Source organism: Pseudomonas sp. PLMAX (assembly GCF_046042685.1).
In the GTDB taxonomy this organism is placed as follows: domain Bacteria; phylum Pseudomonadota; class Gammaproteobacteria; order Pseudomonadales; family Pseudomonadaceae; genus Aquipseudomonas; species Aquipseudomonas putida_AE.
On record NZ_CP064949.1, the window covers coordinates 5,759,325 to 5,816,995 of the forward strand.

Consider the following 57,671-nt stretch of genomic DNA (forward strand, 5'->3'; position numbering starts at 1 on the left):
CCGGCGTTCGCTTCCACAACATGAGCGGGCTGGTGCAGCGTCAGGTCGAGCGGTTCGTCTACCAGCTGCAACGCGAAGCGCGGCGCTTCGACAAAGACGACTTCTGAGACAAAGCTCTCAAGGCAAAAACGGGCAGCCCCTTGCGGTGACTGCCCGTTTTTTTTACCTGAATGTCATGGCCTGGCTTCGGTAAAACTCTGCTCCCTGCCCGAATCCGGTTCTTGCGGCGGCTGATCGGTTCCCGGTTCCGGTTCTGGTTCGGAACCAGGCTCTGGTGCAATCGGATTCTGCATCTGGTCCTGCACCACCTGCTCATCCACCCTCGGATCGAGTGCCGCCACCAGTGGCGAACTCGACATACTGTCCGGCATGGCGACGTGATGCAGCGGTGCGTCGTCCACCTGATGCAGGTTGGTCACCGCTTTCGGACGAATTCGCCACACCAGCACCAACGCAAAGAAACTGAAGAACGCATAGAGCATCTGGCTGCCGAACAACTTCATCAGCACACCCGCCACCAGCGGCCCGATACTGGCGCCCACGCCGTAGGTCACCAGCAACATCGCCGTCAGCGATACCCGTCGATCGCCCTCGACATGGTCATTGGAGAAGGCCACGGCCAACGGATAAAGGCAGAACTGCACCAACGAACAGAGGAACCCGGCGATGAACAGGACTTCCAGCGGCACCCGCTCCATGATCGCCAGCGGCAAGGCGGCCAACGCCAGGCTGAATGCAAAGCAGCGGATCAACAGCGCCCGGTCATAGCGATCGGACAACCATCCCAACGGCCACTGCACCACCAACCCGGCAAAAATGCAGCTACCCATGAACAGGCCGACCTGCTCCGTCGACAACCCTTGCTGAGAGGCGTACAGCGGCGCCAGACCGTAGAACGAGCCGACGATCAGCCCTGCCCCCAGGACGGTACTCAATGACTGCGGCACGCGCTTGATAAAGAACCGCGGCTCCATCGGCGCGGGATGCAAGGGCGCCGGGTGAATCCGCCGGGTCAGGGCCACCGGTACCAGGCAGAGGGTGAAACACAGGGCCACCAGCATCAGCAGTTCCAGGCCCAGCCCCGGGTGCATGACCAGGATCAACTGACCCAGCACCAACCCCAGGTAGGAGGCGATCATGTAGCCGCTGAACACCAGTCCGCGCTGCTTGGCTTCGGCCTGCTCGTTCAGCCAGCTCTCGATGACCATGTACTGGCACATCATGCCAAGACCGACGATCACCCGCAGGAACAGCCACGCCGGCAACCAGTTCACCAGGCCATGGCCCAGCACCGCCGCGCCGACGATCCCGGCACAGGCCGAGTAGGCTCGTATATGCCCGACCCGCGCAATCAACCGATGGCCGATCTTGCCGCCCAGCACCAGGCCGAAATAGTTGGCGGCCATCAATGCACCGACCCACAGGCTGTCGACATGATCGGCAGCCAGGCGCAACGCCAGGTAAGTACTCAACAGGCCTGAGCCGATCAACATCATCAGCGAAGCGAAGTAAAGCGCTCGAAAGGACTTCCAGATTTGGCGCAACGAGCGGCTCCTTGCAGTGAGTGACGGGCTATTCAAACGATAGCCCGGTGTCGATATTTCGTCAGGCCTGGGCGGCCAGGACGCGCCGCTCCCAGGGAGTGATTTCATCCTGGAAACTGGTCAGTTCCATGGTCTTCGAAGCGATGTAGCCTTCGATGAACTCCTTGCCGAACAGTTCCATTGCCAACTGGCTACGTTTCAGACGCTCGAGCGCTGCATGCAAGGTACAGGGTAATGAAAGTTTATCCGGCACCTCGAACTTTCCCTGGATCGGCTCATCGGGTTCCAGCTGGTGCTGGATGCCATACAAGCCGCACGCCAGGCTCGCTGCAATTGCCAGATACGGATTGGCGTCAGCCCCCGGCAAGCGGTTCTCGACCCGACGAGCGATTGGCGAACTGGCGGGAATACGCAATCCGGCCGATCGGTTGTCATGGGACCAGCAGGCATTATTCGGTGATGCGAAGGGATGGTACAAGCGCTGGTACGAATTCACGTTTGGCGCAAACAGCGCAGTGAAATCCGCCATGCCGGCTTGCTGACCGCCGATGAAATGACGGAAGGTCGCGCTCGCTTGACCGTTTTCGTCGGTGAAGACATTCCGACCCGTAGCGACCTCGACGATGCTCTGGTGAATGTGCATCGAACTGCCGGGCGTATGCGCCAGTGGCTTGGCCATGCAAACCACGATCAGGCCGTGCTTGAGCGCGACTTCCTTGAGCAAATGCTTGAACAGGAATGTCTGGTCGGCCAGCAGCAAGGGATCGCCGTGCAGCAGGTTGATCTCGAACTGGCTGACGCCCATCTCGTGCATGAAGGTATCGCGGGGCAGGCCCAGCGCCGCCATGCATTCATAGACCTCGCGGAAGAACGGCCGCAGGCCATTGTTGGAACTGATACTGAACGCCGAATGCCCGTCCTCGCGACGACCGTCCACGCCAGTCGGTGGCTGGAACGGCTGGGTCGAATCGGTATTGGGCGCAAAGACAAAAAACTCGAGCTCGGTCGCCACCACCGGCGCCAGGCCAATGGCCGCGTAACGCGCGATGACCGCCTTGAGCTGGCCGCGTGTGGAAAGGCTGGAACTTTCGCCCGTCAATTCGTCCGCATCACAGATGGCCAATGCCCGAGGGTGTTTGCTCCAGGGCAGGCGGTGGATCTGCGCCGGGTCCGGGACCAGTGCGAGGTCGCCATCATCGCAGCCGTAAAAACGCGCCGGCGGATATCCGCCCATGATGCATTGCAGCATCACGCCCCGTGCCAACTGCAGACGGCGCCCTTCGAGGAAGCCTTCGGCAGTCATCACCTTGCCCCGTGGTACGCCGTTCAAATCCGGCGTGACGCATTCGATCTCATCAATGCCGGTCAATCGCTGCGCGAGTGAACCCAGGCCATCGGTTGTCATGACGCAATCCTTGTTTTTATACGAGCCGCGAGCGGCGACTCGTACAAAATAGGCTCCGCGTGTTCAGAATATCAAGCACGTTACGCAAATATGTAGGAGCTGCCGGAGGCTGCGATCTTTTGATCTGTTTTTAAAAGATCGCAGCCTCCGGCAGCTCCTACGGAAGATAAAGCCTGAAGACACCGCCGCCCAGAGAGCCGCCATTGCTGATTTCCGTACGTCCCCCTACGCCGTTACGTTGATGCAACGCGGCGATCCGACCGGCAAAGTACAGACCCAGGCCGGTGCTGCCAGTGCTGTGATTGATACCCTGAACGTACTCGGCCTGGCGCTCGATCATCTGCGGGGGATAACCGTCACCGTCGTCGTTGATGGTCAGGACCAGTTGCCCGGCTTCGTCGCTGGCACAGATCAACACCGCATGACGGGCATGACGGATCGCATTGTTGATGGTGTTGGCCAATACAGAAGCAATCAGCTCGCGGTCGAAGAAGCCCAGGGGACACAAGGGATCGACTTCGAACGTAGCGGCAATACCGCGGCTGACGAACACGTCTTGATGACAGGCCAGTTGCGCTTCGATGAAGTCATCCAGTTCGTGGTAGGCCGGCTGCAGGGGCATCTGGTTGACCCCAAGTTTGTACAGGCCCAGCAACTGCACCAGCATGCCATTGAGGTGCGCGAATTCGAATTCGATCACACCCTGCTCCGGGGTGTGGCGCGCTGACACCGGCAAGTTCGCCAGGCATTGGCTGTGGGCCTGCATCAGCATGGCCAGCGAGTTCTTCATGTCATGTACGGTAGAGGCAATCACCGTCGAGAAATCCAGTGCCTGTTGCTGCTCGTTCATTCGCCAAATGCCTTGTTCTTGAGCTTTTTATAACGCGCAAAACGCGCGTCGGTGTCCGGCATCAAGCCGACCATTTTCAGGCAGGCTCGACATTCCACCATTTCCGCCGAGGGGGCAGTGGTATCGGTGCCGTGCAGCAACGCTTGCGCGAGGTTCAACGCGATACTGATGTTCTTGGGCTGCAGCGCCAGGGCTTTGCGGAAAATTTCCCGGGCCTGCACCAGGTCACCGGTCTTGTACACGCGCACGCCCTGGCGATTGAGATCGGCCGCAACGTTACCGGAGTTGAGGATGCTCGGATCGTCGGTCAACTTGGCAATGCCCTTCATCACCGCAGGATCGTCGCCGTAGATCTCCGCGCAGTTTTTCAACATCGAAGCGCCCGCACTCGCCTGACCCAGCATCTGCAATTGTTTGGCCACCAACAGCGCCGCTTCGGCACTCATGAACTGCTCCATGCCATCGAGCCGCATGATCGCTTGTTCGGTCAGTTTTTCCGCGGTTTCGGCGTCGTTGATCAGCAGACTGGTCGCCTTCATCAATCGCGCCCTGATTTGCAGACCGGGATCGGACGGATTTTCCTTGGCCACAGCACTCAGGGTCGTGTTGATTTCCAGACGAGTCCGGGTATCCAGGCCTTTTTCACTGCCCTTGCTGATCAATGCATGAGCCAGTCCAAGGTTGCTTTCCGCATCCTTGAAACGTGACTGGGCCCCCTGGGCAACCGCCTGGCGGTAGGCTCTGGACGCCGTGTCAAAATCTTCATTGGTCATGGCCAGTTTGCCCAGCTGCGCTTGCCTGCGCACGGCCAGTGGTGACAAGCGAATCGCCTCCTCCAGGACGCGTTGGGCGGCCTTGGTATCCCCTTCGGCAACCAGCACCTCGGCCATGCCATCATAGAGCGCGGGCATCATCGGGAACACTTTCAGCGCTTTTGCATAGAGGGCTTTTGCCTGGGTGACCTGACCGCGTTTGAACAGCAACTTGCCCAGCCCGGCAAAGGCCCAGGGCAAGGGTCGATCGGCAATGATGCCATCGTAGAGACGCTCCAGCACCTCATTCTGATTGAGGTCACGCAGGGCATCGGCGCGGTAGCGCAAGCACAACGGCGAATAGCGGATGTCCTGTTTGCACAAGGCGATGCAGGCATTGAGTACTTCAACCGGCTTGCCCCGGTCCAGGGCCTGCAGTATCGGCTTGAGCAACGTCTTGCGCTGCACCAGTCGCTCCAGGCGCTGGGCCAGGCCGGAACGGTTGAAGGGCTTGGTCAGGTACGCATCAGGTTCGTGTTCCAGGGCGCTGAGCACCATGGCCTGGCTGGTTTCAGCGGTGACCATCACGAATACACTTTCGTGACTGATCAGTTTGTCGATCATCAGGTCTTCGAGCACCTGCTGACCGTTCTTCTTGCCATCGCCCAGGTGAAAGTCCTGCAGGATGAAATCGTAGGATTTCTGCGAACACATCTTCAGCGCCTGTTCGCCAGTGTCAGCCGTGTCCACATCCTTGACACCAAGCTCGCGCAGCATCGACCTGACCGAACTGCGGAAATCCGAGAAATCATCGACGATCAGAAAACTCTTTTGGTGATACGACAGCATCCAAGATTTCCAGGCAATTTAAGAAGAAGAACCGAAAGGCGAATGCACGAACAAGATCAGCTTCACTGCCCTTTATGGCGCGCAGATGATAGCTGTTCGCCATCATCCATCAAGGGATTTCTGTTGAAACCGTGATGAGCATCGCTGCGACCTTCTGGGTTATCGGCCAGCAGTAGGGATCTCTTGAATGATGTAGGAGCGAGCTTGCTCCTACAGGGGGAGGAGCCAGAAAGACAAAACCCCTACCTGCATGCGCAGATAGGGGTTTTGGAATTTAATCTTGACGATGACCTACTCTCACATGGGGAAACCCCACACTACCATCGGCGATGCATCGTTTCACTTCTGAGTTCGGGATGGGATCAGGTGGTTCCAACGCTCTATGGTCGTCAAGAAATTCGGGTACTGAACCGTTTTTCAACGTTTCAGCAAATTGGGTATGTGACAGCTGGTGTTTTGTGAGTATCTCGAACTTTCGGTTCTTTCGTCTTCACACACCGCAATCTGGCCTCTCTCGAGTTCGCAAATTGCTTGGGTGTTATATGGTCAAGCCTCACGGGCAATTAGTATTGGTTAGCTCAACGCCTCACAGCGCTTACACACCCAACCTATCAACGTCGTAGTCTTCGACGGCCCTTCAGGGGACTCAAGGTCCCAGTGAGATCTCATCTTGAGGCTAGTTTCCCGCTTAGATGCTTTCAGCGGTTATCTATTCCGAACATAGCTACCCGGCAATGCCACTGGCGTGACAACCGGAACACCAGAGGTTCGTCCACTCCGGTCCTCTCGTACTAGGAGCAGCCCCTCTCAAATCTCAAACGTCCACGGCAGATAGGGACCGAACTGTCTCACGACGTTCTAAACCCAGCTCGCGTACCACTTTAAATGGCGAACAGCCATACCCTTGGGACCGGCTTCAGCCCCAGGATGTGATGAGCCGACATCGAGGTGCCAAACACCGCCGTCGATATGAACTCTTGGGCGGTATCAGCCTGTTATCCCCGGAGTACCTTTTATCCGTTGAGCGATGGCCCTTCCATACAGAACCACCGGATCACTAAGACCTACTTTCGTACCTGCTCGACGTGTCTGTCTCGCAGTCAAGCGCGCTTTTGCCTTTATACTCTACGACCGATTTCCGACCGGTCTGAGCGCACCTTCGTACTCCTCCGTTACTCTTTAGGAGGAGACCGCCCCAGTCAAACTACCCACCATACACTGTCCTCGATCCGGATAACGGACCTGAGTTAGAACCTCAAAGTTGCCAGGGTGGTATTTCAAGGATGGCTCCACGCGAACTGGCGTCCACGCTTCAAAGCCTCCCACCTATCCTACACAAGCAAATTCAAAGTCCAGTGCAAAGCTATAGTAAAGGTTCACGGGGTCTTTCCGTCTAGCCGCGGATACACTGCATCTTCACAGCGATTTCAATTTCACTGAGTCTCGGGTGGAGACAGCGCCGCCATCGTTACGCCATTCGTGCAGGTCGGAACTTACCCGACAAGGAATTTCGCTACCTTAGGACCGTTATAGTTACGGCCGCCGTTTACCGGGGCTTCGATCAAGAGCTTCGCGTTAGCTAACCCCATCAATTAACCTTCCGGCACCGGGCAGGCGTCACACCCTATACGTCCACTTTCGTGTTTGCAGAGTGCTGTGTTTTTAATAAACAGTCGCAGCGGCCTGGTATCTTCGACCGGCGTGGGCTTACGCAGCAAGTGCTTCACCCTCACCGGCGCACCTTCTCCCGAAGTTACGGTGCCATTTTGCCTAGTTCCTTCACCCGAGTTCTCTCAAGCGCCTTGGTATTCTCTACCCAACCACCTGTGTCGGTTTGGGGTACGGTTCCTGGTTACCTGAAGCTTAGAAGCTTTTCTTGGAAGCATGGCATCAACCACTTCGTGTTCTAAAAGAACACTCGTCATCAGCTCTCGGCCTTGAAATCCCGGATTTACCTAAGATTCCAGCCTACCACCTTAAACTTGGACAACCAACGCCAAGCTGGCCTAGCCTTCTCCGTCCCTCCATCGCAATAACCAGAAGTACAGGAATATTAACCTGTTTTCCATCGACTACGCTTTTCAGCCTCGCCTTAGGGACCGACTAACCCTGCGTCGATTAACGTTGCGCAGGAAACCTTGGTCTTTCGGCGTGGGTGTTTTTCACACCCATTGTCGTTACTCATGTCAGCATTCGCACTTCTGATACCTCCAGCAAGCTTCTCAACTCACCTTCACAGGCTTACAGAACGCTCCTCTACCGCATCATCCGAAGATGATACCCGTAGCTTCGGTGTATGGTTTGAGCCCCGTTACATCTTCCGCGCAGGCCGACTCGACTAGTGAGCTATTACGCTTTCTTTAAAGGGTGGCTGCTTCTAAGCCAACCTCCTAGCTGTCTAAGCCTTCCCACATCGTTTCCCACTTAACCATAACTTTGGGACCTTAGCTGACGGTCTGGGTTGTTTCCCTTTTCACGACGGACGTTAGCACCCGCCGTGTGTCTCCCATGCTCGGCACTTGTAGGTATTCGGAGTTTGCATCGGTTTGGTAAGTCGGGATGACCCCCTAGCCGAAACAGTGCTCTACCCCCTACAGTGATACATGAGGCGCTACCTAAATAGCTTTCGAGGAGAACCAGCTATCTCCGAGCTTGATTAGCCTTTCACTCCGATCCACAGGTCATCCGCTAACTTTTCAACGGTAGTCGGTTCGGTCCTCCAGTCAGTGTTACCTAACCTTCAACCTGCCCATGGATAGATCGCCCGGTTTCGGGTCTATTCCCAGCGACTAGACGCCCTATTAAGACTCGCTTTCGCTACGCCTCCCCTATTCGGTTAAGCTCGCCACTGAAAATAAGTCGCTGACCCATTATACAAAAGGTACGCAGTCACAGAACAAAGTCTGCTCCCACTGCTTGTACGCATACGGTTTCAGGATCTATTTCACTCCCCTCTCCGGGGTTCTTTTCGCCTTTCCCTCACGGTACTAGTTCACTATCGGTCAGTCAGTAGTATTTAGCCTTGGAGGATGGTCCCCCCATATTCAGACAAAGTTTCTCGTGCTCCGTCCTACTCGATTTCATGACTAAGAGATTTTCGCGTACAGGGCTATCACCCACTATGGCCGCACTTTCCAGAGCGTTCCGCTAATCTCAAAGCCACTTAAGGGCTAGTCCCCGTTCGCTCGCCACTACTAAGGGAATCTCGGTTGATTTCTTTTCCTCAGGGTACTTAGATGTTTCAGTTCCCCTGGTTCGCCTCTTGCACCTATGTATTCAGTACAAGATAACCATCTTATGATGGCTGGGTTCCCCCATTCAGACATCTCCGGATCAAAGTCTGTTTGCCGACTCCCCGAAGCTTTTCGCAGGCTACCACGTCTTTCATCGCCTCTGACTGCCAAGGCATCCACCGTATGCGCTTCTTCACTTGACCATATAACCCCAAGCAATCTGGTTATACTATGAAGACGACATTCGCCGAAAATTCGATTGTGCTCTAAGAGCAACTCACAAATTTTACCTTAGCCTGATCCGTTACCAGTGAAAGTAACGTTCAGTCTATCTTTCTATCACATACCCAAATTTTTAAAGAACGATCTAATCAAAGACTAGAAATCAATATTCACTTCAGAATATTCATTTCTAAACTCTAACAGCAGAAGCAGTTATGGTGGAGCCAAACGGGATCGAACCGTTGACCTCCTGCGTGCAAGGCAGGCGCTCTCCCAGCTGAGCTATGGCCCCATAACAAAATTGGTGGGTCTGGGCAGATTCGAACTGCCGACCTCACCCTTATCAGGGGTGCGCTCTAACCAACTGAGCTACAGACCCAATTTCGAGCGCAACTGATTAGCTAAGAGCTATCAGCTTGGAGCTTAAAGCTGCTTCTATCGTCTTCTTCAATGAATCAAGCAATTCGTGTGGGAGCTCATGGAGCAGCTGAGTCGTCGATTAAGGAGGTGATCCAGCCGCAGGTTCCCCTACGGCTACCTTGTTACGACTTCACCCCAGTCATGAATCACACCGTGGTAACCGTCCTCCCGAAGGTTAGACTAGCTACTTCTGGTGCAACCCACTCCCATGGTGTGACGGGCGGTGTGTACAAGGCCCGGGAACGTATTCACCGCGACATTCTGATTCGCGATTACTAGCGATTCCGACTTCACGCAGTCGAGTTGCAGACTGCGATCCGGACTACGATCGGTTTTATGGGATTAGCTCCACCTCGCGGCTTGGCAACCCTCTGTACCGACCATTGTAGCACGTGTGTAGCCCAGGCCGTAAGGGCCATGATGACTTGACGTCATCCCCACCTTCCTCCGGTTTGTCACCGGCAGTCTCCTTAGAGTGCCCACCATTACGTGCTGGTAACTAAGGACAAGGGTTGCGCTCGTTACGGGACTTAACCCAACATCTCACGACACGAGCTGACGACAGCCATGCAGCACCTGTCTCAATGTTCCCGAAGGCACCAATCCATCTCTGGAAAGTTCATTGGATGTCAAGGCCTGGTAAGGTTCTTCGCGTTGCTTCGAATTAAACCACATGCTCCACCGCTTGTGCGGGCCCCCGTCAATTCATTTGAGTTTTAACCTTGCGGCCGTACTCCCCAGGCGGTCAACTTAATGCGTTAGCTGCGCCACTAAGAGCTCAAGGCTCCCAACGGCTAGTTGACATCGTTTACGGCGTGGACTACCAGGGTATCTAATCCTGTTTGCTCCCCACGCTTTCGCACCTCAGTGTCAGTATCAGTCCAGGTGGTCGCCTTCGCCACTGGTGTTCCTTCCTATATCTACGCATTTCACCGCTACACAGGAAATTCCACCACCCTCTACCATACTCTAGCTTGTCAGTTTTGAATGCAGTTCCCAGGTTGAGCCCGGGGCTTTCACATCCAACTTAACAAACCACCTACGCGCGCTTTACGCCCAGTAATTCCGATTAACGCTTGCACCCTCTGTATTACCGCGGCTGCTGGCACAGAGTTAGCCGGTGCTTATTCTGTCGGTAACGTCAAAACAGCAAAGTATTAATTTACTGCCCTTCCTCCCAACTTAAAGTGCTTTACAATCCGAAGACCTTCTTCACACACGCGGCATGGCTGGATCAGGCTTTCGCCCATTGTCCAATATTCCCCACTGCTGCCTCCCGTAGGAGTCTGGACCGTGTCTCAGTTCCAGTGTGACTGATCATCCTCTCAGACCAGTTACGGATCGTCGCCTTGGTGAGCCATTACCTCACCAACTAGCTAATCCGACCTAGGCTCATCTGATAGCGCAAGGCCCGAAGGTCCCCTGCTTTCTCCCGTAGGACGTATGCGGTATTAGCGTCCCTTTCGAGACGTTGTCCCCCACTACCAGGCAGATTCCTAGGCATTACTCACCCGTCCGCCGCTGAATCAGAGAGCAAGCTCTCTTCATCCGCTCGACTTGCATGTGTTAGGCCTGCCGCCAGCGTTCAATCTGAGCCATGATCAAACTCTTCAGTTCAAACATCTTTGGGTTTTGAGAAAACCCTAAACTTGGCTCAGCAATCGTTGGTTACATCTTTGATTTCTCGCGGAGTAACTTGTGATGCTGATAATCTGTTGACTAGCAGTCTGACCCCACAAGCACCCACACGAATTGCTTGATTCAGTTGTTAAAGAGCGGTTGGTTAAGATCTTTCGTCTCAACCGAGGCGCGCATTCTACAGCAGCCTCATTTGCTGTCAAGCGGTATTTTTCAGAAGTTTTCAAGGAATCCTTAACAACTTCAACCACTTGCGCTTCAGATCTCTCATCAGCGGGAGGCGAATTCTACAGCGTTACACGCTGCTGTCAACACCTCTTTTTCAACTTCCTTCGCGCCTCGATGAACTGAAGCAACCTGCTGTCAAAACTACGTAACTCGTTGTTTACCAAGGAGTTTTCCGTTTCGACTGCGCCGGAAGTGGGGCGAATTATAGGCTTCCAGAATCTGCCGTCAACCACTGATTTACTATTTCTATCAAAAATGCATTTGAAACGGGAAATAACCGCCCCTTCTATATAGAAGAGGGCTCCAGGCAATCACCCATATGAAAAAGCCCTGCCAGATACCTATCTGAGCAGGGCTCTTTATACCTGAAGCAATTCGTCTGCCCCCCCCCCACCTGGACGCACAAAGGCTGGGTGAGCGAATCATGAACTGCTGAAGGCTGGATGTATGTGGTGTCCCAGGGCAGGTTCGAACTGGTATCTGGCACCCCATAGTGACAGACGCATCATTCAAGCCGCCAAACGCCTGTTTACCCGAGTTTTTTTCAAACGAGAGGACAACCTAAAGCGTGCACCTAGGTGCGCATTGGAAAAAAACCTTGGCCCCAGCTTAGAAAAGCGCCAATTTCGGATCGAAAACCTACAAGCAAGGCTGCTACCCAGTCAGGATGAGCTAACTACCATCCGACGCTGCGGCGGTGAGAGAAAATTTCCGTGCGCCAGGAGCGTTCATCATCGTCATTTGGGTTGCCTCTGGGTTCGTAGATGTCTCGGGGACTCATATGTGAGGTGCCATGTGTTGCCATGCTTTGACCCGAAGAATTCACCTCGACTCGGTCAAGTAAATGACTGAGCGCAATCCTATCGTTGCCGGAGTGGCCGCTGGGCATGTGAGTGTGCAGCTAAGACTGAATCAACCACTACAGCAAGCTTCAGCAACAGCGGCTGCAAAACAATGATCAGCAGGCTGAGCTGCGCTAACCAAGCCCTAGCGGGTCACTGAAGAGCAAAATATCCCAAACAAGCCGCCACGTATTTTGCTAGGGAGTGTCGCTGAAGTACGCCTTCATCAGCCAGTTGCTGCGGAATGCTCCATCCGACGGCCGTGTCTGACCTTTAAAGTACATCCTATTGGCTACTACGGCTGTTTGGCAGAACCAAAATCTGCGCGTAGGAAGGACGACCGTCAGCCAGTCGGCCTCATCAAGCTTACCCGGCTGGAAAGTGACGGAGTATTCGGGTAGCGCAAAATATGCGACAACCTACGAGCGTTGAGAGAGCTGCGGTCAGCATGAAGCTGCCAGACTGATACGCATCAAAGGGTTGCAGTCTCAGACGGGGCATCGGCATCCCCCAGGAAAGCATGGCGGTAAATCTGCCTTGGCCTCAACGAATTTACTGAGCGGCAGTACGATTTGGCTGAACCGAGCAAGGTTTGCTTCACCGACATCACCTATATCCGAACGTATAGAGCCTGACGATACTTGGCTGTGATGCTCGATTTGCTTTAACGCGAATCGTGGTTTGGTCAATTACGTTGCAAGTGACCACCGAGTTGGCTACCGATACGCTACTTATAGCGATCTAGAAGCGCAAACCGAAGCAAGAGGTAGTGATTCGCTCTGATCAAGATAGCCAGTTAAGCAACTCCTACCGGTGCAGCTTTCTTAAGTCGTACGACTTTATTGCCAATATTTGCAGCCAAGGAAACTATCATGACAACACCGTGACAAGGTTTTTTCTAGTTACGAGCGCGAAAAAAGATCATGCGGAAATCTACACCTTGCGTCGAAATGCTCGCGGTGTGCTCGATTACATCAAAATGCTATATTATCGAATACGTCAACACGGCTTCAACAGTCAGCCAAATGCACTATGCAATATGCTTAGGCGTGTCTAAAAATTCGGGGGAATTCAGATCTCTACTCAACTGATTGCAACCTTCGCTATGGCCTTAGAACAAGTTATTGCTTACAGCGCGAACCAGTCAGGTGCGAGGTAGAAAAATGACACTGAGCGACCTCAATATTTTAACTTATAGCGAGCATTTCGTAATTTATCGGGTGCCTTTGCCAACGTATAGCACGTCCGTTTTTTTCAAGATATAAGCTTGGAGCGCCACTTTAAATATGAGGAATATAATGAACCATTAACAATTACAGGTCTCATCGCACTCGGCTCGACCAGAGTACCATTCTCCACAATATAAAAATTCCTAAAATGCTTTAGGAGACTATCAACTATCATAAAACCTGCCTCAGACTCATAAAGAGCCTTTGAATTTTGACTATCAGAAGTCTCTTCGGACTCTGAGAGCACCATGAGCTCCAGATATTTCCTCTCTAACACATCATACTTATTCGACAACACTAGCAACTCAAAACGTAATTTTCTCTCGACCTCACGCTCATGCTTCGCATCCAATTCAGCGCCAAACCAGCTATCTAAATATGACCTATATACTTTAGAACGCAACAAAGTTGACGAATGACAGCGCCTAGACAAATGGACACGGCTCAACGGGTTAAGAGCCTGCATATTTTGTTGCTCAACTGCTGTAATATCCTCAGCAACAGATCTAGCCAAATAAGTAATTTTCTCAAATTTAAGCTTTCTACGACGATAGCTAGCAAGTATTGTTTCTATCGTGTCACACCTTTCACTTAAAGAAGCAGTTTTCCAAGAGGATGGATCATTCATGCTACCCCCCTAATCCCTTTCATTTTTATTTGCATTAATAATTTCAATACTACCTTCGTGTGATACCTCAAAATGCAATCGCCATTCGTCTTGCCCCATATTGATTAGTGAAACAAACTCCTCAACATCGAAATCGGTAAAGCCTATCCTCGCTCTAAGCATGGATGCTAGCCTCGTGGCGGTCGAATATTGCGCGGGCATCAAAGCGGCTTCCAAGAGCTTTTTATCTTGGACTAAAAGCAACCTTGTAGCCTTTTCAATTTTATATTGAAACTCAACACTCGAGGAGTCCTCGTACATACAAACTTCTGCCAATCGACTAAAAAAGAACTCAGGTGAATCCACAGCTACCTCATAGCGTTCAATTTGCTCTAACGCTATCCTGCGATCTATCGCAATCAAATCAGACTGTTTTTCTGCATCCTTACGAATGATTTGGACTTGAGCCCAAAGCGACTCTTCTAGAGCGAGCCAGGCCACAGCAAGCTTGGCTTGTTGATTTAGATGTAGGATTAATGAATCTAAATCTTCAGTAGTGAAACCACTATTCATCCGACGCTTTTCTAATGCATCAGACAAACTACAAAAATCTTCAACTGCCTTCTGTCTAGCTGCTGACACCTCTGGCAGGTGAAATATCGAAAACAATGCATACGGGCATGCCGGACAAATTTTAGTACCGTTAAAAGCCTTCAAAATTTCCGGCGGGCAAATAAAACCCTTTGTGCAAATGTGACTAAAGCACGATTTTATATTCGAATTAGCATCAGATGCAATAATGTCAGGCGTGAAACTCTTGCCACCATCCAGAGAGCCAAAACTTGGTGACAATAAACCATAATGCTGTAGTTCGAGTGGCTCATTGGATAAAAGCTCTTTACGAATATCATCCAGCATCTTGCCAAGGCTAATATTTTTTGTGCCGCCAGCAAGTGCCCCGAGCGCATCTTTTCCATTGAATGCTCCTTGAATTTTTCGTCTTAACAAGTAATCTCCCTTGTTATATTTTCGAACAGTTCCAGCTGTTTGCCCAGTCAACAACACCATAGCCTCGGGACAAAGAGCAACACTCATAGAGGTGACAAATGAGGCCCTCGCACCATGCGGTGTGACCTTACAACGAAAGGAAATTGGGCAATAATCCCCGACGTAAACTTTTGCGTTCGCCGCGCCCTTTATGACCTTAACATCAGAATCAGCAACCCCTAGTAAGAATTCATCCCATGTAAAAAAACCTCCATTTTTCTTTAGAGGCAAATACGCAACAATATTTGGCATCGTTACGCCCAGATACTTAACCCAACTCTGAAAGCTTAAACATTGATAGGCCCAAAACTCATAATACGTATAATCAGAGAAGGGTGCACCTGTTCGGGGGTCATGCGCAAATATAGGCGAAATCAAGCCCCATTTCGATTTAGGATTTCGTTCATAGAAAACTTTTTTGCCAAATCCCGAAACCCCTAAACACTTTAGTTCGTCGCGCCACTCAACTTGCGCATCAAGCAACCACAGCATTTGCATAACGGTTATGACAACTAATGGAACTTTAGATATTTTATCCGTATTTAACCAAAGGCTAACCAACTGAAGTGGATGCTTTGACCCCATGTAGGCGACCAAATTATAAGTTGTTGAGCAAAGCCATTGAGCGGTTTGAGCTCTAACACCAACTTCCAGCATAAAAATACTGAATCTCGTAGCTCCTGGATTAAAATACGACCTACCGCCATGATCAAAAAATATGAACATCATTGGATGAACATATTCAATAGGCCTAAACCGATCATCAACTAGTAAAAAAGGGATATAGCCAACATTAGAGAAACTAAATAAACGATTTTCTTTTTTTGCGCATTCAAACTCTTTTCGAAAAACCATCTCATTCATAGCAGCCCAGCCGGATATTGACTCTATGGCATATAAAAAATCAACAAACAACAACAATTGCTCCCCTGGAAAAATTTGTTTTACCACTCGGGAATATGATTTGCTTTTCGGAAGCCAGTAAATAGGCTGAACTATACTGTCACAACCAGGCATCATCGGCAGAGCGATCATCACCTTAAAAAAAACCCTAAGCGGGTTAAGCATGGCGTATGATTTAGGCCACCTCATTTCGTCATAAAACTCAATAAGTGAAAGAGCCCGATGCTCATTACCTCTCAACTCGCATCGATAGTGCACAAACCCTCTAAATAGGTTCGGCGCGCCAGGGTACAAAAAATTTGTTGCGGGATTTGCCTTCATCCAAAGAGGCAAATATATAAACAAATACAAATTCAGCCTACCAAATGTTGTCTGATAAGCCTTACTATTCTCGAGTCCTTTGTGAAGTAGAAAGAAATCAAAAGCTTCCGACCAACACTTGATTGCCAGCGCAATATCAATTGCAGGATTTACCAAGCCGGAAATAGCTTCGATACTCAACACAGAAATATTATCAAAGAAAAATAAAGAATCAGATACCTTATTATCGGATACAATTTTTCTCACTACAGAAAGAGGATCCTTGCACTCAATAATTGCGCCCTCTACAACCTTGATCAGATCGTTGATTCGCAATCTTTCCTTGAGCAATAGATGATCTGAGTCTTTCCAGTTCCTTACATCCTCAGAAATCCCATTAGGAAAGAAGCTCATTAAACTATTTAAGATGGCCTGAATGGGAAGCCTAGCTGAGCCGGTTTCTTTGTGCTTTACCGCTTGAAAGATAATCCACTCGTCAAGATCCGCACAATTTATGCATTCAGGGGAGTACCAGGTTGATGCTAAAATCAATCGTCGCCCAGTCTGAAACAACCTGTTATTGCTATTTTTAAATGAGTCAGAACGATGCTGGTAGCTAAGTGTCTGACTTCGTAGTATTTGGAATCGCTCTATCATCGGACTATATAACCCACCGTTGGCCGCAGCATAGTCTTCTAACCACCCTGCAAGCGGGGGAGAAAATTCCACAGGCAATAGGACTGCCTTATATTTATGCATCAAAATAAAAAATAACTTCAACAAAACTCGTCTGGCTCTAACATGACCAATCCCTGCTAGTCGATTGCTGACTTCAAAACCTTCAATCAAAGGAAATTTAATTCCCTCTTTCTCTGCGACGCGTGAACAAAACAACAACCATAATTCCATTACCTCTTTTATGTTCCGCCCCTTACCTAAACAGCACTTCATATCCTCCGCTGCGGTTTTGAAACACGTACGTCGTTTTACGTTGGGGGCGGTGCAGTTAACACAGATCTCAATTGCTTTTGATAAACACTTATCAAAAAGCATAGCAAGCTCTTGCCCTACTTTCAGAAAAATCACCCCCCCAGTTTTGTTTATCATTAGGATTTTCTCCGATCAAAGCTAGCGCGAAAATCAGCCAAGCGATCCTCTAAATACTTTATTCTCAACCCAAGCTCTGATTCCGGACTATTATTTCTCCGAGAGATATTTGCGAAGTATATTTTTTCAAGCAACTTCTCATAATCGGTTACAGCGTATACGCGTAATGCATCAACACTTGAATGGCCTGTAAGAGCCATCAACTCAAAATCATCTAAGCCTATCCCTGAAGCGTGCTCTACATAGTTTTTCATAAAATAGATATAGCTGTGTCGCAAACTGTGAGGAGCCAAACTTGAATAATCAACACCATACCTCTTACATATTATCTTCGCCGCCCTGACAAATGGCCTATAAATCCCAGAACAATAATCCGACAAGAAAAGTGGTTTACCGGAATCGGACTGAAATACAAAATCATGAGGTACACCTGCTTTTGCCTCATGCTTTTGATATTGTTCTAAATGTTCAAAGAACAATCTTCCATAAGGCTCGAGAAATACTGTCAAAGGAGTATTTCTACCTTTCCACTCTAATTTTTTTACTTCTCTTTCTGACAATCCAACGTAGCTAGATCTCTCTCTAGATTTTGGATCAACAGCTAGTACAGTCCGCCGGCCAAAGTCAATATCCGCCTGCAGTATCTGATCAGCTTCTGACTCTCTTATTCCAACTCCTGCAAGCAGTGACCATAGGGCTGCATCACGGTGACAACCTGCTGTATCTATGAGTTCGCTAATACATTCCATCGGGAAAAATTTTGGAGGAATAATCACACTAGACTTAACACCCATATGAGCAGTCAAGCTCGCTTTATTTTTCAGCTTTTCACTAAAATTCCCCGTATCTATAACAGGAGCTTTTTTTACCCCGATTGTTTTCAATTCGACCAAACTACTTAACCATACAACTACTTCATGCTGACTCTTATCCTCGACTTCGATACCAGATTCTGAATACTCAGCAAACTTCAATTTCTGCCTGGCTGCTTCATCCACAAGTATTTTTACAGCATCGTGATAGGCAATAGCACTATCTCGGCTAACCATGGGGGAGCATTTTTTATCATTAATTTTGACTACTATGCTTGTCGTGGATTTACCTCCATAGATCAGATAGTCTCCATAACAAAGGTACAGAGTTTTCACCGACAGTTCGCTCGCGCCTATAATTTTTAGCCCTGTAAAAATATAATCGAGAAAAGTTATCACTCGATATATGTAGTCACCAATTGTATTGCCACTATAATTAGAATCAACTAAATACTTGCAAAACACGTCAAAGAAAATAAACTGCGCACCCACCGATCCAGACCTGAGAAAATATAACTCAACGATATCTTTCCCCCTGTATAAACTTCTTATAGATATGAAATTGCGTAGCATTTTCCTTACCTCCTTACCAAGCTCATTAATTCATCACATGCTTCTAATACTTAAGAAAAAGAATTCAAATTTTAAAATAACTTATATCAAAGAAAAATATCGACTCTTCCATATTTCCTAAAAAGGAAATTTTCTTTCAAGCAAGGCAGTGGGTATAGAAATAGCCAAGTGCGAGAAAAGCGTATCGATGCAGGATAACCTGCAAAACAACTAATCCATCCAATACATATTCATTTAAACATCAACAACAGAACCAAGCCCGCTGGGCCGCATCCGGCGATTACTACATTGCCCTCTGCGTAGGCCTAGTAAGTGCAGGAAGAGGTGATTTCGACCTTCCACCGGTAGATTATGGGGATTATACAGTCAGCGTAAGAGTACGCTTGCCACCCTCACTTTAGGAAACATCGGGCTCTTGGGCTTACCGCTCCTATATCTCAACATCCCAGCGCCACTTCAAACCTCATCATCCTCCCCCTCATCATCGTTCTCCTCAGTGATTCGATAAAATCCGCTCCAGGGTCGTCCGCAAAAGTTTGGCAAGTCGTCGGGGCGCCAAGAGTTGAGCACACTGAAATAGCTGCAGGCCACACCATGTTTCAGTTGTAGTTGCTCACAGAGGACTTTGACGATCTCCTGGCGCTCTCGTAGATCCCTCCGACGATCTAGCTCATCTAAGGTACCGATATATCGCCCCAGCTTATTGACCACCACCCGGCCAACCTTGATGAGAGCCCGAACGTATGGATGGGTATTGTCTTCAAAGTAAATCCAACAGCCACCGCATTCACGTGTCACTGTTTTCGAGGTGGATAACTCAAGTTTAGATACTCGAGCCGAGAAGTCTTCAAGAGCTTCGACAGCAGCTTCATCGGAGACGACCATGCAGGATTTGAAGTCAAAGTAGGCTGCCTGAACCGCAGATTTCTTGGCGACCTCAGAGAGCCCATCCAAAGTCGCTGGCAGACGCTCGCAGACCAGAAGGTGATCAAAGTGGCTTTCCGATACTATTTGCTGGTCGATCAGGGACAAAATGTCATACTGGAGCCTGCGGGCGTCCGCCTGAGTGGCTACGACTATCCCGATCCCTGACCACCTCTTCTGCGTGAGCTCCAATCCTGGCAGCTTATCCCCAAGGCAGCCGTTATCTTCCATCTTAGTTATCGCGTGGTGATAATTCCGGGTGTATGGCCATCGCCACTCCGAGGGCATTGCTTGGTCGTTGAACATATCCAACTGACAGACGACGTAGCGAAACTCATTCCGAAGGACGTCCTCCTGAGTTACAGCGACTCCAGGATTGCTCTTCTGTAAGAATGCTCGCAGGTCACCTCCTTGCACTACCTGCTCTGCGCCCTCTCGCTCCGCTGAGCACATGGGGAAGGTGATCGCATACTGAGTGACGGCCTTGTTGACTCCTTCTACACCTTCTCGAACCGCAACCAGGTCGGCAACGCTAAAGTTTGAGAAGCAAACGGCTGGCTGAGTCCCATGGATCGTCTCATACCCGTTCCGGATGCCAAAGGTGGCCCAAATATGATGAAAGCGTATGGCGACCCTGAGCAGGAAACGTGCTGACCATTCGTCCTCTGCCCAACAGTTTGTGGAAAAGCTTTCTGGTACGAATCGCGGACACGAATTGCTAGACAAATCAACATCTCGAAAATAATGGGCAATTCGAGAGCCTTGATGGGCATTGTTTTGGCCTGGCATTTCACTCTCCAATTATTCGCAAGCGAGCCTACCCGCCCCTATGAGAAAAAGGTTTGTTAAGGCGTAGCCACAGAGACACTACCGACAACAAAAAAGCTAGACCAAGCCCGCACTCAGGGCAAGTTTTTTTTGCAAAAAAAATCAATTTTTCTCTTTAAAATCAATGATTAGCTATATATTGACAAAGTAATCGAAGTTAAAAAATCAAAATACATAAATCTCAACAACTCACAAACACTGAATAAACCATAAAAATACAATCAGTTATAAAAAATCAAACACCCCACTGAAAATAAATCTCCACTTAAAAACAACATTCTAAATATTATTTTATTAATAAAAAACTCAGATTCTTAATCTTGGAACTTTCCACATATATCAATAGCCAATCCCGGAGGCATGCGAATATGCCTGTCACTATGCCCATTAGGAAACCATCCTTCGTGCCGCTGGCTCGCCTCTACCAGACGATGGCGTATGTGCTTTGCATGATCGCTATGGTACTCGAAGACGGCGGGTACATCCGCCGTGATACTGGGCAGCCGAGGGGTGGCTCGCTGATCTACGTCGAACGCTGGCTTGAGGATGAGGGCTTCGCCAAGATCCCGAAAAGCTGGCTCTACCATGGCCGTGGGCCGAAAAAAGACCAGTCGACTGATAACCCAGAGACGACGCTGGTGAAGCTCAAGGCTTTTGGCTTCAACAAGCGCATCACGCTGCAAGCGCTCAAGATCTACGTCCTACTGCTAGCGATGCGTCACAGTGATTTCCCGAGGGACGACGGCTTGACGGTGATCAGCTACGACAAAATCTCTGATTACACGGGCGTAGGGCGTCATGAGGTGAGCCCGGCGATCACATTGCTCATAGAGATGAACCTGATTACGTTCCGCTCTGGCGACCAAGGCGGCTACGACGGCTGGACTTTGACCGGACTAACCGCTACCTGATCAAGGGCCTCAATGTGCGGTACAGCGGGCTGACCGATGCCGCCTCCCCCCACGTACCGGCACCTCGTGCCCCAGCTCAGCCTGGGCAGTCTGGTCTGTAGCTACGGAGGCCGCTGAGTTATGGCATATTTGCACCCCTCAAACCCACCGCCCGCACCAAGGAATCGCATGGACACGATCGTCATCAGGTATCTAGAGCAGGTAAAAGACCGCGCTACAGATGCAATCAGTGTGTCTCTCTTGGGCAAAGAGACGTATAGCTCGATCTCTGAGGCGCTTATGCCTGGGAGCGGTGACTACAAAGTGTTCTGCATCAAGAAATTCACCGGCGTTGCTAACTACCGCTGGTATGTAGAAGGCGTCGAGCAGCTCACGGCTCCTGGCGTTGTTCCTGTCGAATTTACGGTGACTCTCAGCACGATTTTCGGCACGGTGGGCGAGGAGTACCTTCAGCAGACGCTGACGAAGACCCGTAGCTCACTGAACAAGGTGGTTCAGCCTGGTACGGTGGTTGAGGTCGACTACGGGTTCATCCAGACCGTCGGCCGCGAAGACGGTGTGCTTCGTACGAACAAGCGCTACTGCGACACGCTGCAAAAGGGCGAGATGCACAAGCGCCGCCTGGCGATCGTAGTTAAGGCTAACAGGGGTGTTTGCCAGGTTGTTCCGGTTACCTCTAATGATCCAGGCAGCTCTGACAAAACGTCTTTCCAGCTTTCGCGTGCGACCTTAGATCTGCTGCCGGCATGGGGGAGTAGCGGTAAGGACAGCTGGGCAGTCTGCCAAATGGTGGAGCCGGTATCCGTCAACCGTATCCTTCCGCCAGTCACCGAGTATCAGGTACGTGGGCAGCCCCGTCGAGGCCGTAACACTCACTACACGTTGCGTCTTACTGAGGCGGAAAAAGCCCTGCTGAAGAATTCTCTCCTACACAGCATCGGCGTCACGGATTACCAGCAGACCAAAACGAGGCTGACCGAGACGCGTGATCAGCTCCAAGCGCTCACTACCGTGGCAACCGATTTGGAAGCGGCGAACGCCCGTATCGCCGCCCTTGAGGCCGAGCGGAACGAGCTGCTACTGTACAAAGAGGTCGCCCAGGACTGGGGAAAAGCAATGGGCGAAGATCAACTCGAGGCAGCAGTCGGTGATTTGAGACAGCTTTATGACGCGATCGCTACCGAGGAAACGGCCGAGAAAATGATCGCCTAATCGGAAGCCGAACAGCCAATCTGTTTGACATAGTGATTCGCTGGCGATAACATTTTCATCACTGGCGGGGAATACTGGAGCAGTACCGGAACCTCGCGACGGCCTTAGGGCATATACTGCAGAAGAAAACGTCTCACAGAAAACCGCCTATTTGGCGGTTTTTTGCTTTCTGAGCTCGCCCACGCGTTACCCGCGCTTCTTTATCAGATCCAACAGCAGCTGACCTTCCGGCATAGGGGACATCGTCCGGAGGAGCACCACGTTCTTCTGAACAGTCTTCTTGATCTCCGCCGCCGAGATCGGCTTTTCCAGACGCTTGAAGCCTTGAAGCTCCTGGAAGTGACACTCGTCAATACGACCGTGGTGCATGCGCTTCTTGGTCACGCCAGTGCCTTTTCCGTAAGCGACGATGCCCTTGCCGTTCTCATACAGGAAAACGACGTCGCCCTGTTTGATCCGATCAATGTTGAGCTTCCAAGGCGCATAAAACGCAGAGGCGCTGCCTTCGCTTAGCATGCGCTCATGATCCTCGATGGAATGGCGTTTGTTCGTATTGAGGATGTGAAAGCTCGACGCCGGCAGGGAATCGATTTCTGCAGCTGCTTCTACCTCGTCGTCCAGCTTCAGTGCGACCTTCGCTAGCTCAACGCCCTTTTCAAGCAGCTTGAGCATAGTCTCCTGACGGCTCAGATCGAGCTGGTCAGCCAGGCCTTCAATGAAAGAGTAAAGCTCCCTGGGCATGCGAATCGACGCGGAAGCCAAGTCGTTCTTGGTCTTAGCAGCGTTTTCAATCAGGGAAATGATGTCGCTCATGGGTGACTCCTTTTCAGACGACGAAAAGCATCACACGACAAACCAAAAAACGCAATAAATGCTTTTACAAAAAAGCACTAGGCGAATCATGTTGGCGGGCAGCCACATCTCGGACGAGATTTCTAAAGAGAGATGGACTGGACGAGATCGGCAATCTGCCGGCTATAGCGGTACATAAGGTACACGGTGATGATGACCGCTGTAGGGAAGACCTCGTACATAACCAATGGGGTTACCAGACTGTCGTCTCCACTGAGCGTCGTCAGGGCGAACAAGCTGACTAAGCACTGCTCACCGAGTGGGCTGGCGCGAACACGAGATCACGAACCCCGTGCGCAACTGTTGTGGCTACCTGCTAGAGAGGTATCCGGCCGATCCTGACTGGCAAATTAGCCATCAAGTCGGCCCACAGGGATCGCGCTCACCAACCGTTCTGTCACCGTTTGGGAAATGATCATTTCTACGGCGCACTTATAACGGCAACTCTAGTTACTTTCTTCCTCGGCCTGGAAGATTTCGATGAGTTTCTGATTGTAATCATCCAGGTAGCTCTGAAGACCATCCCGGTCGATCAGCCGCACACCAGCAGTGCTGGCCAATTCCTTTGCAGACTTCGTGTAGTATGAGTTGGTAACCACCATGGCCTCGTCGCATCCGTAGAAGGCCTTGGCTGAAATGGCTTGCTGGACAGCTGCGTTACCCACTGACCCGGCATAATTCTTTACCTGGATCACCATGTTTTTGCCGAAGCGGCTAACGAAAAGATCGGCGCCTTGGTCAGCAGTTTTCTTGGTTTCTTTTACGTCATAGCCAATGGTCTGAAAGATCTCGACCAGGAAGGCTTCGAACTGGAAGCCGTCCATTGCATCCACCAGGTACATGGTGATGAATTGGTTCGGATTGAAATGCTCGAGTTGTGATCCCAGCCGCTCGACGAGGATATCGAAATAAATCTCCTCGCACAGGCTCAAACCATTCCGAAAAACCTGTATCGGAAGCAGTGGTACGCCAGATGTGGAGGCTGCTTGGGGGTTGAATTGGACATTGGGAAATGGAACGTCATTTTCCCAGAGATAGTAATAGAACAAGGCCAAGTCAGACCTGAACGTTGTACCGGCCTCTTCAATCCAGGAACGTAAAGTGTCGGCCAGATCTGCCCGAATGTGGCGGGTCAGTTCTCTTGAGAAGCCCAGGTAAACCGAGTTGAACGCAGTGGTCTGCAGCAACTTATCTAAGAGAGATGGTAAACCTTCCAGCTCATCAAAGCCCTTGCGAATCAAAACCTCCCTGAACAGCTCTCTCTCGCTATACACACCATCCAATCGCGGCCCGGGCACGCCTGCGTCTTCGCTGCTGCCTGCGCTCTCACGAGTGGTGTGAATGAAGTTTGTGAAGTATGGCTGCTTCAGCTCCGCGTATTTTCTCAACACGTTGTTCAGAAGATCGTTGAGCTGGGCTTGCTCCTTCTTTTTACCGAAGAAGTCTTGAATCAGGCCTTTAGACCGGTACTGGAAATCTGGGTAGAACGAGGGATCCAGCGGGGTGAGGTGTCGTAAAGTGAGTTCTGATGATGGCGAAACCTGAGAGCCCATGCACCAAGGGCACGCTGTCTCGAAAGTTGTTCTGTTGCATCCATTGCATTGGTAAATCATCGCGCGCAATCCTTTTTTAAGTCAACACGCGGCTTTGCGCGTAATCGTGCAAGCGACAATAGCTTAGCGCCACTATCGCGTCCACGGGCATGCCTCCGGCACCCACACCGCCACCCAGGAATACAGCTGTACCCCTAAAAGCCTGATAGGAAATTAGGGACGATTCACCAGCTTTTCCCGAATTAGATTGAACAATTCCGCTTGGTAGACGGCGTCGTCCAAGGCATCGTGATTGCCAGAACTTTCAGGATTCACAACTTTCTCAATCTCACTCGACCGAGTAGATTTCCAAGTGAGTTGAGCGGTACCGAAGTACATAGACTTGATGTCTAGTGCCGCTATACCGAAAGGGTTCTCACCAAGAAATTGGTGGAAGTAGTAGTTCACAAAGCTCCAATCGAACGACGCGTTGAACCCTACGAACACAACCGTCTGGCCGGCATCAGCTAGTGAATTAACCCATGACTTGAACTGCGTCATTGCCTCACTAGGTTCGAGGCCCTCTTCCCGCAATTTATCCAAGCACAACCCCGTGACCTCCAGAGCTGCTGGTATAAACTCATCCGAAATAGGCTTCAGGTAGCATGAAAACTGCTCTGCTGGATTTGAGGTTAAACATGCGCCGATAGACAGCATGCTGTACTTACCAGGAATTGGGCCTGATGCCTCAATGTCTACAGAGACGAAAATTTCTTTATCGGATTTCATAACTACTCCGGTTGAGCAGCTGCCTGGCAGGCAGCGCCGCGTTAGATGCTAGTCATCGAAACGCTTGAAAAGATCGGAAACGAAGGTCGGTGAGGAAAGATATAGGCCTCCCTTTCCCACCGAACCATGACAGACCAGACCGCTTACTTATCTTCCATGACCGGAGATGGCCGCATCGACAGAATCGAGTCGGTCAGATCCTTAAAGCTCAGTGGCCGATCCGGGAAGGCCTTCGCCATCGCGGTGGGATACAAGCGAGTCCGGATATCGGAATAAGTCCACACTGGCTGACCGTTGCGCTCCCCAGTGACAGTCGCCAATTCGGTCAGTTGCTTGTCCGTAAGCTCCATGCCTGCCAGATCCATGCTGAACAGCTCTTTCCGCTCAGCTACATCGGGACGGGTGAACTCTTCAACGATGGCTGCACGACGGCGAAGTGCTGCGTCCAAAACGGAAAGCCGGTTGGTGCACAAAATCACCACGATCCGGCCACCATATTTGCGCAGTTCATCAACGCCCTGGATCAAGGTGTTCACAGCCACCTTATCTTCGTGGTGACTCTGGCTTTGCGAGCGAGAGGCTGCGATCGAATCGCCTTCATCAATGATGAGAATCGCCCTACGCTTCTTACCCGCTGCTTCGACAACTTCAGCGAAAGCCTGGGTCAAGAGGGTGCCCATCTCGCCGACCTTACCGGAGCCACGAACACGGTTGCTCAGCTTGAATAAAACTGAATCTTCAGCGCGAGAATCACGAACAATGCGGTTGGCGATGCACTCCGCTGTCGCAGTTTTCCCGGTGCCGACGTCGCCATGGAAGATCACCAAAGGATACTGGTCGGCTACCAGGTTACAGATCGGCAGCACAATTTTATGGTGCACTTTGCTCCACTCGGACAACTGGCCCTGATTCAGCAGGAGCTGAAGCTGGTTTTGGACACGCTCATAGCGACCCGCAAACCCGAGCAACACTCCCTCACGATCAGTCAGATGGGTGTCCGGCAACTCAATCGCCGAGTCAAATACAGTGTTGTTGTTCATCGGGCGTAATCCTTCCGTTCCATACCGTAGCCGTTGCTGGAGTACTCACGCCCGCCGCTCTGATTGAGCTGGGAGTGAGAGATATCTTCGAAGTTAGTCGTCCAGCCGCCTTTCATTTTGCCGGCCATTTTTTCCTTAGCTCTCGCATCGTAGGCGTCGGTTGTAGACAGAACTATCCGCAGCCGTGGGCTAGGGAGCTTTGGCCAGAGCGCATTACCAGGCCGCTGATTGGCCAGAGACCCAGACTCGTTTACGTAGAACCGGACTGCCTTATGCTCGACACCATGGCTCAGCAACGTGAGATCGACATAATTGAGGTACCCATGCTTTGCGAGAACCTCAATGTCGTGCCCCCACTCACGCGCTTCTGCTTCGGTGACAGCGCCACTGCTCGAAGCGATCATCAAGAGGTCAGCAGTCACCCGCCGTGCAACCGCCTCAATGTCAGTGGTGGTGTAGGTGCTGGTTTGGGTGGCGGTATAACTCATGCTGCGTCCTCCACCTTGAAGCCCTTACCGAACAACTCCTTCCACACTTCGAAGTCATCCTCGATCGAGGCGAAGTGGGCGGTTTCCCACGATTCCTCGGCAAGCTGAACGATTTCCTTGCGCTCATCCTCGGTGATGCGGCTCGCGACGTTGTTCGTGTCGCATACAGGATCAATGATCACTACCGTATCCTTGAACTGAGGCACCCAGCCATTCTCAGGAAACTTGATGACTTCCTTGAGCCCGGACTGCACGATGTACAGCAGGAAGTCCCGGAAGCGCTTCTCCAGCGAGCCAGTCTTGCCATTCACTTCAAGCACGTGGGCCATGATCAGCTCAATGTGGAAGGACTTGAGTGGCACTTCTTTCCAGGTACGCCAACGCTTGGCCAAGCGCACCAAGGTGCGGAAGTCCGGATCTTCATTCTTCCGAACCTTCACGAAGTTCACTTGGCACGGTGCGCAGGTTTCAGTCTTCGAGCCGTCAATCCGGTCGAACTGCCAGCCGTAGCCTTCCTTGTTCGGGTTCTCGATGACCGGAACAATATCAACCTCCAGCCCGGTACCCACGAAGGTGACCTTCGCTGCCTTGCGCTGGATTTCGAAGTCTTCAACAGATTTGTTCGGATACAGGTTGATCAGCGCGTCGTAGATTTTCTGGCTGAGGGTCGCGAAAGTCTCTTCATCCACCTTCTGGCCGCTGATGTAGAAAACCACGTCGACGTCGGCGGGGTTCTGAGCATTGGGCCGCAGGATAGTGTGCTTGGCGAAAGAGCCGGCCTTCACCACCTTCTTGATGGTGATTTTGTCCTGCTTCTTCAGGCTATCCTTCAACGCTGCGATCAGGCGGTCGACCTGGGCGTTGTAGGTCTCCCGCTTGTCCTTCGGCAGGCGCAGCACGTTACTGTCGTAATACTTGATTTGAGTGTTGGTGAGTGGCATGTGCCATCCCCTCCTTGAAATGTTGTGTTAGTCGCAACAGCCTCCCTACCAGCAGCTACACCACATGCCGACGGATGAGATGGCGCGACGATTCGAGCATCAGGCCCCAATCGCCCTTACGGCTCGCTGCAGGTCATCCCCTCCCCCTTACTGTCTGAAGACCCCAAGAGGAAATTGCGCCTAGCAGCTTGCTAGCGTATGATTAATATACGCATAGTTTTTATACACAGTCTAGTTTTTATACGCTATCGAGATTCGATCATGACAAACGAGGCCAAACCCACAGACGACCAACCCACCAGCAAGGGACGGCAAGGAGCACGTTGGGGACAGGAGCGTCGCTTGGAATTCATCGACTACCGACTGCGATGGGATGGGCAGATCAACAGAAGCAGCCTTACCGACTTCTTCGGGATTTCAGTGCCCCAGGCGTCCCTGGACATCACTGAATATACGAAGCTTGCCGAGAACAATCTGGAGTACGACACCCGTGCCCGGGTTTACCGAGCAACCGAGACATTCAAGCCCGTCTTCCAGTCGAGTGCAGTCGAGCGCTACCTTGAAGATCTGCTACGAATTGTTGTTCAGCCAGAAGTGCCATATGGGAGCTTTTTGGGGTGGCAGTCCCCGGTCGCTGGAGTACCTAGACTCGGCCGTCGGCTCAATGCCGATGTAGTAGGTGAGATTCTGCGCACAATTCGCGAGACCGGTTATGTTGAGGTCACCTATCAATCCATGACCGACCCTGAAGGCAGCGAGCGAAATCTGTCCCCTCACGCCTTGGTACATGATGGTAACCGATGGCATGCCCGGGCTTACTGCCACAAGCGCAAAGGCTTCCGAGACTTTTCACTGACGCGTATCAAGCGCTGCAAGTATATGGGGGCCGACCGGGAGCGAGCTTCGGAGGACACCGCTTGGAACACCATGGTGGATGTCGTACTTACCGCGCATCCAGATCTCAGCCCCGCCAAGCGCCGACTGATCGAAAGTGATTACCTAATGGAGGACGGTGAAATGCACATCGAGTGCCGACAAGCACTCCTTCTCTACCTCATGTTCCAGCTTCACCTGACTGATGATCAGGCCGGCCAAAAGCCTGAAGTTGTTCAAGTCGCCCTGAAAAACAGAGATGAAATTTTGGCGTTGCTCAAGTCTTAACACCTAAAAAGTCAGCCAACACTCAACACCTCAGCTACCGGAATTGTCACGATGGCAAAGCTTGAAAATGAATTCATTCTGATTGCGGGCAGCATCTCCAAAAAGACAGAGAAGGCCTCGATCGATCTTGCGCACGACTTCACCCGTGCGATGACCAAAAGCGTCTTGGCGTCACAGGGTGGACTAGTCGTCTACCTCGCAGGACTCCCTACCAATGAGGCTGGTGACCCGCTGACCTTCGATTGGACGGTGGTATACGAGGCGGAAAAGCTGTTGGCTGGTTGCCCCCCTGCCCGCCAGTTGAAAATTGTAACTTCTAAGTCGGCCATGCAGGAAAAAATGACTTCAGAGCAGCGGATGCTCATCCGCCGGCTCTCGGCGGAAAACTTCGCGGAAATCACTTACCTCGAGGACGATGTGATCACTGGTGGGAACATTGGTGATGAGCAAGTTGACGTCGCCACAGCGATGATTGCCTTGGGTGGCGGCAAGGGTGTATCAGACCGCGCCCGCAAAATGCAAAGACATAAGCTTCCCGTGCTGCCATTCGACCTCCAGCTGGGTGGGTTCAGTGAGGACGGCCAAGGAGCGCTCGGCCTGCACGCAAACTTCTTCAAAGAGCCCCTGACGATGTTTCCCCTCACCGGCGAGCAAGTGAAAGGACGTCTGGATAGCATGTCTTTGCAGGAGCCCATCTATGATCTTGACAAAATCGCTGAGCTCTCCGTAGGCCTCTTCCAGGCTGAAGTTGAGGCCCGAGAAGCGGCACGGTCTCCTGACCTTCTGGTGATCACAGCCATAGCCATTGAACTGGCAGCTGCAAAAAAAGTGTTCGGTGTTGGCGAAGATGTTCCTGCGCGCTTCACCGCCCACGGCGTCCACTATTGGTCAGTGACTATTCAGCGAGCTGACGGCCCACTTTCTTGCGTCATCGCTTCTCTGGGCAATGCTGGCAACGTCAATGCAACCTCCATCACAACGCTTCTCCTTTCGGAGCTGAAGCCTAAAAAGGTTTTGATGATGGGGATTGCTGCGGGCCGCCGTAAAAAGCTGAGCCTCGGTGAAGTCATTTTGTCCGAGCGTGTCGTCTACTACGAAGGGGCGGCAGCGCTCGCCGGTGGCACGCTTGCCGCGCGACCGGAGATGCCGCGACCAGGGCTTTCTACCCAGCAAGATCTAAACGCTTACTTCGCAACCGCGTCCCTATCTGATCGCCTGCAACAACGTGCGAGCGAACTTGGTTTCGCGATGCCGACTGAATCCAAAGCCGGCGAGGTAGCGGCCCACCTGAAGGTATCCCCAGCAACCATTGCTTCTGGCGAACTACTGATTCGAGACCCGAAGCTTTTCGAGAGTTTCCAAGAGCTTCACGACAAAGCAGTGGTCGCCGAGATGGAAGCATATGGCGTTTTCGATGCCTGCGAAAAGCAGTGCGTGCCCGTTTTGGTGGTACGCGGCATCAGCGATTACGGTGACAAAAGCAAGGACAACACCTTCCACAAAGTGGCGTCCGAGGCGGCTGCCATTGTGACCCTTGATTACGCCACGCACGGATGGACTCGCAAACTGACTCTCTGAATTATCGTCTCTCGTTGGCGTAAGCGCCCTGCAGTCGTGGGCGCTTTTACCATACAAGGTTATCTGCTCCGTCGGAATCGCCGGAGTGAACACGGAGGCACCAGCGTGACTCAAGACACCCAAGCTGCAGAACAGCCGTCACCCCCCTGCTCCATTCCTGCGTCGTGCAAGATCAGTTTTAGGGATATTCCTGAGGGTGCTGAATGGAAAGACAAATTCATTTCTGCCGTCAGTGACGTCGTCGTTACCTGTGGTCGAGTTATGGATCTGTCGAACTTGGACGGTGTCACGATTGGCTTTGATTACGATGCAGCGCTGGATTCGGTGGACTTGGGCTATGAGTCAACAATAGCTAAGCAATACACCAACGAAGGTGGTCTCGTGGGAGTCGGTAAATCCCTCAGGGTTCGCCGGGATGGTGCCATCAAGATGCACGTTGTGCTGAAAGGAAGCATCCTTCTCGATGTGGCTCTACGAGACCTGAAGAGTGATGAGTTCTGGGCGGCGGCCAACATCCTCGCGCATGAGCTAGGCCACGTCCAGACAGCAGGCTGGTTCGAGGATCATTCCCCGGGAGTGATGCTGGAACCTCATCAAGGGGACTGGGCTACGAGTACCCTGCGGGACACAGCTCACACGATCTGGGAAGAATATGCAGCCTGCCGGCTTAGCGCTTTGATCAGTCAGGGAACGCTCGTGACTGACAGCTATGTCCAAGGCTTAGAAACATCTCTCGAAGGCTCTGTAGACAGGGCACGCACTACGATCAAAGAGTTCAGGATGCATGGTGACGTTGCCAGGCTGTTGGTAGAGACAGGGCGCGAAACCGCGATGCCACTGAAAATGGTGGCCTATCTCATGGGGCATCTGGATGGCATTGACGAACCTGTCGACCTTGAAGAACGCTGCCAAATCGCCAGCGATCTGACCCAGCACTTCGAGGCCCTGTTAGAAGCGCTCCGAAATGCTTGGGAAACAAGAACCTCTTGGAGTGGTCTCGCCAGCCTTGACCCGATCGTAGAGGTCATTGTGGATGCACTTAGGACGGAGGGGATCGAGGTCACTTTGACTGAAATACATCCGGGCTCACGTGTAGACGTCCCCTTTCGAGCGGAGACGCTGCCCAACGGGGAAGCGGACATGGCGATCATACGAATGAGACAAGCGCTAGGGCTCGAGTCGTAGATTCCGATTGGCTTTCACGAGTCGCGACTGCTGCGGCTCGTGAAGATCTCGCCATGCCTGCCACCTCGAACCAGTAAGCCACCTCAGCACTCAAGCTGTTTCAGTGCCTTCTTCTGTCAGATCGCTCCGAAGTGGTTGCTCCTGCATCATCCACTCCCGAGGCATGTTGCCCTGCTGCCGTCCATTTACGGAGCACCAATCATCGAGACTTGTGGGCACTGAGATCATCCGGAACTCGTTGGGGGCGAGCGTGACCTTGTAGACCGGGATGTCGATTTCGCTGCAAATGTTCAAGATCTTAAGCGCATGCGTATCTGAGATATTAGCCCCGAGATGAACGGCCTTGAGTGGCGCGGCACGACTGATGCCTTTCATCTCTCTATCGCCATCTGGAATTACCCAACGCCATTCACGTTCGTACTTCCAATCGACAGCTTTGCACAACGATGCAGCAATGCCAAAAAGCTCGTTGAAATCCTTGCCCTGGCGGTGAGCTCTGAGGATATGGGTTACGTCGAACAGCTTATCTGTGTAGGCTACCGGCCATAGTGTGAGGGTGGGAAGCTCATTCCGGTGAAGCCTTGTGAAGTCGTACTCCATGGCGAATCCGGTATGGTCGGCTCCGTAGTGGCTCCACATCAATACCGAATCCACACGCTCGCTCAGGCTGCAGATTTTGTAGCTGCTTTTGAGCTGATCAATGAGGTTCGGTAGCTGCCCCGCTTGGTGATTCGGCGCCAAGACCTCAACTTCATGAAGCCATTGATCAACATTTAGGGGGCATGGCTCTTGAGCCGATATCAGTGCCACGACCGCAGCAATGGGGTCTTCAGAAAAAAGAGCAGTAGCGACCTGGTCATCGCTGAAACCTAGCTCATCAAGTTTCTCCCAAGCAGCGAGCTTCCGATAGTCAATCCAGAAGGCCGTGTCGTATGGGTCATTGAACTCACTGGCTACGCTCAGCCAGAGGGTTTTCTCAGCCAAACTCTTAAATGCGTAGTTGCCACAAGGCCGGATTTTAAATAGCCGATTGGGCGTGTGCAGGATTTTCCCGTTTACAAGCTTTGGGATGTCCATATCACCAATAGTGGCTGACGAAACATTCTCAATGAAATCTCTTACCCATTCCCTATCCACACGATTTCCTTTGTCTAGCCAGACACGGCGCCGGTGGCGTCGTATCATTCGGCTGCTTGAGCTGGACTGGCCGTTTGTCATCACTAGGCACGGAAACCAGTCTGCACTTTGGCTCGCGTCTCTGAACCCACGCCTCACAGTGAGCCCTGAGTAACCCCCAAGGATCAAAAGTTAAGCAAAGCTAAACCTCGTCACGATTTTACCTGGGAATTTTGCGCTCCCCCATTTGCCTAATCATCTCGTTAAATTCTTTTCGGGCTTGAATCGCATCTGGAGTAGCCTGCATCTCCAAATTTACGAGATTGGCAGCCGGGTCAATAACATACGTCTGCGCTTCTCTGTATTTCAAAATTGCTGGCAGAATTAAATAGGCCGGATAGAGACGAAGCGTTCCATTACCAGCTTTCTGTATCATACCCACCCACCGAGTCTGCTCAGCGTTAGGTTCTACATTTGTAACAACTCCACCGCTCACCCCATTCATCTCTTCATGAGTGTATTCACGCTCAAACCTGAGATAGGGGTTTCCGTTCTCCATTGTGCAGAAACCAGGATAGGTACTCCGATGAAGATTGGTGGCGAAGTCGTGCTCGCCATTTTCAGCAGGCATCACATGATTTTCCTCGATAGGATACCCTGCTGCCAGGAATATCAATCCTTCCTGGAACTCATCTCGTCTCAGGTAAGCAACACTACCTGGAGTATCAAAATCTAAGAAGTGTTCAGGGTATCCCCCTGGCATCGGATGCCCCATCTCTACAAGCACAATATCCTCATCATCAATCCAAGGAATATCGCTCTTAATCAAAGACCCGATTTCCCAACCTCGAATTGGGTACAGGAGCTTGTTCAGATCATCCCACTGACTTTTCGCTAACGCATTTGTGAAAAATGGCGATTCATTCTGAGGTTCTGAGTAATGAGCATTTATAACATGCTGCGCTGTTAGAAGAAAAAATTTCTCCTCATATTTTATCAACAGCCCAGTACCGCCAAAGTTATAAAGGACGTCCGCAAAGAAAAACCCCCGCTGCTCCATCTCTTCATTGCAGTGGGTGAATATAAGCCGCCTAGACGCCTGAATCATATTGCCTTGTACAGCCTGGGATATAAAGCCATCAAGCTCCGACCAAGTGATTGACATTCCTCTATTCACTCAATCTAAGCTAGCAACATAAATCTGAATTACAGTGACGCATTGACTCATTTCCGCGCGCACATAATACCCTTTGTAACGGCCAAGCAATCGTTGCTCCAAACCAGTCATCAGGCTACAGAATTCAGCAGACGAGTCACCACTTATAGATATACTCATTTCGAATTTAAAACTTTTACTCCTTGCCGCCTCCCTATTTATCGCATCACTGACATCCTCAAAAGCTCTGTCTATCACAGATTGACTCAGCACAACCATGCTCCTTTATCCATTAGGTAACTCGCTCTCGCTCGAAGCAAGTACATCGCCCCGCTGATGCAGATTGAATATAATCTGGATGGCACACCGCCGCCATCAACTTTTAGGAGCTCCTCGATGCTGGCAACCGACGATCCTTTCGAGCTGGCCGAGCGGTACCAGAACCAGCGCGGGCAATGGGTGGTAGGTGGACTAGAGACCCAGGTCTTCTGGCCAAACCGTCCTCAAATCGTCAGGTTCGAGAGTCTTGATTTCCTTCTGCAGCCGGCAGTGGTCGACGGCCAGCACCGCAGCCTTCCTGCGATCGCGATTCGAGCAAATGGCTTTGGGCTAACGGTTAACGAGGGCCGTGCAGCTGTCATGCGCCTGGCCACAGCTATTGCTTGGCGTGAAAGCAAGAAAGTGGACATCGTGATGTGGAGTGGCGGTAGCCATCCCCATCGTGTGGGTAGGATGCTCAACAACGCTTTTACCGAGTATTTCTCGGGCGAGAACCTTCATGTCCCACAAAGCGATGAGTCTCGGAAGGCGCTGGCGTACTACCGTGAGGGGCTATCGCTCGGTAATCCGTTTTACTCCTTCCTAGGCTTTTATAAGGCCTTCGCACGCTCTCTTCCCAATGGTCGGGAACGAGGGCCATGGATTGAGCACGCCCTGCTCCGCATGACGGACAGAGATGCAATCTCCCGGCGTGAAGAGCTTCAGGCGCAAGGTGACAACATCTCCGAGTACCTTGCCACCCAAGGGCGTCATGCGATCGCACACGCCGAGCGCGAGGATATCGTCGATCCAGACGATCCGGACGACCACCAGCGAATCCATCTCGACAAGCCACTGATGCGCCATCTCGCGGAGCTCGCAATGGATGAGCGGCTCGGTGTACCACCTCCGTCGGAATATGAACGGGATCACCTATATGAGATAGAGGGGTTCCGCGCTTTGTTTGATGACGAGCAGCTAGCAGGGCTTCGTGGAGGGGCCTTTACCGAAGGCCGAGATTACGAGTTTCCTGACGAAATCTATGTAGTGGCGCGTAAGGGACAGACAGCGGTTCATCTCGGCCTCATGCGCATGACAGCCAGTAGCATGGATGATGGAAAGTTAGGCATCCAGCTTGAATCCTCCAATGGTCGAGTGTTCTTCGTGTTCTGGATGGACTTCGCAAATGAGCGGCTCATCTTCGACCCTATTCAGGGCTGTGGCTTACTCAATGCGAGAAGGGAGAGCCGGAGCGACATCCAGTCCGAGATCGCACTCCAGGAATTCAAATTCTTCATGTACTGCAACGGTTCGGTTGAGATTTGGTCTTCCGACCGAGAACGTAGGATGGGTAAATCAGAGGCCTACATGCTGCCTGTCAATTGGAGTCCGGACTTCCCAGGCCATCAGCAGACCCTCATTGAGCTGAACGAACAATTGCAGCGCATGCCAGAGATAGAAGTCGAGACGGGAAGTTGATGAAGTGGTCTGATAAAACCTGAGACACCGGCGGCGTCCGCGCTAGCAGGACTCATTCAGCCAGTGAGGTTCACAGATTGGTACGCCCTGCGGTCACTTGAAATGGTGACCATGGAGCTTGCGAAATTCTGTCGGAGTCATGCCCTTCAGTGTCTTGAACTGAACAAGGTAATTGCTACCTTTATGGGCTCATCAATAAGCTATACACGTTCTGTTCGTCATCTCTGTTAACTCCGTCGTTGTCGAAAGTTTCAGGGCAGACTCATTTGAACAGTATCAGGACATTCTCGACTCGAAATACTCAACCTGCCGGCGGCGCGAGCGAGTGCTTGAGCTGGTAGACTCACTGAAGTTTCCTCCTCTGCATACTGAGCTGACCGGCGCGTACCGGATCGCCATCGAGATGCTGGAGGACGCCCCTCCTCCGGGACAGGAGTACGGGTATTTCAGCGCATTCGTAGATTTCGCGCCGCGCTCTCATGCCGCTCGGGAGATGCGTCGCCTGGCAGATGAACTCATCCATTGGCGACTTCGCAACAACTGGAAGTGATGTATGAAACTCGGTTTTCAGGGCATTCAGCTCCACTCGGCTCCGCCAAGGGACGCGCGGCGACCGGGCAGTTGGATAGTGCTTGGATTGTTCATATTGATGCTCAGACCTGGTATGCCTGACGAACGGATAGCCAGTTATCCGACACTCCGAGGGCGTGCCAAACCCGCAAATAAATCCGCATATTTTGAGTCTGTAGCGGGCTGAAACCTTTGCACAACAGGGGCTCCATGGTTCTGGAAAATCCGCGATCCGATGACGGTTTTTCCTTCCGTCAGAGTCCCGACCTGCTAATAGCCCCTCTAGAACGATCTTGGTATCCGCTCTCAGCAAATGATGAATAAATGCTTGGCACTAACGCAATGGACGATGGATGGAGCGGAAGCTGTATGGACTAATGTAACCTGAACAAATTCCGAGTAAGGTCTCCCATGACATGAGCATCGAAGCAAAGCTCCTTCACCTCCAAGCAATCCAAAACCTCCTCGCGCCATACCGCTATTTGTATTGCGTAGACCTTGAGGCAACCTGTGATGACGTTGGGGTAAACGAATCTCCAAGTTCGCTCATGGTCGCTCCCGATCAGATGGAAACGATTGAGATTGGCATGGTGGTAATCGATTTGGAATCACTTGAGATCGTCGATGAATTCCAGCGTTTCGTTCGACCACGGATCAACCCTACCCTGACTGATTTCTGCAAAAAGCTAACGTCCATTCAACAGGCTGATGTGGACGGTGCGCGAACGTATCAAGAGATTGGCGGGGAGCTTCGATCGTTTGCTGCACGCTATCCAAACGCCGCTTGGGCGTCATGGGGTGACTACGATGCCCGACAGCTTGAGCGCGACGCTGGCTTTGCTGAGTGCCCTTCCATGCTCGAAGGCCTGCCTCATTTCAATGCTCGGAAATGGCATGCTGGCTTATATGACTATCGACCGAAAGGACTTAAGCAAACAGTAGAGTCGATGGGATTGGTTTGGCAGGGTACCTACCACCGAGGAATAGACGATGCCAGAAATGTCGCGTCCATCGTGATGGAGATGCTCGGCTGACTGCAAAGCCGGGCCCATGCGCCCGAAGAAGCGATGCCCTAGTTGGGCTACCGTCTCAGCACTACTGAGCGATCGGCAGGGATGTCTCGAATAAGCGAGCTCCTGACCCCTGGTGATCCAGAAGGTGGGTTGACATACATGTCATCTTCTTTCTATTGCTTAGCTGCGACTTAGTCGTGTATCGCAGGGTGGTAACAGGGATCCGAAAGGATCGCACACCGTTACTAGGAAACCAGTTTGCCGAGTGCAACGCAAGAACGACCTACCCCATCGAACGCGTGCAATCGATGGCTGAGAATCCCTCCTGGAGAGGGATTCGCCGTTTCTGAGCCCTTAATTTTCTCACTTCAGTGTGAAAGCCTGACCAAGGCTCGTTCAATCACAACCCTGCAATGCTCGGGTACGGTCGATAGCGGTGATACTAATCTAGGTTTATCCTTGCGCTACGCAACTAACCTCAAAGTAGTGATTTGAACGATGGGTTTTGAACAACTAGCTGAACTACGCGACCGCCTGCGAGCTGATAGCGAGCGGGAGAAGACTGATAGTGCAGTACACCTTAAGCGGAAACCCTCCTCGCAGACGAAGCCTCGTGACCGAGATCAAGTAGTGGAAGCGATCTGGCCATTGCAGAAGCATTTCCCATTGGCTTTCCCTGTCAATCCGGCCCCCAAGGTTCCGCTCAAGGAAGGCATTTTCAAGGATGCCGAGCAACACCTGGAGCTGCTCGGAATCACTCGCGAACAGCTTAAGCTGGGCATCTCTACTTGGTGCAGGGGAACTCGATATTGGGCAAGCATGGTGGAGAATGCGCCGCGCTTGGACTTGAGCGGTCAAGCAGTTGGCACTGTTAGCGCCTCTCAGGCGATACATGCGAAGCAGCAAGCTTCGCGGCAACGAGGCCAAAATCGACGAAATCGTGGGAAGCTAAAAACACGTGCCCCTGTCCCCGCCGCCGATACAGTCATGGAACAAACTAAGGACTGAGGCGGTTGCTCAGTTATTTCACTCCAGCTTCATAGCAGTAATCTGAACACTCGTGGAGCCTTCCCGCCTCAATGCTGCATCAGGTACCTATCACCGAGGGATAGATGATGCTCGAAATATTGCTTCCATCGTCAAAGAAATTCTCGGCTGACGCGGCGAGCCGGGCCTCGCTGGCCCGAAGGAACGACCTAAAACGACGCGTCATGGGCATCCATCGCCTCGGCCAGCGTCTAGTGCCAGCCACTTCGCACCCCAGACGCCATCTCGATGACGAGCTCTATCAATAGATTTCCCCTCCAAGTGATTGGTAGGATTTCTGCATATCTGCCAATGGCGGTTCAAACCACCTTTGAACATCTTGGGGCCGATAGAGCTGGCCGGACTCCTAGACTGGTACAGGCTAGCTGTTTGAAGGTTTTTCCGATCGATAACTCTGCGCGCCTTATGGCTCTAGCTATTGAAATATCAGATACTGCCATTGCGCCAGCACCCATCTTTCAAGGATGAAAACGAACCATGGCAAGGAAGAAGGCAACAAACTCCAGTGGCACCGGCATCCTGATTATTTTTGCGTTGGCTTTTGGTGCATTCGCCTCGATCCCGAAGAACGCCTGGATCGCTATTGGTGTCGTCGCTTGCATCGGTGGGTTTATGTGGCTGTTGGCCACGCGCACTAAACGGCAGCTTGAACAGTTGCAAAAATCTGCTTCAGAGACAACACCCCTGCGGGATCCGCTCAGCAAAAACGTGACCTTCTCCATGCAAGAGGCTTCGTCGAGCAATATTTCTGAAGAAACCTCCGGCTTTTATACCGTCCAACTCGGCTCCCCTTCTTCCGCCTCCTTCAAAATCCCAGATGCGAGCAAACAGAAATCAGATACCCGCTGGGTGCCTACGGGCGAGTCAGTTACCGTGGCTGGCTTTTCACTTCCAAGTGGAATGCTCTATGTAGGAAGCGCGCTGGGTCGATACGACGCGCAAGAGCCATCACTGCTCAATCCCAAACTACGGATAGCCAAGTCGTACGTTGATATTGAAGAACGGCTGATGTCCTACTGGCCGAGCTTCCATTCCATTTCGCCTGAAGCTCGGCGCGGTTACCTGCAGTGGCTAGAAGGCGGACGGCGTGATCCGCTGGCAGATACTGGCTACGTATTTCTGTTTTTCTATGGCCTTGAGCGCCGTGCTCTTGTTGACGCAGTAAGCGATCCGCAGGTTAAGGCCGAAATCCCCCAGATCGTCAAAGAAGTCCAACGATTGCTCAGTATTTATGGGGAGAGTCGATCGTTCAGCGGGTACGCAGAGGGCTTTCTGGATTACCTGAGCAATCAATCGCTCGACCCCAGCCTTTACCTTGGCCCACCTCCCGATGCAGTTGCTTACAGCTATGAAATGCCGCTTCCACTGCGTATTGGTTTGGGGCAACACGCCGCAAACAAACGACCACTTGATGCCACTTGGGCACTGGCATGGGCGTTAGCTGACCCCAATATCACAAAGCGCACTCCTGCAACTCGGTGCAAGAATGTCTTCGCGGCGCTGTTCAAGCTCAAGTACGCCAGTACACATCCTGCGGGTCTAATGCTCGCCCAAAACAAGACCAAGCTTAAAGCCAGCTATCGACCTGCCTCGGCAGTTCTAATGGCCCCCTCGCTTAACGTGGGTGATCTTCCTGATGTCATGGCAACGTCGGGGACGCGCAAAAGTCTGCAATCGTTAGTGGAGCTATGCACCAGCGAGCTAGAACCCTACAGCCGATATCTAGGCCGAAACCCTGAAAGCGCAGAAGCCCTTGAAGGCCTGCTGCAACTTCCAGTCACCCTATGGCCAGCTACAGCCCGTACGGAGTTGGATGAGATTCAAAGCAGAATCGGTGACGATCTGATTGTTATGAGCTTTGGAGAACTCGCCGGTCGATTCAAAAGCGCTGGTGCGTTATCTCGTGACAAGGTTCTGGCCCTTGCTCGTGCATTGGAATCACTTCATATCGGTATGGAGCCTGATGTTCTCGCTGGGAGCAGGACTCCAAAAGCTGAAGATCGTATCGCGCTGTTCGTGACCCAAGCTGAGGACGGATCACTGCGAGCGTCGGCGGCCTACAACGCGGCCTCTGTCACACTCGATCTGGCCAGTTCAGTCGCCTCTGCCGACGGTGATACATCCAATGAAGAAGTCTCACTACTTGCTCAGCACATCGACTCCTGGAGCCACCTGAGCGTTGCCCATCGCAAACGTCTCAAGGCGCACCTGCAGATTCAAATCCAGCAACCACCAACGCTGGCAAGCTTGAAGAAAAAGCTCGATCCACTAACTGTCGAAGCCAAGCGCACGATTGCTAGTTTCCTGGCTCACTTGGCTCAAGCCGATGGAATCGTCAGCCCTGCTGAAGTGAAACTTCTTGAGCGTGTTTACAAGGCGCTGCAACTGGATAGTCAACTGCTCTACAGCGATCTTCACGGCGCCGCAGCCGGGGCGAGTATTACTCCCGTCAAACCTGCAACAAGCTCCACTCCAACCGAACCCGGCACACAATCAGCCGCCGTTGCAAAACAGGGCTTCGTGCTCGATCACGAACGCATTGCTGAGCTGCAACGTGAAACGGCTGAAGTCTCTGCCCTCCTCGCCCAGGTGTTCACTGATGACCAGGTTGAGGAGCCGGAACAGGCCGTTGAGACTGTGGAGTCGGCGATCGAAACCACTGCTGACGTTGCCGGCCTCGATCTGGAACATTCTGCATTCTTGCGCTTGTTGATTTCCCGTGCCGAATGGAGCCGATCCGAACTTGAAGCCGCTGCCAGCGATATGGAGCTGATGCTCGATGGCGCCCTGGAGCAAATCAATGACATGGCTTTTGAGCGTTTCGACATGCCCGTCACCGAAGGTGATGATCCCATCGAGATCAATACAGACATTCTGGAAGAACTAGCCCTATGAGCACTATCAGAGCCAAGGATCGCGACGCGGTCATCCAATCGTTGCGTGCAGGCGTTGTTCCTCGCGTCGGTCAACATTTGATTCAGGTTGGCCGGGTGGGAGAGCTGGATGCGCTGATCAAGGACGTCAATCGCCTGGTCGAGAGCGGATCGGCATTTCGAGTGGTGATTGGTGAGTACGGTGCAGGTAAAACATTCTTTTTGAACCTGGTTCGAGCCATCGCCATGGAGCGCAAACTCGTCACCATGCACGCTGACTTAAACCCGGATCGTAGGTTACACGCTACGGGCGGCCAAGCACGCTCGCTTTATTCCGAGCTGGCCAAGAACATGTCGACGCGCACCAAGCCCGACGGTGGTGCGATGCAAGGCATTGTTGAGAAATTTATCTCACAGGCCAAAACGGAAGCCAAGGCGGCAGGCACAGACAGTGAGACTGTCATTCGAGCACACCTGGCTGAGTTGACCGAAATGGTCAACGGCTACGATTTCGCTGAAGTAATCGCCGCGTATTGCCGAGGTGTCGAGGAAGGCAACGAACAACTCAAGGCTGATGCTATTCGCTGGTTGCGTGGCGAGTTCACCACCAAGACAGATGCCCGAGCAGCCCTAGGTGTGCGAACCATCATTGATGATGCCTCCGTCTACGATCAGCTCAAGCTGCTGTCGAGATTCGTCAGACTCGCAGGTTTTGGCGGTCTGATGATCTGCCTCGACGAGCTGGTCAACCTCTACAAGCTGGCCAACACGCAGGCACGCAATGCCAACTACGAGCAGATCCTGCGCATCCTCAATGATTCGCTGCAGGGATCCTCTGAGGGTCTCGGATTCGTCCTGGGCGGTACCCCAGAGTTCTTGATGGACACTCGCCGAGGCCTGTTTAGCTACCCTGCCCTGCAATCGCGTCTGGCTGAGAACTCGTTTGCCAAGTCAGGGCTGGTGGATCTGTCGGGCCCGGTGATTCGCCTGACCAGCCTCACCCCCGAAGACTTCTATGTACTGCTGCAGAAGCTTCGCCATGTTTACGCGGGCGGCGATGTCGAAAAATATCTTCTGCCTGACGAAGCGCTCCCCCTGTTTATGGCGCACTGTAATCAGCGCTTGGGTGAAGCCTACTTCCGCACGCCGCGCACCACGATCACTGCATTTATCAATCTGCTGGCCATCCTGGAGCAAAACCCTGGTGCTGACTGGAAAACGCTGCTGGGAGGTGTCGAGGTAGCCAAAGACCTGGGCGGAGAAGACGACACGAAGGTCGACGCGGACGATGAACTTGCCACCTTCACACTCTGAGTCATCGGGATTCGACCAGCTGGAACCCCGTATTCAGCGATGGATTTGGGCTGAAGGCTGGACGTCCTTGCGTGACGCCCAGGAAAGGGCTGTGCCGGTACTGGTGGATGCCGATCAGGATGTCATCATTGCCGCCGCAACGGCGGCGGGGAAAACTGAGGCTGCGTTCCTCCCCATACTCACCAATTTGCTGAACGACTACGACCCACCCGGGTCGGTGTTGTACATCAGTCCCCTCAAAGCCTTGATCAATGATCAATGGGACAGACTAGGCCGCCTCTGTGAGCAGCTCGAAATTCCCGTGGTGGCTTGGCATGGCGACATTTCGTCAAGTAAAAAGCATCGCTTCCTGAAGTCGCCTGAAGGGGTGCTTCTGATCACGCCTGAATCCCTGGAGGCTCTGTTCGTCAACCGAGGCTCCAGTCTTGCCGGAGTGTTCCAGAATCTGCGCTATATCGTCGTGGACGAGTTGCATGCATTCATTGGAAGTGAGCGAGGCAAACAGCTTCAATCCCTGATGCACCGAGTAGAGCTCGTTGCTGGGCGCCGACTCCCCAGGGTCGGGCTTTCAGCCACGCTCGGCAATATGAGTCTAGCTAAGGAGTTTCTTCGTTCTGCAGACGCAGAAGGAGTAACCGTCATTAAGTCCGAAAACTCAGGCCAGACACTCCAGGTACAGGTTCGCGGTTACATCCAGCCCCCCATGAGCGAGCTCAAAAAGCTTCTCATCCAATCTGCTGATGAACAAAGCGAAGAAGACGAAACGGAAAACAAGGCAAGTCCCGACTTTGCGATCGCTGACCATCTCTACAAGGTATTGCGTGGTAGCAACAATCTGATTTTCCCAAACAGCCGGCAGCAAGTTGAATGGTACGCAGATCAGTTGCGCCGGCGTTGTGAGAAAGATGGTGTGCCCAATGAGTTCTGGCCCCACCACGGCAGCCTTTCGAAAGACTTGCGCGAGCAAGCTGAGCACGCCATCAAGGCAGGCGGCCAAGCAGCATCAGCCATCTGTACTACGACGCTGGAGCTCGGCATAGATATCGGTAGCATCAAGACAGTGGTGCAGATTGGCGCCCCACCCTCGGTGGCCAGCTTGCGACAGAGACTGGGTCGCTCGGGTAGACGACCGGGGGAAAACGCGATTTTGCGCGTTTACTGCAAGGAGTCGCCACTCAAGGATAGTTCCAGCCTTTCGGATCAGTTACGCCAAAGTTTGGTTCAGACCATTGCCATGGTTCGTTTGTTGCTCGGTGGATGGTTCGAACCTCCCCGGACTCAGGGTCTTCATGCGTCCACACTCGTTCAGCAATGTCTCTCTGTAATTGCTCAGTGTAGTGGTGCAACTGCGGCTGATCTTTGGAAACACTTGGTCGCTGAAGCGGCATTCCAGAACGTAGAAAAATCCAACTTTCTTAAGCTGCTCAAGTCGCTTGGAGAACATGAACTCATCGTCCAAGACAGCTCGGGATTGTTGCTGCCCGGGACAGTCGGGGAGCGCCTGATCAACCACTATGAGTTCTATAGCGCCTTTATCAGCGATGAGGAGTTCCGCCTGGTGTGCGACGGTAAAGCCCTAGGCTCTGTACCCGTCAGCAGGCCTTTGACAAAGGATCAGCGCATCATCTTCGGTGGCCGACGGTGGCAAGTTCGTGATGTTGATCTTCAGGCAAAGGTCATCATCGTAGCCCCAGCACGCGGGGGCGCACCTCCTCTGTTCGACGGCCTAGGCGCCATGGTGCATGACAATGTGCGCAAGGAAATGCGAGCTGTCCTCGCAGACCCTAATCCCTGCCCATTCATAGACCGCGATGCCCAAGCGTTACTCGACGAAGCCAAAAAGACATTCAACGCGTTAGGCCTCGGTGAACGCTACCTCATTGAGTCTGGTGGCAGATGCTATCTGATCAGTTGGCTGGGTGATTACGCCAACGATGCACTTCGCCTGTTACTCAATCATGTGGGGCTTTCGTGTGATAACGCGGGCTTGGCGATTGAGATTGACGCCGATATCCAACGGACATTGGCGGCACTCAAGGACGTAGGTGAACTGGATGCAAACGATCTGGATTCGATACTCGCAGACGTGGAAAACATGCTGCGCGAAAAATGGGATTGGGCATTGCCCGAATCATTACTGATGAAATCATTTGCTTCGATTTCATTGGATATCTCAACCGCGATCGAGTTTGCGCAAACGCACGCCGCAACCTGAACAAATCCCAATGAAATGATGCCCAGGGCCCTGTTTTGAGATTGAAGCAACGGGGTCACGACGCGAGCTTATTTCGCGCGTCGCTTGAGGCATTTTCGACGACTGTTTCCTCAGAACGATGAACTCGACTCGGAGATGCTTCTCGCATAGCCAATTTAATGGCGCTCAGAAATAGCCCATACGGCTACTCCACAATTAAGAAAAATCATACTGGATGTATAGCCACAATAGGCTCAGGAGGCCCTCCAAAGGCCCTCAGAACGCAAAGCGACTGAAGTGCTGGCTAGGGTGCCACCAGATAGATCTCGACTGGAGTGCGCGTACAGAAAGCCATATTTATAAATTATTAGCTTTACCCGACGAACGGTAAAATTTGTTAGAGGCCATATTTTATATGGGGCTCGGAGAGAGTGATCACAAGTTATCCACAGGGTTATCCCCAGAAAAACTTAGGTATATGCACAGAATGGAGTTGCTATTGGAAAGGACGCTCAAGTAGTCTTGGCGCACAAATGCAAAAACGACCAGTAAAGGTCGTTTCGCTGAAGAATGCATGCAGGTAGTCACGTTTCTGTCGCCAAACGTAGCGCGACTACCTGCACCCTCTGAGGCACGCATTTGAAAATGCACACATCTAGAGAAGGACGCCATTTAGCCCACTGCTGACGGTTTCGTCAATAGTGAGACGATTGGTGGTCATTCTGGATAAGTGCGCCTAACTAGCCGTTATCGAGAATTTACTCATGACAAAGAATACCAAGCAGTCCTCCGCAAAAGTCGCCAAACAGGCATCAGACACTCTCCGTGATCCATCTGCATCCGCCATCGCAAAGAGCCTTGCTGCCTCTGCGTTAGCGCAAGCCAACACAGGCAAACAAACCAGTGCTGAAATGGAAGCAAAAGCAGGCCGGGTTCTCCAGAGTGAAAAATACAGCGACGACACGAAAACCTTAGCGGCTTCCGTTGTTTCCCAATCGAATAAAGCGCGGGGGGAATGATCATGGACTTTTATGCTGTCGCAACCGTTGACCTCGACGGCGGAGTTAGCTCGTCTGCCCGTAACACGTTCAACGAAGGACTGAAAAAAGAAAAATTCAACAAACATAAACTGACCACGTTATGGACAGTGCACTACACGAATGGCTGGACTAAAGCATCTGCTCTTAAAGATGCTCGTGACAGCATCGACAAAGTGGCCAGGATTGCCGGCATCGCAAAATATGAGGCTTTAGTTTCGCTGGCAGACGAGCCACCTACAGAGTGGAGAAAGCCGATTAGCTTGCTAGGCGCCTGATCAGGCGTAAATGATGCGGAAAGCCTCGCTTCGGCGAGGTTTTTTTATGCCCAAAAAAAACAGCGGGTAATTTCGATACTTTTCGGATTGTCATTTTTTTGCTGCCCTTACCCACACCCTTCAATGACTGTGACACCCTGGATTACTGCGAGTACTGCAGGTCGCCTGATGGCCGAGTCTGGACACTTGAACTCTGGTAACGCGACGGGCCTGATCCTGTCTACCTATTGAGTGCTTGGGAGCGTGAACAGCTCGAACGCTTGCTCGCCGCGCTCTGAGCCTGCACGTATAAGCACGTAACTATTGCCGGGGCAGTAGCAATGGAAACCGTACGTGAAAAAGCCACAGAGTAGAAAAACAAAGCCCCGGAGGTTCGCGGCTCCAGGGCTTCTATTTTCGCCTCCATCCCTTAATGGTTTGACGAACGTGGCCGGGACACTACCAGCACCTTTTAGATATTTCACTAAGACTTTGGATAGAGGAGGCAATGACTCATGGGGCTTACGAAACCAAACCACGATTTACGCCGCGATCTGAAAAGTGCCGCCTTGGCGCTCGAGGATGCCGCACAAGACATGTTCAGGATGGCCAAGCAGTACGGTGATACCGAGTTGCTTGCAGCCATGGAGAAAATCGAGAGGTTGCACGTAGAGGCGGATCGGCTGAATGGATACGCAGACGAAGTTAAGGACGGGAGAATTTTGCGAGCTGCTACGGAATAGCTTTGAAGGGGGACTCGATAGCCATGACTCAGGACAGCAGCTAAACCGATAGGCCTTCAGTCATCCAGATGTTCGGCCAAGAAGCTCACGAGCGCGAGTGGGCTTTGTGACTCGATCACCTTGTAAATGAGATCGCGTTTACCTCGCGGCAGTTTCTTTACCACGCTTTTTGCGGAGGCTCTGACAGCTTCGTCTGTGCCGTGTATGCGTGCGGCCAAGAGCAGCACAATCGTTGCGTCGGTGAGGTTCATCGCAAGCCCCCAGTAAATTGGCGCAGTTTACTGGACACCTTTCCTCTCGTGCAAAACCCCACACTACGCTGAGCCCGACGTCCGGCAGGTGAATGCCAGGGAGGACGCATACCGGGGAGTGCCCCCTCGCAAATAGTTGGGCGAGGCTCCTTGAGCACGGCTGTCGTGAACCAAGCCGCCACAGACCGGCGTCTTGGCCCTGCGGGCTTCCATCCTCTCGCCTGCGCGCTCCGCTTGCTTCTAAACGCAGCTCACGGCTTCACGTACGTAGGTCATCAACTGAGCCGTGGGGCTCTGTCATAAATTGTCTCAGCATAATCCTGCACCCATCGTTGAAATCGTAACGTGCTGACGGTATTGGTAGCTCACCTACCTTTAGCAGGGAACGCGTCATGAAACCGAGATTCAAGGTGATTGAGACCACCAGCATGGATGACCGCAGTAAGCGATTTCGAGTGGTAGATCTCGTTCAAGGTGGCCCTGCAAGCAAGTATGGCGTGTACAAAGCTCGAGCGGAGGCTGACGCTGTTTGCGCAACATTAAACGCAGATCAACCGTTGGGTATTGAAGGAGTTGCGGCCAGTGCCACGCGCTAACCAGGTGGCATCCTTCGCTAAGCGCCTACTCTGGCATATTGTGGAAATGTTACCCCAGGTAATCCACAGCGCGTGCACCTGGTTGACCAGAGCTTCAGCCTTGCGATGGAGGCATCGACGCTATGCCGAGGACTTCACAGCGACATACTGCTGGCCTTTGACGTGCTGACCATTACGAACAATTTTTAAAGGAGGTACTTCCTCATGGGCCTGAGGAAAAAAAACCAAGGTTTGCGCCGCGATCTGAAAAGTAGCGCCCTGGCGCTCGAGGATGCTGCACAAGACATGTTCAGAATGGCTAAGCAGTACGGGGATTGCCGAGTTGCTTGCAGCCATGCAGATAATCGAGAAGCGTGCTCTGGCACCTTGTGGAAATGGTACCCCACTCACCTGCTTCCCTTAGAAAGGCGCATCTGGAAAAACGGCGTACACTCAGGACTTGACTCCAAACAGGTATCTTCTCGTATTGTCCGGTTAAGGAATCGATAGGTGAATGTAAATTGGGAAGGAATATTGCCAATCCAGGGAGAGATTATCGTCATCGAAGACGATCCGACGTTGCGTTCGCTGATGGTCGATATCGTGGCAGAGATCGGCGCAAAGGCAGTGGCGTTCGACACCGCTGATGACGCGTTAACCTATCTGTTGGAAGCGCATGACCAGTGCCGCATGGTGATCGCCGACCACGGTGTACCCGGGCAGATTCAAGGAATCGAATTCATCGAAATGGTCAGAGGTCGATGGCCTTACATCGCTGCAATTCTGACCTCCGGGTATATGATCGAACCTATAGCAGTACCTGATTCAACCGTTTACCTCCACAAGCCCTGGTCATTAGACGACTTGGTAATAGCAGTGTCCTCCCTCCTGCAACCTGATCACCCCATTCGTAGGACTTGAGTCAACGTGACCGGTTGGGCTCCGACGCCGCAACTCAACCATTTCCAGCCGCGCTCACGGGTAATGCCTTCTTGCGAGCCGCCATTTCAATTCTGAGTTCGCTGATCAAATTCGAGATCGCCGGACTGGACGTGAGACCCGATGGCAACACTTTGGGGACAATCAGCGCCAACAGGCTGTCGCCCAAGAGACTGAAAAGATCTAATGGCAAGAGCACTCGCAGCCTAGACTTAACGGTGAGCCCTTGCCAACGAATTAGCCCCGTACAGCCTGCCTTCATAGCGCTTTCTCATCCTGACATCAGTCAAATGGCATTTTCGCTGGCTCCTACCGAGGCAAGCCGCCATGTTATCGACTTTAGAAATTCGCCATCTGGTGGAGCAGAGTTTTCTTCCTTCTCGTTGCGAATGCACAAGCGAGTCGGGAGATTCTCTGACAATACGATTTTTTCAGGATAACTCGAACCAAGAAATCCTCGTCGTCACCGGTGTTGCCGTGGCTCAATTGGCTAATGGGCATGCAATCGCGAATCTTGTGACCGGACTGCGGCAAGATCTTGAGCTCGTTATTCTTTCGCCTGGGCTTACCGTCAATCACCAAGTCTTCAAGCAACGTCGATGAAACCTTTGAGATCAATCGTCCTCGTTGCTGTATTACAGATCGCCATCTACCGCCCCTACGAGCCCCGTCGATTGCTAGCGCCTCGTTTTTGATAGGAGTAAAAAATTGCTGACTCGCCCAGACAAAGACGCGCTTCGTGCGATACTGGAATCTCAGGTTCAAGAAAAGCTAAAGCATGAACCAGACGCGGTCACGACTTATTCCGCACAGCGTGACCCGGAACGAAAGCCCTACACCAGCAAGCCAACAGTGCAGGACAAAGCTTTTGACAGAGAGCTCGATCAGATGCGTGCCGATGCTGAAGCCGGAGTGATACGCAAGCCTGCGCAGCAGACGGACGATGCTCCTAGCCTTGAACTCGATGATTACCCAGGCTTGAGAGCGACAGTACGCACCAACTGAATGGTAGTTTTCAACGCCTGTTATGAATCGGTTGGTGATGGGAGCTAAGGGGGTGTCGCTGATTCATCCAAACACGTTCGTACACATCCCTCACTAACCATGACAATGGTTAGCCTGGCCTTGCCCGAAGAAACGACTCCCCCCTATTTCAGTTGCTGCCCCCTACCATCATCAGGCCTCGGGTACCTATCACCGAGGGATAGACGATGCCAGAAATGTCGCTTCCATCATAAAGGAGATGCTCGGCTGATTGAGAGCGCCGGGCCCCTGGTACCCGGAGAGGCGACTGTCGTGATCGCCGGCAGATATCTGTCCTCGCAGTATTTGGCCGCCTGGCTCATCACCCAATTGGAGGGCATCAAGGCGGCACGCAGAGCAATTCATTATGTGACACAGGTGGGAGAGAAGGAGATCTGTGTGACACACGCTATAGCGAACATTTCGCCGTCCTGTATGGCTGAGAAAAACTGTCGCGACCTCATGTTTTCTTCAAGATCTATCGATGGATAGGTGTCGCATGCGCCTGCCTCAACCACCGTTGCAGTAGTAATTTTCAAGACCTTAGTTTTTAGACCAAATCAAGGTACTTGAAGCCCAATGCCTGCCTGAGCGCGGGCACAGCCATGCAAACCGACCATAAGAAGAGAGGGCTATTCATGTCAGGCAATCGTGGTGTTGTTTACCTTGGCGAAGGCAAGGTCGAAGTGCAGAAAATCGATTACCCCAAGATGCAAGATCCACGGGGACGAAAGATTGAACACGGAGTGATTCTAAAAGTAATCTCAACCAACATTTGCGGATCTGACCAGCACATGGTCAGGGGCCGTACCACCGCTCAAGTTGGATTGGTATTGGGCCACGAGATCACCGGTGAAGTCATTGAGAAAGGTAGTGACGTGGAAAGCCTAAGGATTGGCGATCTGGTCTCTGTCCCCTTCAACGTCGCCTGCGGTCGGTGCCGCTCCTGCAAAGAGCAACACACGGGTGTCTGCCTAACGGTCAATCCTGCCCGCCCTGGCGGAGCCTATGGCTACGTGGACATGGGGGACTGGACTGGCGGCCAAGCTGAATACGTGATGGTTCCGTATGCTGACTTTAACCTGCTCAAACTTCCGGAGCGTGACAGGGCCATGGAGAAGATCCGTGACCTCACTTGCCTCTCCGACATTCTTCCGACCGGTTTTCACGGAGCAGTAACCGCTGGTGTTGGGCCGGGTAGCACTGTGTATGTCGCAGGGGCAGGCCCAGTTGGTCTTGCAGCCGCAGCTTCGGCCCGCTTGTTGGGTGCAGCTGTCGTCATCGTCGGCGATGTAAACCCGGTACGTCTTGCGCATGCAAAGACTGTTGGTTTTGAGATTGCCGACCTGTCCAAGGACACACCACTCCATGAGCAAATTGCAGCCCTACTCGGGGAGCCAGAGGTCGATTGCGCAGTCGATGCAGTAGGCTTTGAGGCCCGAGGCCACGGTCACGCTGGAGCCCAACACGAAGCCCCCGCAACTGTTCTTAATTCGTTGATGCAGATTACCCGTGTCGCCGGCAAAATCGGTATTCCCGGTCTTTACGTTACCGAAGATCCAGGTGCCGCAGATGCTGCAGCGAAAATTGGCAGCCTGAGCATTCGCTTCGGTCTCGGCTGGGCTAAGTCCCACAGCCTCCACACCGGCCAAACCCCAGTAATGAAATACAATCGCCAGCTCATGCAGGCAATCATGTGGGATCGACTCAATATAGCCGACATTGTTGGTGTCCAGGTTATCAGCCTTGATGATGCTCCTCGGGGCTATGGCGAGTTCGATGCAGGCGTACCCAAAAAATTCGTGATCGATCCCCATAAGTCTTTTAGCGCGGCCTAAGCCCATCATTCGCGCGCCGTATGGATGCAAATACCTGCGGCGCCGATCCCCTGGTATTTCAGCACTGTTTTTTCTAGAGAATCCGCTCCTCCTCCGCCTTTGCATTAATCACTCTATCCAAGGATAGGTGCCCCTCCTCCAATCCTGGACGACCCTTGAAACATCCCCCCATGTGCCAGGAGCCAACAATGTCCAATAACAGCTTCGGTGACTCACGAGTCGACCATTCCGGTTTCGAACGCCACCGCTACATAATTGATGGATGCGAAACTATCGTTTACGTCGCAGGTGAAGGGGCACCGCTAGTATTCCTTCATGGAGGCGGTACTTGGCACGGGATCGAATTTGCTCGCGCCTGGACTAATCGATTCAAGGTAATTCTGCCCTATCACCCAGGATTTGGTCAGTCGGGCGACAATCCAAACATCGACTGCATGCAAGACTACATCCAGCATTATCAGGAGCTCTTTGAGGAAATGGAGCTCGAGCATTTCAACCTGGTTGGCTTCTCACTCGGCGGCCGAATGGCAGCGGAGTATGCAATCCAGCACAGCCATCAAATTGACAAGCTTGTACTCGTCGCTCCAGGTGGTCTTGATGTCGAAGAGTTCCCGACGCCGGATTTCATGAACATTCCACCGGAAGATATCCCCGCTTACCTGGTCAATGACTTGGCCACTGTCATTCCTTTCCTGCCAGCATCACCCGACGCTGAATTCGGAAAGATGCGAGAGCGGGAAGGTGGATCGATTGCAACCATTTCGCGAAATGGCACCGTCTGCAATCAGAAGCTTCCCAACTGGCTTCATCGGGTTCGCATGCCGACCCTCCTGGTCTGGGGCCAAAGTGATCGCATCATCCCCTCCGGCCAGGCGGATTATTGGCAGCGACTGCTTCCTCATGCGGATCTGACGATTTGTCCGAATGCTGGGCACCTCGTTCTTGATGAATCTGCACAAGCGCGTAATGCCGTAGCCGAATTCCTCGCTTGATCGATAGACACGCGCACAAAAGATCTGGAGTACCAAAATGTCTACAGGACAACTCGATGTCGTCATTGCAGCGATCAATGCCGAAGCAAAGGACGTGATTAGCTTTGAATTGGTCGATCCGCAGGGTCGAGACCTTCCACCATTTGAGCCTGGCTCTCATCTGGAAGTACATCTGGCAAACGGGCTTATTCGGCATTACTCGCTTTTTGGCGATTACCGAGATCAGAGCCGTTACAAAATTGGTGTTGGTCTTTCACCTCAGAGCCGAGGCGGGTCACGTTTTTTGCACGGCGGGCTCAAGGCGGGAGATCGACTACGCATCAGCGCGCCGCGAAATAATTTCCCGCTTGTAGAATTAGGTGATCACTACAACTTTATTGCTGGAGGCATAGGGATCACTCCAATCTTAGCGATGATTCGTTGGTGTGTAGCCAATGGAAAGCCATGGACTCTTCACTACCTGGCGCGTAGCCGACTTCGCGCTGCGTTCTACGAAGAGCTGTTCGAGCTTGGCGCCGATAATCTGGTGCTGCACTTCCTGGATGAGAACGGTGGTCAGCCGCTTGATATTGAAGCGACCGTTGCTGGCATGCCTCTCTATAGCCACATTTACTGCTGCGGCCCCGCGCCCCTAATGGAGCGCGTACAAGCAGCAGCTCATGCCAAGCCGGCAGAAAACGTGCATTTTGAGTGGTTCTCAGCGTCAGGAAAAACGCAAACAAGCACCGATAACGGAAGCTTCAAAGTCATTCTTCGGAGCTCGGGCGATGAGCTTATAGTGCCGCCAGAAAAAAGCATACTCGAGGTGCTTGAGGATAACGGGCACTTTCTACCCTTCTCATGCCGCGAAGGCCTTTGCGCAAGCTGCGAGACGCGTGTGTTGAGCGGCACACCCGACCATCGCGATTTCGTGCTGTCTGAGTCCGCAAAGGCAGAAGGCAAGAGCATGCTGATCTGCGTTTCTCGAGCGAAAAGCGAAGTTTTGGAGCTTGATATTTAAGCGATAGAAAGGGGCCGGAATTCCGGCCCCAATCCTCACAACGCCTGGCTCTCTTCCAAATCGAGAATGTCCTGATCGCTAAATCCCCAGTCAAGCAAAGCTTCCCTGGTATGTTCTCCGCATCTAGGCGCGGCACCCTGAATAGCTCCAGGGGTTTCTGAGAATCGGGGTGCAGGAGCAGGCTGGTAAAACCCATTCGCTTTTACGAAAGTCTCCCGACTGAGATTATGCGGATGCTGTGGCGCCTCCTGCAGGCTCAGCACAGGGGCAAAGCAGACGTCGGTACCCTCTAGTAGTTCACACCATTCATCCCGGCTTCTAGCCCGAAAAACCTCCGATAGTCGCTCTTTTAGCTGCGGCCAAGCAGTTCTATCCATCTGTTCAGCGTACGCTGCGTCATCAATACCCAGGCGATGGAGCAGCTCTGCGTAAAAATTAGGCTCAATAGCGGCGATTGCAATATGTTTGCCATCCGCACAGGTATATGTGTTGTAAAAATGAGATCCGCCGTCAATTGCGTTGCTCGCTCTTCGGTCAATCCATGTACCGGTATTAACCGATGATTCCGAGGAAAGAGGACGCCCCTCAGCTCGTCCCAAATGCCCGTAGATCATCCCAAGCATGGAGGCCACCCCATCAACCATCGCACAGTCCACGACTTGACCTCGACCACCAGAACGAACATGCAGTAAAGCCGCCAGCACACCCATTGCGAGGTAAAGCGCTCCTCCACCAAAGTCGCCAACGAGATTCAAAGGAATCGACGGATTATCTGCATTTCCCATTGCATGTAGAGCACCAGCAAGAGCGATGTAATTGATGTCGTGACCGGCCGCACTCGCTAGAGGCCCATCTTGTCCCCAGCCAGTCATTCGCCCATAGATCAGATCGGGATTTTTACGGAGCGCCTCCTCTGGGCCCAAGCACAAGCGCTCCATGACGCCGGGACGAAATCCCTCGAGGACAATGTCTGCCTGATTTATTAACTGCAATGCAACAGCGCGTCCTTTAGCGCTCTTCAGGTTAAGCGCCACCGATCTGCGTCCTCGAGACTCGACGCAATAGGCATCGCAGTCAGCGCCACCTTTACGGTCAACTCTCAAAACCTCAGCCCCCATATCGGAAAGCAACATCGCGCAGAATGGAGCCGGCCCAACACCTGCAAACTCCAGTACACGAACGCCGCGCAGCGGCCCCTGTGCCCTCACGGTCTAATCTCCAGTCGCTGCCGCTGAATAACAATCCCAGAACCCTCTCGATCCCAAGTGTCCGCCGTGACGCCTTGCCCCCTTAGCTCATGCTTCAGGACTTTGTGAGTTGGCGTCTTGGGCAATTCCCTCATGAATCGGAGAAAGCGAGGGATCATGAAGTCAGCTAGGTGCGGCTTTAGATACTCGATCAGTTGCTCTGGGGTGAGTTCTTGGTTTGGGGCTAAGGCTAGGACAGCAAGCACTTCGTCTTCCGACACTTCGCTTGGGACGCCGACCACTGCAACCTCGCGCACTGCCGGGTGAGCCAGGATGGCGCTCTCCACTTCGAATGAGGAGATATTTTCTCCTCTGCGGCGCAGAGCATCCTTCAAGCGATCGACAAAGAAATAGTTGCCTTCTTCATCCCGACGGAATGCGTCACCAGTATGGAACCAACCATTTCGCCAAGTCTTGGCGGTTGCTTCATAATTCTTCAGGTAGCCATGGCTCAGAGCCCAGGGTTGATGTGCACGAACGATCAACTCTCCAACAGATCCGATCGGCACTTCGATGTCAAAATCGTTCACGATCCTCAGCTCCACTCCTTCGCGCTTCCGACCACAAGTGCCAGGTGCGGTCGGATTTGCATCGCTGAACAGAGGCATGCAGAGTTCAGTCATGTTGTATTCGGTATATATGTCTACCCCGAATCTCTCAGCAAAGGCCGCAGCCCCGTCATCCAGCGGAGCAACGAGGACACTCCGAAGAGAATGATCACGATCCGCACTTGTTACCTCCTGTTTAAGTATGAACGGCAACATGACTCCCAGGAGTCCTGTTGTGGTGACCTCGAATTCACGCACTGTTTGCCAGAACCGACTGACACTGAAGGAGTCCGCAAGTACCAGTGACCCACCAGTAAGAAGTGCGCAGTAATATCCAAGGACGCCAGCAGCGTGATACAGAGGCAAGCTGACCAAGCTGCGATCGGTCTCATCGAGATGCTTGAATGCGGTTGCGGTGTGCCATAGGTGCAGATAGGACGTAAGCACCCCCTTCGATGGCCCAGTCGTTCCGGAGGTATAGATCACTACCGCCTCATCCCAAGGAAAAGGCCCGGCGCTCGAAGGGCCAAGCTCTTCCTCCGCGTACAGAACTTCCTCTCCTAGAAGCTGAACCCCGGACACATTTATACGCTCAGGGCCCATCACAACGACACGATGCAAGTGCGCCAGTTGAATACCAGCTAGTCGGTCTAAAAGACGCCCATCACAGATCATGAGCGAGGCTGATGTGTTGCTTAGGACATGTTCCAGCAACGTGCCCCGATATGACGTATTTATTGGTACTGCGACCGCGCCCAAATAGTTAATTGCGAGCAATGTACGCAGCGCATTCGAGCTGTTACCCAACCAAACTATAACAAGCTGGCCAGGTAAAACCCCCAGCGACTGCAGTGAGGCAGCACACGTTCTTACTTCTGCATGTGCCTCACTGTACGTCCACTTTCCTCCAGACTCGAACATTGCAAAGTCACTATCAGGTGTCTCGCTGGCTCGCAAATCTAAGAGGTCGCGAATCTGACAGATAGGCAAATTAGCGCTTGTCGACTCCTTATTCATTGTTGTTCTCCGAGGGATTCACGCCCGATTCTTTGGCGCACATGAGCACGAATCACCTATCTGGTGATAGGACTGACCGCACTATCTTTCGGCAGGTGCTTGGCCCCGAAAGCTCTCCCAATCTGCATACACATCAAAGTGCTCTTGAAGCACATCAGCATTGGGAGACAAAGCGCGTCATGCAGCCATTCATCTACAACGCCCTGCCTTCGCGAGTAATTTTTGGCTTCGGCACTCTGGCCCAAGCTGCAGACGAGATTCGAGCACTTGGCTGCTCGCGTGCACTTGTTCTGACTACGCCCTTCCAGCGTGAGTTGGGCGAAGCTCTAGTAGCCCAACTGGGCGACCTCGCTGTAGGGCTTTATGACAATGCAACCATGCACACCCCGGTTGAGGTCACACGGGATGCACTTGGGGTGGTGGGAAGTACTAGGGCCGACTGCTTGGTGGCCTTGGGCGGAGGTTCGACAATTGGCTTAGGCAAAGCGATAGCTCTCAATACCGACTTACCTCAGATCGTCATTCCAACCACCTACGCAGGCTCAGAAGCGACTCCGATCATCGGCCAAACAGAGAACGGGCTAAAGACCACCCAGCGCACTCTTAAAGTGCTGCCCGAAGTAATTATTTACGACGTAGATCTGACCCTGACGCTCCCAGCACAAATGACCGTGACAAGCGGAATGAACGCCATCGCCCACGCTGTGGAGGCGTTGTACTCCAAGGACGCCAACCCTCTGATCTCGATGCTCGCAGAACAAGGTATTGCAGCGATCGCTCGGGCACTACCCCGAATTCATCTGAACTCAGAAGACAAAGAAGCACGATCCGACGCCCTGTTCGGCGCATGGGCATGCGGGGTATGCCTAGGCGCAGTTGGCATGTCTATTCATCACAAGCTTTGCCACACCCTAGGTGGCAGCTTCGATCTACCCCACGCAGAAACCCACACTGTGGTTCTGCCGCACGCCACCGCATACAACGCCGATGCTGCTCCACAAGTCATGGAGCGTATCGCTCGCGCTCTTGGCGTTGAACACGCAGCACAAGGCCTGTTCGACCTTGCAGATAAGCATGGTGCTGCTACCAGTCTCGCAGACATTGGAATGAAGGAAAGCGACATCTCAAAAGCTGTCGAGATCGCCTGCGCCTCGCCGTACTGGAACCCGCGCCCAATCGAAC

The 57,671-nt window shown here is 52.3% G+C and carries 43 protein-coding genes, 2 tRNA genes and 3 rRNA genes (2 of these 48 cut by a window edge); 22 read left to right on the top strand and 26 right to left on the bottom strand.

What is annotated here, in order from left to right; all coding sequences use genetic code 11:
• Positions 1-107: the 3' end of a flagellar brake protein gene (locus DKB71_RS26190; protein ID WP_274078109.1), read on the top strand. It extends 640 nt beyond the left edge of the window; 107 of the gene's 747 nt are visible here — the last part of the coding sequence; its start codon lies beyond the left edge, outside the window; it ends in the stop codon at positions 105-107.
• Positions 108-173: 66 nt separating this feature from the next.
• Here the strand turns inward: DKB71_RS26190 and DKB71_RS26195 are convergent, their stop codons facing one another.
• The 13 genes from DKB71_RS26195 to DKB71_RS26255 all read right to left on the bottom strand — a co-directional run bounded on the left by DKB71_RS26195 (position 174) and on the right by DKB71_RS26255 (position 20,274).
• Positions 174-1,544 (bottom strand): MFS transporter, encoded by a 1,371-nt coding sequence (locus DKB71_RS26195; protein ID WP_274078110.1) that lies wholly within the window; start codon positions 1,542-1,544, stop codon positions 174-176.
• A gap of 61 nt (positions 1,545-1,605) precedes the next feature.
• Positions 1,606-2,847, bottom strand: a complete 1,242-nt coding sequence (locus DKB71_RS26200) for a glutamine synthetase family protein (RefSeq protein WP_408601157.1) — start codon at positions 2,845-2,847, stop codon at positions 1,606-1,608.
• A gap of 259 nt (positions 2,848-3,106) precedes the next feature.
• On the bottom strand, positions 3,107-3,799 hold the full coding sequence (locus tag DKB71_RS26205; protein WP_408598340.1) for a sensor histidine kinase: 693 nt from the start codon (positions 3,797-3,799) through the stop codon (positions 3,107-3,109).
• Positions 3,796-5,400 carry a response regulator gene (locus DKB71_RS26210; protein ID WP_408598342.1) on the bottom strand — a complete coding sequence of 535 codons (1,605 nt, stop codon included), beginning with the start codon at positions 5,398-5,400 and terminating at the stop codon, positions 3,796-3,798. The genes DKB71_RS26205 and DKB71_RS26210 overlap by 4 nt, the downstream gene beginning before the upstream one ends.
• Before the next feature lie 278 nt (positions 5,401-5,678).
• Positions 5,679-5,794 (bottom strand): 5S ribosomal RNA (gene rrf, locus DKB71_RS26215).
• Positions 5,795-5,942: 148 nt separating this feature from the next.
• Positions 5,943-8,836: ribosomal RNA gene (locus tag DKB71_RS26220) — 23S ribosomal RNA — on the bottom strand.
• Positions 8,837-9,071: 235 nt separating this feature from the next.
• Positions 9,072-9,147: transfer RNA gene (locus tag DKB71_RS26225), tRNA-Ala, on the bottom strand.
• Between the two features lie 10 nt (positions 9,148-9,157).
• Positions 9,158-9,234 (bottom strand) — tRNA-Ile (locus DKB71_RS26230).
• A gap of 121 nt (positions 9,235-9,355) precedes the next feature.
• Positions 9,356-10,892 (bottom strand): 16S ribosomal RNA (locus DKB71_RS26235).
• The 16S, 23S and 5S rRNA genes sit together here with 2 tRNA genes alongside, the layout of an rRNA operon.
• 2,345 nt (positions 10,893-13,237) lie before the next feature.
• Positions 13,238-13,840, bottom strand: coding sequence for a hypothetical protein (locus DKB71_RS26240; protein ID WP_408598344.1), 603 nt, complete (start codon positions 13,838-13,840; stop codon positions 13,238-13,240).
• Between the two features lie 9 nt (positions 13,841-13,849).
• Complete coding sequence (locus DKB71_RS26245) at positions 13,850-17,176, bottom strand: hypothetical protein (protein ID WP_408598346.1); 3,327 nt, start codon at positions 17,174-17,176, stop codon at positions 13,850-13,852.
• A complete protein-coding gene (locus DKB71_RS26250) occupies positions 17,176-18,561 on the bottom strand; it encodes a tyrosine-type recombinase/integrase (RefSeq protein ID WP_408598347.1) in 1,386 nt (461 codons plus the stop codon). The genes DKB71_RS26245 and DKB71_RS26250 overlap by 1 nt, the downstream gene beginning before the upstream one ends.
• A gap of 456 nt (positions 18,562-19,017) precedes the next feature.
• On the bottom strand, positions 19,018-20,274 hold the full coding sequence (locus DKB71_RS26255; protein WP_408598349.1) for a DUF4427 domain-containing protein: 1,257 nt from the start codon (positions 20,272-20,274) through the stop codon (positions 19,018-19,020).
• A 407-nt stretch (positions 20,275-20,681) separates the two neighbouring features.
• On the opposite strand from DKB71_RS26255, the gene DKB71_RS26260 reads away from it, so the two are divergent.
• Positions 20,682-21,224 carry a hypothetical protein gene (locus DKB71_RS26260; protein WP_408598351.1) on the top strand — a complete coding sequence of 181 codons (543 nt, stop codon included), beginning with the start codon at positions 20,682-20,684 and terminating at the stop codon, positions 21,222-21,224.
• Between the two features lie 168 nt (positions 21,225-21,392).
• Positions 21,393-22,436 carry a hypothetical protein gene (locus DKB71_RS26265; RefSeq protein WP_408598353.1) on the top strand — a complete coding sequence of 348 codons (1,044 nt, stop codon included), beginning with the start codon at positions 21,393-21,395 and terminating at the stop codon, positions 22,434-22,436.
• A 186-nt stretch (positions 22,437-22,622) separates the two neighbouring features.
• On the opposite strand, the gene DKB71_RS26270 is transcribed toward DKB71_RS26265, so the two are convergent.
• From DKB71_RS26270 to DKB71_RS26295, 6 genes are all read right to left on the bottom strand, one after another.
• Entirely contained in the window at positions 22,623-23,249 is a 627-nt protein-coding gene (locus DKB71_RS26270; protein ID WP_408598355.1) for a hypothetical protein, read from the bottom strand.
• 485 nt (positions 23,250-23,734) lie between these two features.
• Positions 23,735-24,901 (bottom strand): restriction endonuclease, encoded by a 1,167-nt coding sequence (locus DKB71_RS26275; RefSeq protein ID WP_408598357.1) that lies wholly within the window; start codon positions 24,899-24,901, stop codon positions 23,735-23,737.
• Between the two features lie 153 nt (positions 24,902-25,054).
• The gene (locus DKB71_RS26280) at positions 25,055-25,609 is read right to left on the bottom strand and encodes an exonuclease domain-containing protein (RefSeq protein ID WP_408598359.1); all 555 of its coding nucleotides are present in this window, start codon (positions 25,607-25,609) and stop codon (positions 25,055-25,057) included.
• 143 nt (positions 25,610-25,752) lie between these two features.
• Positions 25,753-26,649: an AAA family ATPase gene (locus DKB71_RS26285; RefSeq protein WP_408598361.1), complete on the bottom strand. Its 897-nt coding sequence runs from the start codon at positions 26,647-26,649 to the stop codon at positions 25,753-25,755.
• The gene (locus tag DKB71_RS26290; RefSeq protein ID WP_408598363.1) at positions 26,646-27,137 is read right to left on the bottom strand and encodes a hypothetical protein; all 492 of its coding nucleotides are present in this window, start codon (positions 27,135-27,137) and stop codon (positions 26,646-26,648) included. Before DKB71_RS26290 ends, DKB71_RS26285 begins: the two co-directional genes overlap by 4 nt.
• Positions 27,134-28,078 (bottom strand): CBASS oligonucleotide cyclase, encoded by a 945-nt coding sequence (locus tag DKB71_RS26295; RefSeq protein WP_408598365.1) that lies wholly within the window; start codon positions 28,076-28,078, stop codon positions 27,134-27,136. The genes DKB71_RS26290 and DKB71_RS26295 overlap by 4 nt, the downstream gene beginning before the upstream one ends.
• A gap of 342 nt (positions 28,079-28,420) precedes the next feature.
• On the opposite strand from DKB71_RS26295, the gene DKB71_RS26300 reads away from it, so the two are divergent.
• The 3 genes from DKB71_RS26300 (at position 28,421) to DKB71_RS26310 (ending at position 32,002) form a co-directional block, all read left to right on the top strand.
• Entirely contained in the window at positions 28,421-29,239 is an 819-nt protein-coding gene (locus tag DKB71_RS26300; protein ID WP_408598367.1) for a helix-turn-helix transcriptional regulator, read from the top strand.
• Positions 29,240-29,290: 51 nt separating this feature from the next.
• On the top strand, positions 29,291-30,817 hold the full coding sequence (locus tag DKB71_RS26305) for a purine phosphorylase (protein ID WP_408598369.1): 1,527 nt from the start codon (positions 29,291-29,293) through the stop codon (positions 30,815-30,817).
• Between the two features lie 105 nt (positions 30,818-30,922).
• A complete protein-coding gene (locus DKB71_RS26310; RefSeq protein ID WP_408598371.1) occupies positions 30,923-32,002 on the top strand; it encodes a hypothetical protein in 1,080 nt (359 codons plus the stop codon).
• Between the two features lie 90 nt (positions 32,003-32,092).
• On the opposite strand, the gene DKB71_RS26315 is transcribed toward DKB71_RS26310, so the two are convergent.
• The 3 genes from DKB71_RS26315 to DKB71_RS26325 form a co-directional block, all read right to left on the bottom strand.
• Positions 32,093-33,139 carry a DUF2971 domain-containing protein gene (locus DKB71_RS26315; protein ID WP_408598373.1) on the bottom strand — a complete coding sequence of 349 codons (1,047 nt, stop codon included), beginning with the start codon at positions 33,137-33,139 and terminating at the stop codon, positions 32,093-32,095.
• A gap of 199 nt (positions 33,140-33,338) precedes the next feature.
• Positions 33,339-34,283: a hypothetical protein gene (locus DKB71_RS26320; protein WP_408598375.1), complete on the bottom strand. Its 945-nt coding sequence runs from the start codon at positions 34,281-34,283 to the stop codon at positions 33,339-33,341.
• A 12-nt stretch (positions 34,284-34,295) separates the two neighbouring features.
• The gene (locus DKB71_RS26325; RefSeq protein ID WP_408598377.1) at positions 34,296-34,553 is read right to left on the bottom strand and encodes a hypothetical protein; all 258 of its coding nucleotides are present in this window, start codon (positions 34,551-34,553) and stop codon (positions 34,296-34,298) included.
• A gap of 117 nt (positions 34,554-34,670) precedes the next feature.
• Between DKB71_RS26325 and mauJ the strand changes: the two genes are divergently transcribed.
• The 9 genes from mauJ to DKB71_RS26370 all read left to right on the top strand — a co-directional run bounded on the left by mauJ (position 34,671) and on the right by DKB71_RS26370 (position 47,059).
• Positions 34,671-36,011 (top strand): methylamine utilization protein MauJ, encoded by a 1,341-nt coding sequence (gene mauJ, locus DKB71_RS26330; protein WP_408598379.1) that lies wholly within the window; start codon positions 34,671-34,673, stop codon positions 36,009-36,011.
• 986 nt (positions 36,012-36,997) lie between these two features.
• Positions 36,998-37,615, top strand: a complete 618-nt coding sequence (locus DKB71_RS26335) for an exonuclease domain-containing protein (protein ID WP_408598381.1) — start codon at positions 36,998-37,000, stop codon at positions 37,613-37,615.
• Positions 37,616-38,092: 477 nt separating this feature from the next.
• The gene (locus DKB71_RS26340) at positions 38,093-38,602 is read left to right on the top strand and encodes a ProQ/FinO family protein (protein WP_408598383.1); all 510 of its coding nucleotides are present in this window, start codon (positions 38,093-38,095) and stop codon (positions 38,600-38,602) included.
• A gap of 516 nt (positions 38,603-39,118) precedes the next feature.
• Positions 39,119-41,536, top strand: a complete 2,418-nt coding sequence (locus tag DKB71_RS26345; protein WP_408598385.1) for a TerB N-terminal domain-containing protein — start codon at positions 39,119-39,121, stop codon at positions 41,534-41,536.
• The gene (locus tag DKB71_RS26350; protein ID WP_408598387.1) at positions 41,533-42,828 is read left to right on the top strand and encodes an ATP-binding protein; all 1,296 of its coding nucleotides are present in this window, start codon (positions 41,533-41,535) and stop codon (positions 42,826-42,828) included. Before DKB71_RS26345 ends, DKB71_RS26350 begins: the two co-directional genes overlap by 4 nt.
• Positions 42,803-45,043, top strand: a complete 2,241-nt coding sequence (locus DKB71_RS26355; RefSeq protein WP_408598389.1) for a DEAD/DEAH box helicase — start codon at positions 42,803-42,805, stop codon at positions 45,041-45,043. Before DKB71_RS26350 ends, DKB71_RS26355 begins: the two co-directional genes overlap by 26 nt.
• Positions 45,044-45,786: 743 nt before the next feature.
• Complete coding sequence (locus tag DKB71_RS26360) at positions 45,787-46,041, top strand: hypothetical protein (RefSeq protein ID WP_150759114.1); 255 nt, start codon at positions 45,787-45,789, stop codon at positions 46,039-46,041.
• A gap of 2 nt (positions 46,042-46,043) precedes the next feature.
• A complete protein-coding gene (locus DKB71_RS26365) occupies positions 46,044-46,337 on the top strand; it encodes a hypothetical protein (protein WP_408598391.1) in 294 nt (97 codons plus the stop codon).
• 494 nt (positions 46,338-46,831) lie between these two features.
• Positions 46,832-47,059 carry a hypothetical protein gene (locus tag DKB71_RS26370; protein WP_408598393.1) on the top strand — a complete coding sequence of 76 codons (228 nt, stop codon included), beginning with the start codon at positions 46,832-46,834 and terminating at the stop codon, positions 47,057-47,059.
• A gap of 56 nt (positions 47,060-47,115) precedes the next feature.
• On the opposite strand, the gene DKB71_RS26375 is transcribed toward DKB71_RS26370, so the two are convergent.
• Together DKB71_RS26375 and DKB71_RS26380 are read right to left on the bottom strand one after the other, a co-directional pair.
• Positions 47,116-47,310, bottom strand: a complete 195-nt coding sequence (locus DKB71_RS26375) for a hypothetical protein (protein WP_408598395.1) — start codon at positions 47,308-47,310, stop codon at positions 47,116-47,118.
• Between the two features lie 716 nt (positions 47,311-48,026).
• Positions 48,027-48,242 (bottom strand): hypothetical protein, encoded by a 216-nt coding sequence (locus DKB71_RS26380; protein ID WP_408598397.1) that lies wholly within the window; start codon positions 48,240-48,242, stop codon positions 48,027-48,029.
• A gap of 153 nt (positions 48,243-48,395) precedes the next feature.
• On the opposite strand from DKB71_RS26380, the gene DKB71_RS26385 reads away from it, so the two are divergent.
• The 6 genes from DKB71_RS26385 (at position 48,396) to DKB71_RS26410 (ending at position 53,677) form a co-directional block, all read left to right on the top strand.
• Positions 48,396-48,806, top strand: coding sequence for a response regulator (locus DKB71_RS26385; RefSeq protein WP_408598399.1), 411 nt, complete (start codon positions 48,396-48,398; stop codon positions 48,804-48,806).
• A 345-nt stretch (positions 48,807-49,151) separates the two neighbouring features.
• Complete coding sequence (locus DKB71_RS26390; RefSeq protein WP_408598401.1) at positions 49,152-49,427, top strand: DUF1652 domain-containing protein; 276 nt, start codon at positions 49,152-49,154, stop codon at positions 49,425-49,427.
• 105 nt (positions 49,428-49,532) lie between these two features.
• Positions 49,533-49,829 carry a hypothetical protein gene (locus DKB71_RS26395; RefSeq protein ID WP_408598403.1) on the top strand — a complete coding sequence of 99 codons (297 nt, stop codon included), beginning with the start codon at positions 49,533-49,535 and terminating at the stop codon, positions 49,827-49,829.
• Between the two features lie 656 nt (positions 49,830-50,485).
• The gene (gene fdhA, locus DKB71_RS26400; protein WP_408598405.1) at positions 50,486-51,685 is read left to right on the top strand and encodes a formaldehyde dehydrogenase, glutathione-independent; all 1,200 of its coding nucleotides are present in this window, start codon (positions 50,486-50,488) and stop codon (positions 51,683-51,685) included.
• Positions 51,686-51,873: 188 nt separating this feature from the next.
• On the top strand, positions 51,874-52,677 hold the full coding sequence (locus DKB71_RS26405) for an alpha/beta fold hydrolase (protein WP_408598407.1): 804 nt from the start codon (positions 51,874-51,876) through the stop codon (positions 52,675-52,677).
• Between the two features lie 37 nt (positions 52,678-52,714).
• The gene (locus tag DKB71_RS26410) at positions 52,715-53,677 is read left to right on the top strand and encodes a PDR/VanB family oxidoreductase (protein ID WP_408598409.1); all 963 of its coding nucleotides are present in this window, start codon (positions 52,715-52,717) and stop codon (positions 53,675-53,677) included.
• A gap of 35 nt (positions 53,678-53,712) precedes the next feature.
• On the opposite strand, the gene DKB71_RS26415 is transcribed toward DKB71_RS26410, so the two are convergent.
• Together DKB71_RS26415 and DKB71_RS26420 are read right to left on the bottom strand one after the other, a co-directional pair.
• On the bottom strand, positions 53,713-54,885 hold the full coding sequence (locus DKB71_RS26415) for a CaiB/BaiF CoA transferase family protein (protein ID WP_408598411.1): 1,173 nt from the start codon (positions 54,883-54,885) through the stop codon (positions 53,713-53,715).
• Positions 54,882-56,489, bottom strand: a complete 1,608-nt coding sequence (locus tag DKB71_RS26420; protein ID WP_408598413.1) for an AMP-binding protein — start codon at positions 56,487-56,489, stop codon at positions 54,882-54,884. Before DKB71_RS26420 ends, DKB71_RS26415 begins: the two co-directional genes overlap by 4 nt.
• A gap of 179 nt (positions 56,490-56,668) precedes the next feature.
• Here DKB71_RS26420 and DKB71_RS26425 point away from each other — a divergent pair, with 179 nt between their 5' ends.
• Positions 56,669-57,671, top strand: partial view of a maleylacetate reductase gene (locus DKB71_RS26425; protein WP_408598415.1) — the 5' portion only. It continues 53 nt past the right edge of the window; only the first 1,003 of its 1,056 coding nucleotides appear in the window; the start codon lies at positions 56,669-56,671; the stop codon falls past the right edge of the window.

Bases quoted from the DNA above. Each gene is read 5' to 3' on its own strand.
- DKB71_RS26280 (WP_408598359.1), bottom strand. From the start codon at position 25,609: ATGAAATCCGATAAAGAAATTTTCGTCTCTGTAGACATTGAGGCATCA.
- DKB71_RS26265 (WP_408598353.1), top strand. From the start codon at position 21,393: ATGGACACGATCGTCATCAGGTATCTAGAGCAGGTAAAAGACCGCGCT.
- mauJ (WP_408598379.1), top strand. From the start codon at position 34,671: ATGCTGGCAACCGACGATCCTTTCGAGCTGGCCGAGCGGTACCAGAAC.
- DKB71_RS26390 (WP_408598401.1), top strand. From the start codon at position 49,152: ATGTTATCGACTTTAGAAATTCGCCATCTGGTGGAGCAGAGTTTTCTT.
- DKB71_RS26325 (WP_408598377.1), bottom strand. From the start codon at position 34,553: ATGGTTGTGCTGAGTCAATCTGTGATAGACAGAGCTTTTGAGGATGTC.
- DKB71_RS26285 (WP_408598361.1), bottom strand. From the start codon at position 26,649: ATGAACAACAACACTGTATTTGACTCGGCGATTGAGTTGCCGGACACC.
- DKB71_RS26240 (WP_408598344.1), bottom strand. From the start codon at position 13,840: ATGAATGATCCATCCTCTTGGAAAACTGCTTCTTTAAGTGAAAGGTGT.
- DKB71_RS26380 (WP_408598397.1), bottom strand. From the start codon at position 48,242: ATGGCTGCAAGCAACTCGGCAATCCCCGTACTGCTTAGCCATTCTGAA.
- DKB71_RS26360 (WP_150759114.1), top strand. From the start codon at position 45,787: ATGACAAAGAATACCAAGCAGTCCTCCGCAAAAGTCGCCAAACAGGCA.
- DKB71_RS26260 (WP_408598351.1), top strand. From the start codon at position 20,682: ATGCCTGTCACTATGCCCATTAGGAAACCATCCTTCGTGCCGCTGGCT.
- DKB71_RS26410 (WP_408598409.1), top strand. From the start codon at position 52,715: ATGTCTACAGGACAACTCGATGTCGTCATTGCAGCGATCAATGCCGAA.
- DKB71_RS26345 (WP_408598385.1), top strand. From the start codon at position 39,119: ATGGCAAGGAAGAAGGCAACAAACTCCAGTGGCACCGGCATCCTGATT.
- DKB71_RS26350 (WP_408598387.1), top strand. From the start codon at position 41,533: ATGAGCACTATCAGAGCCAAGGATCGCGACGCGGTCATCCAATCGTTG.
- DKB71_RS26255 (WP_408598349.1), bottom strand. From the start codon at position 20,274: ATGCCAGGCCAAAACAATGCCCATCAAGGCTCTCGAATTGCCCATTAT.
- DKB71_RS26290 (WP_408598363.1), bottom strand. From the start codon at position 27,137: ATGAGTTATACCGCCACCCAAACCAGCACCTACACCACCACTGACATT.
- DKB71_RS26200 (WP_408601157.1), bottom strand. From the start codon at position 2,847: ATGACTGCCGAAGGCTTCCTCGAAGGGCGCCGTCTGCAGTTGGCACGG.
- fdhA (WP_408598405.1), top strand. From the start codon at position 50,486: ATGTCAGGCAATCGTGGTGTTGTTTACCTTGGCGAAGGCAAGGTCGAA.
- DKB71_RS26375 (WP_408598395.1), bottom strand. From the start codon at position 47,310: ATGAACCTCACCGACGCAACGATTGTGCTGCTCTTGGCCGCACGCATA.
- DKB71_RS26245 (WP_408598346.1), bottom strand. From the start codon at position 17,176: ATGATAAACAAAACTGGGGGGGTGATTTTTCTGAAAGTAGGGCAAGAG.
- DKB71_RS26305 (WP_408598369.1), top strand. From the start codon at position 29,291: ATGGCAAAGCTTGAAAATGAATTCATTCTGATTGCGGGCAGCATCTCC.
- DKB71_RS26295 (WP_408598365.1), bottom strand. From the start codon at position 28,078: ATGCCACTCACCAACACTCAAATCAAGTATTACGACAGTAACGTGCTG.
- DKB71_RS26335 (WP_408598381.1), top strand. From the start codon at position 36,998: ATGAGCATCGAAGCAAAGCTCCTTCACCTCCAAGCAATCCAAAACCTC.
- DKB71_RS26210 (WP_408598342.1), bottom strand. From the start codon at position 5,400: ATGCTGTCGTATCACCAAAAGAGTTTTCTGATCGTCGATGATTTCTCG.
- DKB71_RS26205 (WP_408598340.1), bottom strand. From the start codon at position 3,799: ATGAACGAGCAGCAACAGGCACTGGATTTCTCGACGGTGATTGCCTCT.
- DKB71_RS26355 (WP_408598389.1), top strand. From the start codon at position 42,803: ATGAACTTGCCACCTTCACACTCTGAGTCATCGGGATTCGACCAGCTG.
- DKB71_RS26365 (WP_408598391.1), top strand. From the start codon at position 46,044: ATGGACTTTTATGCTGTCGCAACCGTTGACCTCGACGGCGGAGTTAGC.
- DKB71_RS26405 (WP_408598407.1), top strand. From the start codon at position 51,874: ATGTCCAATAACAGCTTCGGTGACTCACGAGTCGACCATTCCGGTTTC.
- DKB71_RS26275 (WP_408598357.1), bottom strand. From the start codon at position 24,901: ATGATTTACCAATGCAATGGATGCAACAGAACAACTTTCGAGACAGCG.
- DKB71_RS26370 (WP_408598393.1), top strand. From the start codon at position 46,832: ATGGGGCTTACGAAACCAAACCACGATTTACGCCGCGATCTGAAAAGT.
- DKB71_RS26250 (WP_408598347.1), bottom strand. From the start codon at position 18,561: ATGCTACGCAATTTCATATCTATAAGAAGTTTATACAGGGGGAAAGAT.
- DKB71_RS26320 (WP_408598375.1), bottom strand. From the start codon at position 34,283: ATGTCAATCACTTGGTCGGAGCTTGATGGCTTTATATCCCAGGCTGTA.
- DKB71_RS26340 (WP_408598383.1), top strand. From the start codon at position 38,093: ATGGGTTTTGAACAACTAGCTGAACTACGCGACCGCCTGCGAGCTGAT.
- DKB71_RS26270 (WP_408598355.1), bottom strand. From the start codon at position 23,249: ATGAGCGACATCATTTCCCTGATTGAAAACGCTGCTAAGACCAAGAAC.
- DKB71_RS26420 (WP_408598413.1), bottom strand. From the start codon at position 56,489: ATGAATAAGGAGTCGACAAGCGCTAATTTGCCTATCTGTCAGATTCGC.